Source organism: Nitrosomonas sp. Nm58 (assembly GCF_900107335.1).
Taxonomy (GTDB): domain Bacteria; phylum Pseudomonadota; class Gammaproteobacteria; order Burkholderiales; family Nitrosomonadaceae; genus Nitrosomonas.
Window position 1 is genome coordinate 1 of the sequence record NZ_FNPQ01000004.1, and the last position, 57,671, is coordinate 57,671.

General features: G+C 48.1%; 39 protein-coding genes, 1 tRNA gene and 3 pseudogenes (1 of these 43 running past the window's edge). 30 read left to right on the top strand and 13 right to left on the bottom strand.

The genetic code is table 11. The annotated features are described in order from the left end of the window. Window positions 1-109 (bottom strand): annotated as a pseudogene (locus tag BLW34_RS15445) (IS110 family transposase); the annotation flags it as partial. Between the two features lie 355 nt (window positions 110-464). Between BLW34_RS15445 and BLW34_RS02975 the strand changes: the two are divergent. From BLW34_RS02975 to BLW34_RS03030, 12 genes and pseudogenes are all read left to right on the top strand, one after another. Next, window positions 465-647 (top strand): annotated as a pseudogene (locus tag BLW34_RS02975) (IS1595 family transposase); the annotation flags it as partial. A gap of 1,139 nt (window positions 648-1,786) precedes the next feature. After that, window positions 1,787-4,510: a preprotein translocase subunit SecA gene (gene secA, locus BLW34_RS02980; RefSeq protein WP_090575400.1), complete on the top strand. Its 2,724-nt coding sequence runs from the start codon at window positions 1,787-1,789 to the stop codon at window positions 4,508-4,510. Between the two features lie 833 nt (window positions 4,511-5,343). Next, a complete protein-coding gene (locus tag BLW34_RS16005; RefSeq protein ID WP_177165939.1) occupies window positions 5,344-5,481 on the top strand; it encodes a hypothetical protein in 138 nt (45 codons plus the stop codon). Window positions 5,482-5,658: 177 nt separating this feature from the next. Beyond that, window positions 5,659-6,051 (top strand): hypothetical protein, encoded by a 393-nt coding sequence (locus tag BLW34_RS02985; protein WP_090575403.1) that lies wholly within the window; start codon window positions 5,659-5,661, stop codon window positions 6,049-6,051. A gap of 131 nt (window positions 6,052-6,182) precedes the next feature. After that, a complete protein-coding gene (locus BLW34_RS02990; RefSeq protein WP_090575406.1) occupies window positions 6,183-6,653 on the top strand; it encodes a hypothetical protein in 471 nt (156 codons plus the stop codon). Window positions 6,654-7,034: 381 nt separating this feature from the next. Beyond that, window positions 7,035-7,634 (top strand): ubiquinol-cytochrome c reductase iron-sulfur subunit, encoded by a 600-nt coding sequence (gene petA, locus BLW34_RS02995; protein ID WP_090575409.1) that lies wholly within the window; start codon window positions 7,035-7,037, stop codon window positions 7,632-7,634. 1 nt (window position 7,635) lies between these two features. After that, window positions 7,636-8,883: a cytochrome b gene (locus BLW34_RS03000; protein WP_090575412.1), complete on the top strand. Its 1,248-nt coding sequence runs from the start codon at window positions 7,636-7,638 to the stop codon at window positions 8,881-8,883. Next, window positions 8,880-9,614, top strand: a complete 735-nt coding sequence (locus tag BLW34_RS03005; protein WP_090575415.1) for a cytochrome c1 — start codon at window positions 8,880-8,882, stop codon at window positions 9,612-9,614. Before BLW34_RS03000 ends, BLW34_RS03005 begins: the two co-directional genes overlap by 4 nt. A 42-nt stretch (window positions 9,615-9,656) precedes the next feature. Further along, the gene (locus BLW34_RS03010) at window positions 9,657-10,256 is read left to right on the top strand and encodes a glutathione S-transferase N-terminal domain-containing protein (RefSeq protein ID WP_090544199.1); all 600 of its coding nucleotides are present in this window, start codon (window positions 9,657-9,659) and stop codon (window positions 10,254-10,256) included. Then, a complete protein-coding gene (locus tag BLW34_RS03015) occupies window positions 10,253-10,684 on the top strand; it encodes a ClpXP protease specificity-enhancing factor (RefSeq protein ID WP_090575418.1) in 432 nt (143 codons plus the stop codon). Before BLW34_RS03010 ends, BLW34_RS03015 begins: the two co-directional genes overlap by 4 nt. Window positions 10,685-10,759: 75 nt before the next feature. Beyond that, window positions 10,760-10,835: transfer RNA gene (locus BLW34_RS03020), tRNA-Thr, on the top strand. Between the two features lie 515 nt (window positions 10,836-11,350). Next, window positions 11,351-12,199, top strand: coding sequence for a PA4780 family RIO1-like protein kinase (locus BLW34_RS03030; protein ID WP_090575425.1), 849 nt, complete (start codon window positions 11,351-11,353; stop codon window positions 12,197-12,199). A 722-nt stretch (window positions 12,200-12,921) separates the two neighbouring features. Here BLW34_RS03030 and BLW34_RS03035 read toward each other — a convergent pair. The 5 genes from BLW34_RS03035 to BLW34_RS17315 all read right to left on the bottom strand — a co-directional run bounded on the left by BLW34_RS03035 (window position 12,922) and on the right by BLW34_RS17315 (window position 16,088). Continuing rightward, window positions 12,922-13,182, bottom strand: coding sequence for a hypothetical protein (locus BLW34_RS03035; protein WP_090575428.1), 261 nt, complete (start codon window positions 13,180-13,182; stop codon window positions 12,922-12,924). A 1,323-nt stretch (window positions 13,183-14,505) separates the two neighbouring features. Further along, the gene (locus BLW34_RS16340; RefSeq protein ID WP_218138755.1) at window positions 14,506-14,778 is read right to left on the bottom strand and encodes a transposase; all 273 of its coding nucleotides are present in this window, start codon (window positions 14,776-14,778) and stop codon (window positions 14,506-14,508) included. Window positions 14,779-14,787: 9 nt separating this feature from the next. After that, complete coding sequence (locus BLW34_RS16345; protein WP_090575435.1) at window positions 14,788-14,991, bottom strand: transposase; 204 nt, start codon at window positions 14,989-14,991, stop codon at window positions 14,788-14,790. Then, a complete protein-coding gene (locus BLW34_RS16350) occupies window positions 14,969-15,241 on the bottom strand; it encodes a transposase (protein ID WP_090575438.1) in 273 nt (90 codons plus the stop codon). The genes BLW34_RS16345 and BLW34_RS16350 overlap by 23 nt, the downstream gene beginning before the upstream one ends. 658 nt (window positions 15,242-15,899) lie before the next feature. Next, window positions 15,900-16,088, bottom strand: a complete 189-nt coding sequence (locus BLW34_RS17315; protein ID WP_090575451.1) for a transposase — start codon at window positions 16,086-16,088, stop codon at window positions 15,900-15,902. 1,347 nt (window positions 16,089-17,435) lie between these two features. Between BLW34_RS17315 and BLW34_RS03070 the strand changes: the two genes are divergently transcribed. Beyond that, a complete protein-coding gene (locus BLW34_RS03070) occupies window positions 17,436-18,146 on the top strand; it encodes an RNA polymerase sigma factor FliA (RefSeq protein ID WP_090575457.1) in 711 nt (236 codons plus the stop codon). Window positions 18,147-18,157: 11 nt separating this feature from the next. Beyond that, window positions 18,158-18,280: pseudogene (locus BLW34_RS03075) on the top strand (transposase); the annotation flags it as partial. A gap of 83 nt (window positions 18,281-18,363) precedes the next feature. Here BLW34_RS03075 and BLW34_RS03080 read toward each other — a convergent pair. Continuing rightward, the gene (locus BLW34_RS03080; RefSeq protein ID WP_218138756.1) at window positions 18,364-18,783 is read right to left on the bottom strand and encodes an RNase H family protein; all 420 of its coding nucleotides are present in this window, start codon (window positions 18,781-18,783) and stop codon (window positions 18,364-18,366) included. 441 nt (window positions 18,784-19,224) lie between these two features. Between BLW34_RS03080 and BLW34_RS03085 the strand changes: the two genes are divergently transcribed. Next, complete coding sequence (locus BLW34_RS03085) at window positions 19,225-19,830, top strand: class I SAM-dependent methyltransferase (RefSeq protein WP_090575463.1); 606 nt, start codon at window positions 19,225-19,227, stop codon at window positions 19,828-19,830. On the opposite strand, the gene BLW34_RS03090 is transcribed toward BLW34_RS03085, so the two are convergent. The 4 genes from BLW34_RS03090 to BLW34_RS03100 all read right to left on the bottom strand — a co-directional run bounded on the left by BLW34_RS03090 (window position 19,802) and on the right by BLW34_RS03100 (window position 23,196). After that, window positions 19,802-20,833 carry an HNH endonuclease family protein gene (locus BLW34_RS03090; protein ID WP_090575466.1) on the bottom strand — a complete coding sequence of 344 codons (1,032 nt, stop codon included), beginning with the start codon at window positions 20,831-20,833 and terminating at the stop codon, window positions 19,802-19,804. The genes BLW34_RS03085 and BLW34_RS03090 overlap by 29 nt on opposite strands. Window positions 20,834-20,883: 50 nt before the next feature. Continuing rightward, on the bottom strand, window positions 20,884-21,015 hold the full coding sequence (locus BLW34_RS16745; protein WP_256203546.1) for a hypothetical protein: 132 nt from the start codon (window positions 21,013-21,015) through the stop codon (window positions 20,884-20,886). 385 nt (window positions 21,016-21,400) lie between these two features. Continuing rightward, window positions 21,401-21,643, bottom strand: coding sequence for a hypothetical protein (locus BLW34_RS03095; RefSeq protein ID WP_090541249.1), 243 nt, complete (start codon window positions 21,641-21,643; stop codon window positions 21,401-21,403). 185 nt (window positions 21,644-21,828) lie between these two features. After that, complete coding sequence (locus BLW34_RS03100; RefSeq protein ID WP_090575469.1) at window positions 21,829-23,196, bottom strand: 3'-5' exonuclease family protein; 1,368 nt, start codon at window positions 23,194-23,196, stop codon at window positions 21,829-21,831. A 311-nt stretch (window positions 23,197-23,507) separates the two neighbouring features. Here BLW34_RS03100 and BLW34_RS03105 point away from each other — a divergent pair, with 311 nt between their 5' ends. The 15 genes from BLW34_RS03105 (at window position 23,508) to BLW34_RS03170 (ending at window position 57,155) form a co-directional block, all read left to right on the top strand. Next, window positions 23,508-24,197: an SOS response-associated peptidase gene (locus tag BLW34_RS03105; protein WP_143037850.1), complete on the top strand. Its 690-nt coding sequence runs from the start codon at window positions 23,508-23,510 to the stop codon at window positions 24,195-24,197. Window positions 24,198-24,474: 277 nt separating this feature from the next. Beyond that, window positions 24,475-24,915, top strand: a complete 441-nt coding sequence (locus tag BLW34_RS15455) for a hypothetical protein (RefSeq protein WP_143037851.1) — start codon at window positions 24,475-24,477, stop codon at window positions 24,913-24,915. Between the two features lie 117 nt (window positions 24,916-25,032). Further along, a complete protein-coding gene (locus tag BLW34_RS03110) occupies window positions 25,033-25,563 on the top strand; it encodes a sigma-70 family RNA polymerase sigma factor (RefSeq protein WP_090575474.1) in 531 nt (176 codons plus the stop codon). A gap of 217 nt (window positions 25,564-25,780) precedes the next feature. Then, on the top strand, window positions 25,781-25,996 hold the full coding sequence (locus BLW34_RS03115; RefSeq protein WP_090575477.1) for an MbtH family protein: 216 nt from the start codon (window positions 25,781-25,783) through the stop codon (window positions 25,994-25,996). A 12-nt stretch (window positions 25,997-26,008) separates the two neighbouring features. Further along, on the top strand, window positions 26,009-26,746 hold the full coding sequence (locus BLW34_RS03120; RefSeq protein WP_090575479.1) for a thioesterase II family protein: 738 nt from the start codon (window positions 26,009-26,011) through the stop codon (window positions 26,744-26,746). Next, window positions 26,724-27,425, top strand: a complete 702-nt coding sequence (locus BLW34_RS03125; RefSeq protein WP_090575482.1) for a 4'-phosphopantetheinyl transferase family protein — start codon at window positions 26,724-26,726, stop codon at window positions 27,423-27,425. Before BLW34_RS03120 ends, BLW34_RS03125 begins: the two co-directional genes overlap by 23 nt. 85 nt (window positions 27,426-27,510) lie before the next feature. Next, window positions 27,511-32,814 (top strand): non-ribosomal peptide synthetase, encoded by a 5,304-nt coding sequence (locus tag BLW34_RS03130; protein ID WP_090575485.1) that lies wholly within the window; start codon window positions 27,511-27,513, stop codon window positions 32,812-32,814. After that, entirely contained in the window at window positions 32,814-37,406 is a 4,593-nt protein-coding gene (locus BLW34_RS03135; protein ID WP_090575488.1) for a type I polyketide synthase, read from the top strand. Before BLW34_RS03130 ends, BLW34_RS03135 begins: the two co-directional genes overlap by 1 nt. Window positions 37,407-37,481: 75 nt before the next feature. Further along, a complete protein-coding gene (locus tag BLW34_RS03140) occupies window positions 37,482-40,811 on the top strand; it encodes a non-ribosomal peptide synthetase (RefSeq protein ID WP_090575491.1) in 3,330 nt (1,109 codons plus the stop codon). Between the two features lie 6 nt (window positions 40,812-40,817). Then, window positions 40,818-52,760: an amino acid adenylation domain-containing protein gene (locus tag BLW34_RS03145; protein ID WP_090575494.1), complete on the top strand. Its 11,943-nt coding sequence runs from the start codon at window positions 40,818-40,820 to the stop codon at window positions 52,758-52,760. Window positions 52,761-53,190: 430 nt separating this feature from the next. After that, window positions 53,191-53,652, top strand: coding sequence for a Kazal-type serine protease inhibitor family protein (locus BLW34_RS03150; protein ID WP_090575497.1), 462 nt, complete (start codon window positions 53,191-53,193; stop codon window positions 53,650-53,652). Between the two features lie 211 nt (window positions 53,653-53,863). Further along, a complete protein-coding gene (locus BLW34_RS03155; RefSeq protein ID WP_090575645.1) occupies window positions 53,864-54,637 on the top strand; it encodes a Kazal-type serine protease inhibitor domain protein in 774 nt (257 codons plus the stop codon). Window positions 54,638-54,813: 176 nt separating this feature from the next. Further along, window positions 54,814-55,290 (top strand): hypothetical protein, encoded by a 477-nt coding sequence (locus tag BLW34_RS03160; RefSeq protein ID WP_090575500.1) that lies wholly within the window; start codon window positions 54,814-54,816, stop codon window positions 55,288-55,290. Window positions 55,291-55,416: 126 nt separating this feature from the next. Then, window positions 55,417-55,632 carry a hypothetical protein gene (locus BLW34_RS03165; RefSeq protein ID WP_090541212.1) on the top strand — a complete coding sequence of 72 codons (216 nt, stop codon included), beginning with the start codon at window positions 55,417-55,419 and terminating at the stop codon, window positions 55,630-55,632. A gap of 32 nt (window positions 55,633-55,664) precedes the next feature. After that, a complete protein-coding gene (locus BLW34_RS03170) occupies window positions 55,665-57,155 on the top strand; it encodes a tyrosinase family protein (RefSeq protein WP_090575503.1) in 1,491 nt (496 codons plus the stop codon). Window positions 57,156-57,179: 24 nt separating this feature from the next. On the opposite strand, the gene BLW34_RS16015 is transcribed toward BLW34_RS03170, so the two are convergent. Then, the gene (locus tag BLW34_RS16015) at window positions 57,180-57,347 is read right to left on the bottom strand and encodes a hypothetical protein (RefSeq protein WP_177165942.1); all 168 of its coding nucleotides are present in this window, start codon (window positions 57,345-57,347) and stop codon (window positions 57,180-57,182) included. A 266-nt stretch (window positions 57,348-57,613) separates the two neighbouring features. After that, window positions 57,614-57,671: the 3' end of a cyclic peptide export ABC transporter gene (locus BLW34_RS03175; RefSeq protein WP_090575506.1), read on the bottom strand. 1,613 nt of this gene lie beyond the right edge of the window; 58 of the gene's 1,671 nt are visible here — the last part of the coding sequence; the start codon falls outside the window, past its right edge — the gene reads right to left on this strand; it ends in the stop codon at window positions 57,614-57,616.

The window sequence follows — 57,671 nt, forward strand, 5'->3', positions numbered from 1 at the left end:
TCTCGCCTCGGCGGAGTTGCTTGCGCACCATGGCCCTCCCATGGAGATTTACTCCGTGAATCTGAAACACTTCCTTTGCCAGATCAATTCCAATTGTCGTAATTTTCATGTCGGACGCTCCTCTCTAGTTACAGGGTTTTAAACAACACTACTTTGGCACATCGTTGCCATTTAGGGTAGTGGGCGTCCATTCCATTACTATAGCGATTTTTTGTGCGATTGACGACTTTTGTCAGAGGTTTGAACCGTGGTGGGAGCAGCGCTTGTTGGAGTTGGCGCTGAAGCGACGTCGGCAGCGATTCACTTCTTTGTTAATTTGATAGCCGGGCTAGTGGCTTACACTTTCCGCGAGAAGAAGCCTTCCCTTAATATTAGATTTTCTCAGGTTCTTCCAGCCGTGGTGTGATGATTTTAATGTCGAACTCACGTTGAATATCAAAGCAGGTATCAGAATAAAAGAGCGAATCTTTCATATCCAGAACGTTAATTCCTATGACAGCCGGTTAAAGAAATGGCTGCAAAGATTCAATGGTGTGGCTACTCGCTATCTCGACGACTATCTAAGTTGGCGAAGGTTCTATGAAAGGCGTGCTGAAGATGCTGCCAATCTAAAATCATGGCTGATTGAAGCAATCAGACCAGCCTAAGTAAAGACTTCTCACATTTAATGCGAATAGAGCCTAAATTAATTAACAAGCTTGAATAGATTGCGCCCGCAGACCATGTCGAATTGGGTCTATACAGATTTCTTTGATACTATCTAATTTTGTTGCAAATAGCTCATAATCGGATGAGAGCCAAAAATATGTCACGTCTGAAGCGTGTTATGGAAAGGCGGATTGGATTGTTGTAAAAATTATATTTAAGTAATTATCCCAAATAAGCCTATATGTTCTATTTGGCGTAGTAATCGGCCTTCGACCGCAAGGCATTTGGAGGAAACATGATGAGGTTGGTAAAATGGATGATTTCTATATCTAATATAATCAGTCACTTAAAATTGTTCCTTGAAAGAGCTTACGAATAAATCTGCTGCACGTTTCGATTGCAGCATTGCGTGGTGTTTTTTTTTTTGCGCTTTGTTTATCGATTTGATAAGTGCTCAGGGAGCACTTATTTTGACAATTTTTGCCTTATTTAAATTAAACAATTAGTTATAGATTGAGTATATTGAAAAGAAGATAAGCGTTCACCAAGATTCTTGTTTGCTTTGTCAAAGGGACGGATACGTTCCTGGACATCTTGTGAGTTGTTTGTGCTGACTGCTATTTTGAGTGTGATAAGATGAGCATATTTATTAACTATTATGGACGATTTGGCGGATAGCTATACTAGAGATATCGAGCATCAGGTATTTCTTGAATAAATATACTCGTCACACTTCAAAATTCGGTTTTTATAATCCCTCATCCGACCTTCTCTCAGCGGGAGAAGGTATAGCTGCCGGATTTTGAAGTGCGATGAGTATAGTATCTAGGAGAATGTCAAAGTAAGAAGTTAAATCGTTTTATTAGCAACCTTCCCGAGATCTTGAGTCAAGAGAACAATATGCACTCAGTATTTTTTACGATTTATATTTTTATAACAAAATTGACTGATTATTTGTCTCTATCTTTGAATGCTTGAATAATTGATTTATACAAATAAATATAAGACTAGAAGCATATTATGATTATGTCATAAAAAACTGAGCAAAAAAATACCTCTTTTTTTATCTGCATTGTAGTGTCAGAAATCTAAAAATTCCTCATGATTAATTGATTGAAATTAATAAATTAAATATTTTATGCTAAACAATTTGCTTAAAAAGATCTTTGGTAGCCGCAATGACCGCTTGATCAAGCAATATTCACAAACTGTGCGTGCTGTTAACGAATTGGAATCAACTATTGCTCCTTTGTCCGATAGTGATCTGCGTAGTCAGACTCATAAATTCAAACAACGTTTCTCCAATGGTGAAACACTTGATGCGCTGCTGCCAGAAGCGTTTGCAGTGGTGCGTGAAGCGGGCAGGCGTGTGCTGGGAATGCGTCATTTTGATGTGCAGTTGATTGGAGGAATGGTATTGCATGGCGGGAAAATTGCTGAAATGCGTACCGGTGAAGGTAAAACGTTAATGGCCACACTGCCTGCCTATCTTAATGCCTTGACAGGACAAGGTGTGCATATTGTGACGGTAAACGATTATCTTGCCAGACGCGATGCAGATTGGATGGGGCAGATTTACCAATTTCTGGGCTTATCGGTTGGTGTAATCATTTCGCAAATGGCGCAAGACACGAAACAAGCTGCTTATGCTGCCGATATTACCTATGGCACAAACAATGAATATGGTTTTGATTACTTGCGTGACAACATGGTTGGTCATTCGGCTGAGCGTGTGCAACGTATGCTCAATTTTGCAATTGTTGATGAAGTCGACTCGATTCTGATCGATGAAGCGCGTACACCGTTGATTATATCAGGTCAGGCGGAGGGCGATACTGAGGTTTATGTGCGTATCAATGCATTAATACCCGAGCTTATCCGGCAAGAAACAGAGAATGGACCTGGCGACTATAGTGTTGATGAAAAATCCCAGCAGGTACAACTGAGTGAGGCAGGTTTTGAGCACGCTGAAAGATTGCTCGCTAAGGCTGGATTATTAGCGGCCGGAACAAGTCTTTATGATCCGGTCAATATCAATTTGATTCATCATCTCAATGCCGCATTACGCGCACACGTTTTATATAATTGTGATCAGCATTATGTGGTGCAAGATGGTGAAGTAATTATTGTTGACGAATTTACTGGGCGCTTAATGCCGGGAAGGCGGTGGTCAGAAGGACTTCATCAGGCTGTTGAGGCAAAAGAAAACGTTCCGATTCAGAAAGAAAACCAAACGCTTGCTTCGATTACATTCCAGAATTATTTTCGTATGTATCATAAACTTGCTGGTATGACAGGTACAGCGGATACTGAAGCTTTTGAGTTTCAGCAAATCTATGGACTCGAGACTGTCGTTATTCCACCACATCGCCCGATGATTCGCGAGGATCGGATGGATCAAGTCTTTCGCACCATGAAAGAAAAGCATCAAGCCATTCTGGAGGATATTAAGGATTGTTATCAGCGTGGCCAGCCAGCGCTTGTTGGAACGACTTCTATCGAGAATAACGAATTGCTTTCCTCTTTGTTGAACAAAGAAAAATTGCCACATCAAGTGCTTAATGCGAAGCAGCATGCTCGTGAAGCAGATATTATTGCTCAGGCAGGAAGGCCAAAAATGATTACGATTGCAACTAACATGGCTGGACGGGGTACTGATATTGTATTAGGAGGTAATCCGGAGCCGGAAATTCATCGTATTCGTTCAGATGAAGCCCTCGATGAGGAGACCAAAGCGAAGCGTGTCGCTGAAATACAGAGAGAGTGGCAGGAGCGGCATGATGAAGTAATTAAATTGGGTGGATTACACATCATAGGGACAGAACGTCATGAATCCCGCAGAATTGACAATCAGTTACGTGGACGTTCTGGACGACAAGGTGACTCCGGTTCGAGTCGTTTCTATCTTTCACTCGAAGATCCTTTGTTGCGTATTTTTGCATCTGACCGCGTGGCAAGTATTATGACGCGCCTTAAAATGCCAGAAGGGGAAGCGATAGAGCACCCATGGGTAACGCGTGCGATAGAAAATGCACAGCGGAAAGTTGAAGCCAGAAACTTTGATATCCGTAAGCAATTACTTGAATTTGATGATGTTGCTAATGATCAACGTAAAGTGATTTATCAACAACGAAATGAATTGCTGGAAGCGGAGCAAGATATCACGGAGACAATAACGGCTATTCAGGAAAATGTCATCAGCAATCTTTTCAATCTCCATATTCCTCCTCAGAGTATAGAAGAACAGTGGGATATCTCTGGATTAGAAAAAGCTTTGGCTAGCGATTATCATCTTCATTTACCAATTCATGATTGGCTAGATAAAGAATCTGATTTGCACGCTGAGAATTTGCTGGAAAGAGTTATGGAGGCAGCTCGTGCGCATTACCGTAGCAAATCAGAGATGGTCGGTAGCCATCTTATGCACCAGTACGAACGGGCAGTTATGCTGCATAGCCTCGATACTCATTGGCGAGAACATCTGGCAGCGTTGGATCATTTGCGACAAGGGATTCACTTACGCGGTTATGCGCATAAGAACCCAAAGGAAGAATATAAACGAGAAGCCTTTGAGCTATTCGCTAATATGCTTGAAGAGATAAAGGTTGAGGTCGCCAAAATACTCATGACTGTTCAAATAAAAGATGAGCAGCAAGTCGAAACAGCAACCGAAGCAGCTCATTTGCCTCCCAATATGCAGTATCACCATGCGACTTATGAAGAAGTATTAGATAACAAACAGCAAGATACTGAAGAAAAATCACAGCCTTTTGTTCGCAAGAGTAATAAAATTGGCCGCAATGATCCTTGTCCATGTGGTTCTGGGAAGAAATATAAGCAGTGCCATGGTAAACTGAAATAGTAAATTAATTGTAAGGATTAACCGTGCCGTCCCCAGTTTGATTGGGAAAAAATAGTTTGAGAGTATTTCCGAAGGAAAGGAGTAAAGTTATTCTGTGCGGTGTAGGTTATAGCCTGTGTAAGATTCTACGTTAATTGGCGTTTCTTTATGTGCCTATTCTAGGATCAGCTTTGACCGGCTACTGGTTAGTAATATGACAAACTCACAGTCTAGCGGTTGAGAAAACAGTTCTTTAGGGATGGGGTGGCTCTTAGAATGGAATCATTCTGCCGACTTGGTTAGTAAGTTGATTTGTCACTATCGATAAGGATCTACTTTTAGTTCGATCTGATAATAGTAGAAGGCAAGTTATAATGCTAGGGGATGCAGACAATGTTTTCAAAATAAACCATAGAAAGGATTTGATTTTGATTTAACGTTTTGTTAGGCATCTGCTCTCTATTTTTGCCAGATTAAACCTATCATCAGCAACGTCATCAAAAATTCCAGTGGAAGGCATTTTGAGAGAATATTCACTATTGTCCAACAGCTTACAGATTGTTTAATATAAGAAGCTTCTGTTTATATACCGAGAGTCTCGCATATTGCAAAATTGCCGGCTAATGGCGTATTCAAGATCGTTAATACTCGAACAAGTTTAACCTCTTATATGCTGAGGGCAGAGATTTCTGGGGGCTAGACTTTCTTCGGTACTCCTGTTTTAGTAAATCAAGCGCCTAAGGATCGCGATTCAAGCATACTAATATAAGGAAATGTCCTGTCACACAAGCGATCCGTTAAAATTGTAGCTATCTGAACATTCACCTCATTTGGTGAAAAGAGGAGGATCGGTGATGGAAGCTTTGGCGCAGGTGGTGCTTCCGTTCCAGGTGGAGGCGACAGACGAGTCATTGACAGCAAATGCCGGATTGGTGCTATTTGGTGAATTTATTTCCATAAATTTGGTAAAAACCACCGCCTTTAGACGGTGACCTTGACTTTAAATGTGTTGACTCATGCGCGTTTAGCATGGTGCGGGTAGACGACTTTAGTCGTCTGCACCCAAGCTGCGCTAACTCACCTACTTTCAGTAGGTGGTAGTTTAGTCAAGGTTTGGGGTTTAACCGGTGGCTACAGCAAGAGATGCCTAAACCCGGGAGCGGGCACGGATGCTGTGGGTGACTGGTTACGTCGTACTGGTACTGGAGAGGGGCTGGCGGGTCTTTCCCGCTATCCAACCGGTGGATCGTTGTCACGCGGATTCGGCAAACTGGCATCACTGCCCATACGCTGGATGGGGATGCTTCACAAATTATCGCCGAGAAGAAAGTGGCGCACTTTATCTACAAAGGGGAGCGGGGCTATATCCGATGATTGGTCATCTGGATGAGGCGAGTGTGGTGATTCATGATGAATTCCGTGAAGGCAATATTGCTCCGGCCAGCAGAAATCTTGAATTCATCGAGGACTGTGAAACCCACCTGCCCAAGGGGTATCGAATCGCCCATGTCCGTCTGAATTCGGCGGTTATCAGGCAAACATCTTCAACTGCTGTGAAGTAGCTAACAAAACCTTTACCATTGGTGGCCGGCTCGATAAGCCGACCCTCAGGGCCATCGAGGCTATCCCTGAATCAGATTAGAAGCATTATACCGATTGTGCCGTAGCCGAAACCACGCACAGCATGAATGATATGTCCAAGGCATTCCGCCTGATCGTGGTCAAATACAAACGCCAGGTTGAATTATTCGATGACAAGCCCAAGTACCATATAGTTGCAAGTAACCGTATCGAATCAGCTGAGACCGCATTGGTTTGGTATCGCCAACGCGGTGAAGTCTCTGAAAATGGTATAAAAGAATTGAAAATCGGCTTTGGCATGAACGCATGCCTTGCGGGCAGTTCGAGGCAAATGCCGCCTTTTTTTCGCATCGGCGTAATCGCTCATAACCTGTTCGCCTTGTTCAAGCGTTCTGCCTTGGGTGGTAATTGGCAGCGCCACCGGCTGGCAGCAGTATGTGCTGGCGGCTGTTTCATCTGCCAGGAAAAGTGGTGCGTCACGCCCGTACGCTGGTGCTCAAGATCGCCACCGAGTTCGTCGAGTTATTCCGAGACAGCCGTACTAAAAGCTACTAATTCGCACGATCTCTCGCTCCCTGGCTGACCAGCGCTTTCCTTTCTTGGTTCTACTCCCCACAGCAGGAACAAACTCGCTCTTGGAAATAAAATGTGCTAATAACACCGAAAATAGCGGTATCATGCGCGTGACTGCCATCAAATTTACTGATTCTCCCTTGTTTTCTCCCTCGCGAGCGAATCTCAGCGTACCCGAGGATGAGATTAAAAAACAATCGCGGATTTTGAGAAACCTATATATTACCCTGTTATGTAAAGGGCTATGTTATACTTAAAAAGTATGCTTCTTAGGTGTATAACGTTCTTTGAGTATTTTGGGAAGTAAAATATAAAGTTAAATAACAGGTTGATCGGCTCTTGGTAGGAGTTGATTCTGGGTAGAAAATTCATTGGATGGAATTATTAAAAAATGGCAGACAGTAGTGGTGAGATGAATAGTCGGCGTCGTTTTCTAGTACTGGCCACATCTGTGGCGGGCGGAATTGCTGGCGTTGCGGTGGCGACTCCATTTGTGTTGAGTATGATGCCTAGTGAACGCGCTAAAGCAGCTGGAGCGCCGGTGGAAGTGGATATTAGTAAATTGGAATCAGGTATGCTGCTGATGGTTGAGTGGCGGGGAAAGGTGGTATGGGTTCTTAAGCGTACACAGGAAATGCTGGAAAACTTGAAGAAAATGGAAAACCAGCTAGCTGACCCTAATTCGGAAAAAAAACAGCAGCCAGCTTATGCTCAGAATGTGACACGTTCTATTAAACCTGAAATTCTTGTGGTGGAGGGTGTATGTACACACCTTGGCTGCTCCCCAGTATTTAGGAAGGATATTGCTCCTGCTGATTTAGGTGCTGATTGGCTAGGTGGTTTTTTCTGCCCGTGCCATGGTTCAAAATTTGATTTGGCAGGGCGTGTTTACAAGAGTGTTCCGGCGCCTACTAATTTGGTTGTACCTCCTCATACCTATTTGAGTGAAAATCGGCTTTTAATCGGCTCTGAAAGCAAGGAATCTGTATAAAATGAGTAAACAAGAAAATTCGATGATGGAATGGATTGATAAGCGCTTTCCAATGACTGCTACCTGGAGAGCGCATCTTTCTGAATATTATGCCCCTAAGAATTTTAATTTTTGGTATTACTTTGGTTCGCTAGCAATGCTTGTGCTGGTCAATCAATTGATTACCGGTATTTTTCTTACTATGAGCTATAAGCCTGATGCTAGTCTTGCATTTGCATCAGTTGAATACGTCATGCGCGATGTGAATTTTGGTTGGTTGATTCGGTATATGCATTCTACGGGAGCTTCCATGTTTTTTGTGGTGGTTTATCTGCATATGTTCCGAGGGATGATGTATGGCTCTTATCGCAAGCCACGCGAACTTTTATGGCTGATAGGCATGGCGATTTTTTTCGTGCTGATGAGTTTAGCTTTCACTGGATATATTTTACCTTGGGGACAAATGTCTTATTGGGGTGCTCAGGTAATTGTGAGTATGTTTGGAGCGATTCCACTTATCGGCGAAACGTTATCAAACTGGATCTTGGGAGATTTCATGCTCTCGGACGCAGCGCTTAACCGTTTTTTTGCATACCATGTGGTGACGTTGCCATTGTTGATAATTGTTCTGGTATTTGTTCATATTATCGCATTACATGAAGTAGGTTCTAATAATCCAGATGGAATAGAAATCAAATCTAACAAAGATCCAAAAACGGGAATTCCAGTGGATGGAATACCATTTCATCCTTACTACTCTGTAAAGGATATATTCGGAGTGGTGGCATTTCTAATTGTGTTTTGCGGTATTATATTTTTTGTTCCTGAGATGGGTGGATATTTTCTTGAATATAATAATTTTATTCCTGCAAATACGTTACAAACACCTGATCATATTGCGCCTGTATGGTATTTCACCCCTTATTATTCTATGTTGAGGGCAGTCACGGTTAATTTTCTCTGGATAGATGCGAAACTGTGGGGTGTTATTTTGATGGCGGCTGCAGTAATTATCTTTTGTTTCTTGCCATGGCTGGATCGTAGTCCTGTCAAATCGATACGTTATAAAGGACCAATCTTTAAGTTTGCGCTTACGCTTTTTGTAATAAGTTTTCTTGTGCTTGGCTGGCTTGGTACAAAAGCGCCGACTCCCTTATATACATTATTAGCTCAAATATTTACAGTTATTTATTTTGCATTTTTTGTTCTTATGCCATGGTATAGCAAGATAGATAAAACAAAACCTGAACCAAAAAGAGTGACAAAATGAGATTAATAAAATTACTGCTTTTTTTTATCAGCTTGACTCCAATTTTTGTTTTTGCTGCTGCCGCTGACATAAAACTTGATAGGGCACCAATTGATACATCTGACAATGCATCGTTGCAGCGCGGCGCACAAAGTTTTGTTAATTATTGCTTAACTTGTCATGGTGCTAGCTATATGCGTTATAACCGGCATCAAGATATTGAGCTAACTAATCAAGAAATCAGTGGGAGTCTTATTCATACTGGACAAAAAGTTGGCGATCTTATGTTGACTTCTATGAAAAAAAAGGAAGCTGAAGAATGGTTTGGGGTTGCTCCTCCTGATTTATCCATAATTGCTCGCTCCAGGGGTGCCGATTGGCTGTATACCTATCTTAGAGCTTTTTACAAAGATGATTCTACTTCTTCAGGCTGGAATAATTTGATTTTTGATAAGGTTGCAATGCCGCATGTTTTGTACCAGTTACAAGGCCAGCAAGTGCTTAACATTAAATCGGTTGGTGATGGAAAAGGCAGCTCGGAAGTTAAGGAATTAGAGCTTAGTGTACCTGGCGCTCTTTCCAAACAAGAATACGATAAATTTGTTACAGATCTGGTAAACTACATGGTTTATTTGGGTGAGCCCCATGCAAATTATCGTAAGAAACTTGGAATGATTGTCATGATCTTCTTGCTTGGTATGCTTGGTTTGACTTATTTATTAAAACGCGAATATTGGAGAGATGTACACTAGTAAATCATTGAATCAAAGTACTAAAAAGATGTATAAGTCATCATGATGACGCTGTATTCTACTGCAACATGTCCTTTTAGCCACCGATGCCGCATCGTGTTGCATGAAAAGGACATGGATTTTCAGGTCATTGATGTAGATCCTCATAATAAACCAGAAGATTTGGCTGTGATTAGCCCCTATGGTCGCGTGCCAGTTCTGATTGAGCGAGATCTAGTATTGTATGAATCGAATATTATCAATGAGTACATTGATGATCGTTTTCCTCACCCTCAGTTGATGCCGGCAGAACCAGTAATGCGTGCCCGAGCAAGACTGTTATTGCATCGATTTGAGCAAGAATTATTTTGTCATATTGAGACTGTTGAGCAGAATGATCAAAAGATAGCTGATAAAATGAGAGTAGCGATTGCTGATAGTCTGACAATGATCGCGCCAATATTTGATAAGCAAAAATATATGCTGGGTGATGAATATTCTATGTTGGATGTAGCCATAGCGCCTTTACTATGGAGACTGGATCATTATGGAGTTCGTCTGCCAAAACAGGCTGCACCATTACTCAAGTATTCTGAGAGATTATTCAGCAGGCCACTATTTATTGATGCTTTAACACCTTCAGAGAAATTAATGCGTAAATGAAGGTTCCTGCGACTAAGCCTTATTTAATACGAGCTGTTTATGAATGGTGTATTGATAATGAATTGACTGCCTATATTTCTGTTGATTTTGATCGGAATACATTAGTGCCTGAGGAATATGTAAGAGATGGAGAAATTACTCTGGATATTAGTCCTCTAGCTGCTTGTGATCTATTGATCGACAATGAAGTGGTTCAATTTACGGCGCGCTTTAATGGCATATCAAGGAGGATATCAATACCAGTTGGCGCAATCAAGGCGATATTCTCAAAAGAGATCAATCAAGGTTTATTTTTTTCTCCTGAAATTGAGGAAAATGCACCATGCACTTTTAAGAATGAAGATACAAATTGTTTAGGATCCACATCAAATAATTATCTGGCGCATGAGGATAGAGGGGATCGAGTTCATTTAAAGATCGTTAGATAACAATTGTTTACTGCATAATAGCCTAAGGTTTATAATTTTAATATATTTGTTTTTTTAACATATTTATTTCTATGAGCCGGCATAGCTCAGATGGTAGAGCAGCTGATTTGTAATCAGAAGGTCCCGAGTTCGATTCTTGGTGTCGGCACCATAAAATTCAAGGCATTAGGCGTCAGTATCTAAAGATTTTCAATTCTGAGTCACCATGAAGTTACCACGATAAATAGAAGTAGGCAGTAAGCTATAGGCATTATTGATCACTTCTCTCCGCTTGAGGTTCCATCAAAACATATTGCGGCTTCAATAAAGCCGGATAACTTTTTATAAGGGCTGAACTACTAACTAAATGGGATGAAGGATGAAAGAGTTTCCCTTTACTGCTTTATCCGTAGAGGGCCTCCTCCCAGGGAAATTGGTGATCCATTTGCATTGATACAAGAACTGGATCATACAGATTCTAATTTCTATAAACTCCTCTTCAAAAACAACAACATCATTGCCAAATAAGAAAAACGCTGTTGTTATACTGGGAAAATTCTTAGTTGCAACTACAAAGAGCTTCAGATACCTCATTTCAAATCCTGTTTTTACTTTTTCTTCTGTGTATTTTTGGTTATGAATGGTATTTAAGATGAACCTCAAAATATAAGCGTAGTAATTACACTGATGAAAACTCCAAAAAGAATTGAACCGCTGATCCAAGATGGCTTTGTCGATGAGGTTATCCGACAATTAATGAGTGGCAAAGAAGCCTCGGTTTACGTAGTTCGCTGCGGAGAAGAGATACGTTGCGCTAAAGCATACAAAGAAGCCAACAAACGTAGTTTTCGCCAAAATACGGATTACACCGAAGGCCGCAAAGTAAAAAACAGCCGTCGTGCACGAGCCATGGAAAAAGGTACTCGGTATGGACGCAAAGCACAGGAAGAATCCTGGCAAAATGCCGAGGTAGATGCCCTGTACCGACTCGCTGCTGCTGGTGTGCGTGTGCCCAGGCCATACGACTTCCATGAGGGCGTACTATTGATGGAGCTGATGATCGACAGCAATGGCAATGCAGCCCCACGGCTCAACGATCTTGCGCTTACTGCAGAATTATCTCGTGAGTATCACCGCATGTTAGTTGCTCAAGTGGTTCGCATGCTTTGTGCTGGAATCATCCACGGTGATCTGTCTGAATACAACGTGCTAGTCGACAGCACAGGACCTGTCATTATCGACTTGCCACAAGCTATCGACGCAGCTGCCAATAACCAAGCTTGTAAAATGCTGCTACGTGATGTTGAGAACTTGGCTATATACTTCGGTCAGTTTGCGCCTGAATTGCTAGCCACCAGTTATGGTATGGAGATATGGTCACTCTACCAAAGTGGACAACTTCATCCAGAAAGTGATTTGACCGGACACTTCGAGTATATTGAGAAAACAGTCAATATTAAAAGCATCTTGCGTGAAATCAACGACACACTTAAAGAAGAAGAGGCACGGAAACTAAGGCGTACTGTCAATTCATGAGCCTATTTGTCTGCTCATGTCCCCTGTTTTATCCATAACAACGTCACAACCAAGTATTGGTGCTGGTTCTACTGTTACTCTTCTGTTATCGCTCCTTTCTCATCCGTATCATTTCTTTGATTTTATCTTTCTAAGATTACGAAGATGGCCTGCTACTTGATTGAATATGATGCGGTTATGTCTGTGCAAAATTGATAATTGATCATTCAATTGAGTGCCGAACTGTTAATCCGCAGAAACAATGTTTGAGATCTGGTCAGATAACTCAATAAAACAGTAAGTTAAATATAATTAAGAAGCTAATGATTATTTATCAGTAGTCTTATAGTAGACTATTCAAGCCATGGAGATGAAGCAAAGATAGTAAGGTATGGACAAAAGAACCGTAAGACTTGATCCATTCCAGCACGCCGTGGGACTAAACACCTAATTTAATGATAAAAGTATAAATTGATAGAATATCTATCAATTAAAATACAACTAAATTTAAAAAATAAAGAACATGGGCCGTGTTTTTAATGGAAATGGCCCATGTCCTCTTATTTATGAAGAATTACTTGCTTATCGCTTGCTTCCCAATGCATCCATTTATATAGCTAGCGCCAATACAATCTTTCACTTTCAACTGTAAAATGGCTGAATAACCTATGCTTATAGCTCAGAATTGCTATTTTAAATTCCCTATTTAAATGCATTTAATCAGCGAGGAATTACTCAGTAATTTAGTATCCGCCACCTGAATTAGAGCCTTTTGGGTGCGAGCTAGCGGTTTTTTTCATTACATCACCACATTTTACCTTAGTGCCATCTGTCCGATCTTTAATTTGCTCTTCCGGCTTCTTATCTTTGCAAGCCATTAAATTCAAAATATCTTGCGCCCTAATAGGTGCTAATGAAGAAGTCGTATTCCCGCTAGCAAAAGTAGTAGAGGCAGAACCTAATATTAATATAGAAATAAAAATAGAGATAATAGATTTTTTCATGTTTAACTCCTTTTAATTTAGTGATAGCGAATCGTTTTTTATGGCCTAACTATTATATATAGCAATCAATTTATCATACTCGAAAATAACAATGTTATTTTTAACGGAAACGAGTGCTTCATAGCCTGTCAGTATATAACAGCGTTTTTTATTTGTCAGGTAGTTTTAATCTATGAGAGTCAAGGCTATGATAGTTGAGGAATCATCAAACTAAAATCATATTAACATGCCACAGAATATCAGTGCTTTAACATAATGATTTTATGCATTACATCAGATAAGATATTCTCATTAAAATTAATGTAGTATTTCATTCATATCGGAACTCATTATATTTCTTTATTTCCATTCCAGAATGGAATGATGATACTCATGCAAATTGCCCTCCGGGGGGGGTGTCGAGCAAAGAAGAGCGAGCTAAGTCCGATGGGTTGGTGTGTTTCAAGGTGACGAGTGGCAAGCTGGAACAGCGTATTGTATTGTTGGTGACTGACGGAATGCGAAATTAGGTTGAGATGAGGAGGATTCAAGTTGCGCGTGAGCGGTTTGTGGCGCGTTTCCGATCAAAGTGGATGTCGCTCGATTGAGCGAATTTACTGCCCGGTATCAGCCGAAAGCGGTAAAGCACTGGCGTGCGTACACGATGGTCAAAGCGCTGAGGTGAGTCCGACCAGTGTCTTGCGGGACTCGCGTGTACCCGAGCTAAAGTTCCATCTGGTACACAGTTTCAAGAGATGAGATCTCGTGCGATCCATAGTTTGTCGAGAGAGTGGAGGGCATCGTAGTTTGATACCTGCTGCCACCTGGGCAAGCACTGGTGCGGTATTGTGATGAGATCAGCCAAGTGGAGGCACACTGGATCAAGCTCAATTTGGGTTATCTTTACAGCAGGTGCAGCAGGGGTGGATGGGCAGCATAACTTACGCATGCTTACCAACGCAATGGTAAAACTATTCTGTTCGCTGCGCTAGATGTGCTCAATGGCAAAGTGATTGCCCAGTGCCGATCGCGATGCCGCTACAGCGAGTGGCTTAAATTTCTGAAAAAGATTGACTGTGAAAAACGCCTAGAAGGACAAAATGCTGCATCTGATCGTTGCTAATTACGTCACGCACAAACAGGAGTTCTCTAAGTTAGAATGGCGATTGACAATTTCTCCCACGAATTGGATGCCGTAATCTTCTTGCCAACAAAGTACGCATGATTTTCTCGTCAACTGACTGGTTTTGGGTTATGCTAGGTGCCGGGTTGACTTGCAACACTAAATGTTTGGTCCCACGGCGTGCTGGAATGGATCAACGTTAGAAGCTGTCTGGTAAAACATTAGACGCATTTTGCAAGTGTTATTTTCATCATGGCGATTCGAATCATATTTTCGGCAGTGCCGGGCAGGATCTCGAAGTCCTTGGATAAACGGCGAAAGTTACCCAACCAGGAGAACGTGCGTTCGACCACCCACCGCTTCGGTAAAACAGCCCATTTACCTTCGACTTTTTCTGAAATGTGCAAGGACAGGCCTAACCCATTAGCTGCGAAGTCAACCGCTGTGCATCGATAGCCGGCATCCCCCGGTCCCCCGAGAACGCTTTGAGCCAAGGGTATTTATTAACAACACCTTCCAATACCGCAAGCACTTTTGGTATCGCTCAGGTTAGCGGCATGTACTTTGATGAGGAGTAAATTGCCGAGAATATCTACCACAATATGGCGCTTGTGACCTTTGACCTTTTTGCCGCTATTGATGCCTCGTTCTTCACTGGCATACTGGATTTTCACGCTTTGCGCATCAATGATGCCATAACTGGGCACAGTACAACGTCCCGCTTTTTGGCGACGGCAGATTGTCAGTTGATCCAGGCTTCTCCCAGACACCACACTTGTTCCCCCGGCTAAAATGATTGTATACGGTCTGCCAGGGAGGAAAATCGTTCGGCATCAGCCGCCACTGGATACCGCTTCTGACGACAGACAGAATGGCATTCACAATGACTCTTTTGCTATGTTTATGGCTATTGCCTCGTTTGCTGACAGGATCAAACTCTTTTTTATCAAGTTCCATTCCTCATCATTTATATCCGTTTTGTATGACATCTCTTAGCTTACTATCAAAAAAATACTTGATTCTAATGGAAATCGTTTTGCCAGACAGCTTCTGATTGGGCCCATCTGCAATATAAGCTGTCGGTTTCTTTGTCGTGGCTGGATTGTGGCTGCACGACCTCGGTGATGTAACTGACCAGCATCACGTAAAATACGATAGAAACTGCTTTCTGACGCCAGATAAATAGCGTTGTCCGCTAGTGCAGGTACAATCTGTTTGGGTGTCTGGCTGCAGAATTCTTTACTGTTACAAACGTCGAGAATATGCTTTCTTTCCTGTTCACTGAGTTTGTTGGCAGGGGTTTTCTTGACTGTTTGCCGACGATCTTCCAAGCCAATATGGTGCCAGTATTGTAGCGTGCGGCTGTTTCTGCCAGTGCCTTTTCCTTGGTCTGAGTTCAGATTCCAGACGTTTTATCTGCTTCCTGTCTTCCTGACGGTAGCGATTCTTTTCTTTCTCAGTCTGAGCATGGCGTTGATACCCTGACAGCGCTGCCGTTTTCCATTGATCAATCTGTTCTGGGTAGAGGCCTTTACTGCGGCAATACTCACTCAGTTGTGCGCTATTCAAACCCGCTGTTTCTATTACAACCGCCAGTTTATCTTCTGCTGTCCAGTCATCTTGCTTTACTGCTATCTTCCGGCACTGCGATTACCCTGTTCCTGTATTCTTTTCTCCATTGGTAGAGCGTAACATCAGATACGCCGGTTTCTTTACACAATTGTGGAACAGATACCCCATTGGGTGGCATCATCTTCTTGATTACTGATTCCTTGAATTCTTTCGAATAGCTCTTTTGCATCATCTCCTCTCGCTTCGCCCTTCAAGTTTTTAGGTTTCAAATGAGGCGAAAGTATCCTGACACATAGGGATCGACTACTTAAATTTCCAGAATAATAGAAGAAATCATCTTCTGTTTCCCTTATTGGAAATTATATGAGTCACTGATAATGCTCATTAAGTCATCGGTAAAAGTCATAGCAAAAAAGTAATTTAAAACGTAGTGAGTGGTCTGTTAAGTTATTAAAAAAGTAAGAGAAAAGGGAATAGATTGCGTACTCACAAAAACTAATAGCATTTACTGGTCGGTTATGGTTTATTGCGTCAATTTTTTGACTCAACTTGCTGAATATGAGGAAGATGGGTTTGCAAATACAGCTAAGAAATTGCATTGGGAATCGATATTGTCGCGACTTGAATATTTTATCAAGCAATAGATTATTAAATGACTTTTTTGCCGCTTTTAAGGTTATCTATAGCGGTATTGCAAATACCGAAATTGTTGTATGAATGGCTATTTTATACCCTAACGTTGCCGTTTGATTTTAGCCGTTATACGAAGGTAGATGAAACTGTCAGTCTGAAGGTGACGGTGAATATTGTTGCCGATCATAAGCTAATTTTTCTATAAAAACGCTTGAATATAAAGCTTTAGGAGATCAGTATGCTGCTAATTCTAGATTCCAATTGCATAAAATTTTTAATCTTATAGTTCGGAACTCTCCATTTTCTCTGTAGGATTTCAAGTTTAGATTGGTAATGTCAAATTCTGGCAGTAACTCCAATCTATGCTGAAACAAATGAATCATGTGAGCTAGTAGCATTGATCTATAGCGTGACATTAATCGTGACAGGTTATCTTGCAAGGATCTGAGTAGAGTTGATTATCTATAGCTTTTGCAAGTTACCGCTGATTTAATCTTAGTAAGTAGATACTGCAATTCGTAGAAATTTTAATAATTGTGGCAGGATCAGGAAAATCTATTATAAGTACTTATATATTAATAAGAATTATGGATATGAGATATGTTAAATATGATTTCACGATACTAATCAATAAAATAAATTCTGAATTTAATACATAGAAAATATTTGGCAACATTGCGAAATCGACAAGCAATACTTACTGATAAGACATCAAATTTATGAGATGTATTTGCTTGATGAGAAGTTACAAATACTAGCCAGCTATGCCGGCCAGCGGTTGGGACTTTCCCTACTTCTGCTTTTGTTGTTGAAGTCAAACGGTTAACAGAAAAATTATTGCGCTATTTTTATCCCAATAATACAAGTGAAAGTATCGAAAATTTCATGCATTACGTTATATATGCAGATTATCTAAAATAAGGTGAATTTCTCGGTTTAACTCTCTATGTATACTACATCTGAAATTATCAACAAAGAACAATTCCTTGTTGAATTTACACCGCTAGTAAAACGCATTGCACGCCATATGATGTTTAAGCTTCCTGCAAGCGTGGAAGTAGATGATCTAATTCAAGCTGGCATGATTGGCTTACTGGATGCGATAAGCCGTTATGAAGGATCCTATGGACGCCAATTTGAAAGTTATGCGGTACAGCGTATTCGTGGGTCAATATTGGATGAGTTACGTGAATCTGACTGGTTGCCTCGCAGTCTACGTAAGAAGATGCGGCAGATTGAAGTGGCTATGAGAGTGCTGGAGCAGCGTTTGGGCTGTCCTCCAAGTGAGCAGGAATTAGCAACTGAATTAAACATAACTCTTGATGAGTATCACGAGGCAATGCAGGAAGTGCGTGGTGGTCAATTGATTTATTATGAAGATTTCCAGGAGGAAGACGAAGATCATTTCCTAGATCGCTTAAACTCTGAGTCTGATAATGGACCGCTGGAAATCTTATTGGATAAAAAATTACGGGAATCACTAGTTACAGCGATCGGGAATTTACCGCAAAGGGAAAAAATGGTAATGGGTATGCATTATGAGCAGGAAATGAATTTGCGGGAAATTGGCGAAGTACTCGGAGTCAGTGAATCACGAGTATGCCAAATACATGCTCAAGCAATAGTACGCCTCCGTTTACGGTTAAAAAATTTATGAATTTAAATGGCTTATCAACCGGACCATTAGAAGGTATCAACAACAAGATCAGAGCGTTACACAAAATGGCTTATGGCTTTAGAGATGTCGAATTCTTTAAGCTGAAAATTATGGCGCTGCATGAAACCAATTAGAGCTTGCTCAGAAAGTATAAGCAATAGTTTTTACGCGTAAATATCGTAAAAATCAATGTTTAAGTGCAAGCTTTATAAGCTCACTACTCCGTATGCTTACAATCTTCTCGCAACGCACGCCTCGATGCCCGGTCAACCAAAGCAAACAGTTTGTCAATTTCATCTTTCCTGCTGGACGCCTGATGGCCCATCACTTTAACAAACCGGCAATTGAGCCAGGAATTCAGCCGGTAAAATTGCTGATACAGCTCGTAATGATTCAGTCGCTTGTTTTTACTCGAAAAATAATCATTTTGTTCAAGATGGGCGCGTCTCCCTGGCAGACCGATAATATTTTGCGAATCGGTATAAACCGTCAAAACCGTGTCGCAGCCATTGCTCAAAGCAGTCGTTTCGCTCAGCGCCCACAACAACGTTTGTAATTCCAATCTGGTCGGAGAACTGGTTTGTTCAAAGCGCTTCACTTGCACGGTATCTTTTAGCGATTCTATGGGTGTGGCCAAGTCAGCGATCACCGGTAGGCGCTATACCCTACCTTTAACTGAGTGTTAACACTGCCGTCGGTAAATATCTGTAGGTGATTCATAATGCTTCGATCTTTTCAAAACCAAAGACTGCTCTGGGTTATTTATAAGCAGAGCGAATGATATTCAATAGTTCTTGTTGATTCCTAATCGACCCATGGCTAACTCTCTACTCATGGGAATACTTCAGGGAAATGATATATTGCGATGATGATTGGTAGTTCAATATCCAAGGTAGAAATGCTACTCACTGCATACAGCAATTTTATTGATTTGATAAATGGCAGTAGTTCTCAGCAGTCAGCTACTATAAATTTAAACCTTTATGATGCTAAACAATCAGTGCATTTTTACAATTTTAGCAAAGAATGCAAGATGTTGATGTATATAACAATTTGTTGTGATTAATTAGTATAATTTATGGATGATCAAACCATTTCAGTTTATGACAGCTCTGCTGAGCAAATTGCTGCGTTGCACAAAACGCTAGTGCCAGCTCGTGTTTATCAACTTATTAATCAGTTTTTCGTCAAAAATGGGGTTTGTGCTGATGTTGGCTGTGGCATAGGGCGTGATAGTTCTTGGTTGTCTGAGCAAGGGTACTCAGTTACAGGCATTGATGCTTCGGAGGGAATGCTGCAGCAGGCAAGAGGGTTTTACCCGAATATTTCCTTTGTCCGTGACAGCTTGCCACTATTAGAGAGACAGACAGATTCCTTCTTCGTCAATGTGTTATGTTCCGCAGTCATCATGCATTTGACAGAAGATCAGATTGCTTGTGCAGTAGTAAATCTAGTACGAATTGCCACTGTCGGGGGCATAATAATTGTTTCTTTCCGTGGAACAAATAGCAAAGATCGCCGTGAAAACGGCAAACTCTATAGTGCTATTGAAGTGGATAAATTGGTTTCTTTGTTCGTTCAATCGGAGACCATGTTATTGCATCGTGAAATAGATTACCAAGAAGATAGGAGAGTGGAATGGACTAATATTGTTCTTAAAAAATTGCCACTCCTTGCTGTCTAGGCTGCCATTTACGCCCTCCAGCTCCAATACGAAGGGTTGAGCAATTGTATGCATCTTGCAGGTATGCTTGGCGTTTCTCTGTTGTATTCCCTGTCTGGGAAATAAGCGTTTCTCGAAGGGGGGGGTGTGATGTAATCAGATATTCATTCCGGTTAAAAAGGCGTTCCAGCAATTCAGTGGATGGAAGTCTGTCAAACTTGCCATTTTCGCCGCGATTGCATTCTTGGCAAGCCAGAACTAAATTTGCTATGCCATCAATTGGTTTGCGGCTGTCACACTGCTTTAGCATATGCGGAAAAAAATGATCAACTTCGGCTATTTCTTCCTTTCCAAGAACTACAGAGATTTCCCGAAAACAATAAAAGCACCGCCCTTTCTGATAACCATTCAATGCAGGTCGTGCCGATGTGACTGTGGTACGCCGTATGGCATTGACACCCATAAGTAAACAACTTTCCTCTTCGTATTCTACAAGCATCAAGTTCCGGGAGAGATTGTTTTCCCATGCAGCCTCAACTAGTTGCCAGCGTGACTCGGTTTCTTGTACAAGATTAGCAAATTGCTGCTGTTCCCCTAGACGCATAAAACCTTCTGTTAATTGAATTGCGTTTTTCTTGTTACGTTCATCAATAAAAAAGCGGATACCAATCTCTGTACCATGAACGTTATGGAAAGCATCCAGCACATTAATGAAACCATAGCGCAAAGTATGGGAAGTCATTTCGTCCTTCTCTATTTCACCTTGATTAAATGCACGTAGCTTATCGAGAAATGTACTCTGCTCACTTGTGCCTTGCTTTGGATGTTTTTTTAGATGTTCACAAAGGTGTGCAGCGTATGGCACTGCAAGTTCTTCAAGGGTGATTTGTGTTTTCCCCAATGACTGAAAATCGAAAAGGGTTTTTGCAAGAGCGAATTTGTACGAAGCAGAATTTCGTCCAAAAAGAATAATGGCACGCCAATAATTTTCTGCAGTTGGTTCTATTTCATAAAAACGCGACACGATTCGCTTTGGTCTCCAAAATTTCTTGTTGGTGTCAGTAGGATTTTATTTCAGTAAGCAAATTGATGCAGCTTGAGAAGGCAAGTATTGGGATCATCTGCAAAATACTTTTCAGCCAGCATACCAAGACGCAGCAACTGCTCGTCGTGCTGGCTCAATACTGAAAAATTAGATTTGATCATTTATGCTGATTTTTTGAATACCCATTTACTTTCCAATTTCTTGAAAGGGCTGCTTGACCGCGCGTGTAGTGATTTGTTTCCATCAGGTTAACCTATGGGAAATATATGGCCGCATCAATTTTATGCTTTTTTCGTTATGAATTCTCTCGGGATACCTTTATTTAGTGGGTTTTATAAGGAACTGCTGGCACAGACGAGAGCAATGTTGCTGGTTTGGCATTTTTAGCTAAAACCTATTATCCACAATTTCCGTGGATAAGGCTGTGGGTAACTGCTTTATGTTGAGAGAGGGTAACGGTTATTTCGAATGCCTCAAAAAGACGCTAAAGCTTTTAGAAATCCTGACAGATAAAAATCAGATCATTTCTACCTCGTATACCACGGGTTAACCAGCGGATTTCGGTCTGTTCATAAGTGCAATAATCGTTGCGGTTGGAATGAATCCATCAAACTGTTCTGTCACATCCAGTGCTTCCAATCCATAGAGAAGCCCATTTGTTCCAAACATCGCGGCGCAAAGTGCACAGCCTACGATCTCTCCACCAAAAGGCATGATGAAAAGTGTTCGTCCCAATGTGAGATCGAGTAAATCATAGGCGATGCATACAGCGAGCTTGAGTCCCCACATGGCAGATCCCTGTTAGTTAGTCGTTCCTGAAAAGGTATTTTTCCAAGATATCCATTAAATTTTCCTGGTAGGAAGCATATCATTTTCTGCTGAGAATACTGGACTAACAGCAGCAATAGAGGCTATTGGCCCGACCAGGGGAGTTTGAAGTTGATTACGACAAATTTAATTTTGTAGTTAAAGCTTTACTTGGCTGGGTCAATAATGGGTTGCAGCGATTTGATAGCTTTCTGTAATATCCGGTAGGAGTCTTTGTCGAGCTGGGGTCTGGGTGAGTCCAGGAGTTGCCAGAGTTCATCTTCTGTTTTGGCCGTGCCAAGATAAGCCCAATTATCTATGACGAGCAGATCGCCATCTTCCTTGAGGTAGGCGGGGCCGGTAAAAGGCCAGCTATTGAAGCGCAGGCTAGACAGTGCCGCCATCAGGCGCATCGAGTGCGCCACTAACGGTTCTTCGCCAACGCATCCCCCGCGGCATCTTTTGAGTTGGCGAGCGAAGCAGGGCTTGCCGGGCTTAACCTTTTCCAGTCCAATGATGGCCTTGCAAAGCTCATGCCCATCTGCCAGATCAGCCAATACCTTGTTCGCTTCTCGCAGGCTTTTGAATAGGCCATACAGATTCGATTGCCGGCCAAAATCCAGATCACGGGCATAAGCCACATTGATATGCAAACCTGCTCCGGTTTCCTTAAGCAAGATCGAGCAAAGTTCATTATTGCGGCGAAGTTTCCGGTTATGCGTCGGCTGAAGTTTCTTCACCAACTCGGCTTCCTTGAGCAGCGCACCGATTTCGCCGCCTGTCTCGATATAGCCAATCCGCCGGACCTGCTGCGAGAGGCTCATTTCCTTGGCAGATGAAACATCGCTGGTGAAATGAGAAAGCACCCGTTGGCGAATGTTCATGGATTTGCCAATATAAAGTGGAAGCTCGTTCTCTCCGTAGAACAGATAGACCCCCGGTCCCTGGGGGAGACTATCCAGTATCTGTTCGTTCAAATGCGTCGGGATACTGGGGCGTCCGGTCAGGGCTTTGACTGCAGCGGCAACTTTGGCGGGAGGGATCTGTTGCTGTATCTTCTGCCAGAATTGGTGGATGAGCTGAGCATCCGCCAGCGCCCGGTGACGGCCATTGACCTGTAAGCCATGCCGTTCAATCAGACTATCCAGATTGTGCTTTGGATGCCCCGGGAATAGCCGCCTGGAAAGTTTGACGGTACAGATTGTTGTTGCCTGGAAGTCATAACCTTGGCGTTTGAATGATTGCTTCAGAAACCCGTAATCAAAACGGGCGTTATGCGCTACAAAAAGACGGCCCTCCAGCATCTGGAATACCCGTTGGGCGACATCGGCAAAGGTCGGCGCCTCTGCCACCATCTGGTTCGTAATCCCGGTTAACCTCTCGATAAACGCAGAGATTCGTGTCTCCGGATTGATCAGAGAGCTCCATTCCTGAATATTTGGGCCATCAACCAGGATGATGCCGACTTCGGTGATCCGGTCGACAGATGCCGTGGTGCCAGTGGTTTCAAGATCGACAAAAGCAAAAGGCTGCATTGGCCGAATTCTACGCTAAACTTGAATAACTTAACCCGAATATTTCATAAATTCGCGTGATGATCACGCAGGATTTTGATTAATAGGGAAGTTTTGAGAAGGAGTGGTGTAGTGATTCATACACCCGACTGAGCAAAATCTTTCTTATTAATCAAAAGGTAAGTGAGGACACGTGCCAATTTATGAAATATTCGGGTTAACAACAGCCAAGAGTGTCAATCCGCGTTGGAATTTGCGCATCCTGCTGAAACAACGGTTGTCATGACAGGCGCTTTTAGTCCATTATGAGTCATCTATAAAACATTCATTTAGTGAATAACAATGACGGTATGTGCGGACGTTTTTGCCTGGCTTATCCACGTTCCAGCCTGATCGACTGGTATCATGCGGCGACGATGCCGGAGATCGAGCCGCGTTATAACATCGCGCCTACGACCGGTATTGTGGCCATTCGTGACAGCATCACTGGCCGGGCAGGATCAATGATGCGCTGGGGGTTGATTCCCCATTGGGTCAAGGACCCAAAAAAGCTGCCTTTGCTATTTAATGCGCGCGCGGAGTCGCTTGCGGTAAAGCCGTTGTTCAAAAACGCGTTTCGTTGGCAACGCTGCCTTATCCCGGCTTCGGGTTTCTATGAATGGAAGCCCCTGGCAGAAGGTAAAAGCAAACAGCCCTTCTTTATTTCGGCCAAAGATGGCAATCCATTATCATTCGCTGGCATATGGGAGACAGCAATGGTAGATGAAGTTGTCATCGATAGCTGTGCAATCATCACTACGAGCAGTAATGCATTAATGCGTTCCATTCATGATCGCATGCCAGTGATCATCCCTCCTGAATCCTGGGATAACTGGTTGACCCCTTCCCAGCTACCTGATGACGTCTTATCGTCTATTCTGAAACCGTGTTCTTCCGAGAAGATGCAGTTTTGGGCAGTATCGCCTGCGGTAGGACGGATCAGTAATCAGGGGGAGCAGCTGATCCAGCCAGTAAATGAATGAGTTTTTAAATTGCAGCGTGTCTGATGAGCGCGCCACTGCTGAAAATAAGCAATAAGTATTTTACAAGGCAAATAATAATCATTATCATTTAGATCTCTTTAGGAGAAATTCAGGCTTGGGGTGTGATTTAAAGAGTTTGAGTGGTGCGAGCATTCCTATATGCAATAACACTATCATCACAATCATTCCTCAGTAAAACGAAGCTTTCTCACAGCCAGCCAACAAAGCGCATATCGCATGTCAGCCAGCCATTAATTAATGACTAGGAAATGGCTTTATGTACGAAAAAAAGAGCTTGGCTGACAATAGAAGACACCTCTCACGGGCTTCAAATCGAGGGTGGGCAGTTTGTTTATCGATACCGCTTACTGTTCGCGCAAGCCAGTCCAATTTAGCAAAATCAACTGTAACGAATGACTCGATCTCCGGACATTTAGTCGCTGAGTGCTCCGTTGTTTTGAGCTTCGATGAAACCGTTGCGCTAAAACCTGGTTATGCCCGTAAGAAATCCAGTCACTATAGCGGCGCTGAAAAGGCCGTTTCAACTGAAGAGCTCGAAAAACGAGCTACGTTGCATTCTATTTCAACCATCAATAGCAACACGCTATCGCTAAGCGCTGGCGTTCGCTGTCAAATCGTGAATACATCACGTAGTGGATTTACCCATTGGGTAAGCCTGTTATTTTTAGGGCGACAATCGATCGATTGGTCAAGATAACAACTTATTAAAGGGATGGGCCTATTTTCTAGATTTTAGATTTGATTCTTATTAATAAGAATCATTATTACTAGCATTATTACTATTATTAACAGAATAAAAATAAAGAGGTTTACGATGATACCTGTAGAAAAATGGACTCAGGAAATAAACACATTATTTATTTCGAACCGTGTGCAGTTACGCCGGGCTGCCTACAAAATCCTGGGTGATTGGGAGCGTTCAGACGATATAGTGCAGGATGCTTATATCAAGATAATTGAAATGACAGCGGCTCAGGATATCAGGCAGCCGTTGGCTTATATGTTCCAGATCGTTCGTAATTTGGCTATTGATCATTATCGGCGAATGGTGTTCGAGACAGAACTGTTTGGAATAGACGAAGAAGGACTGCATGTTCCGGCCCAGGCAGACCTGCCTGAAACGCATGCGATCAATCGCCAGCATATTGCGCTGGTTATCCAGGTGCTGGCTAAACTCCCTGAACGCACCAAACGGGTTTTTGAGCTTTACCGGATAGATGGGTATACCCATCGGATGATAGCCGATGAATTAAATATTTCCACTTCCTTAGCAAATATCCTTATTCGCGAAACAACGAATCATTGTAGAAATGCGCTCCAATCCTGTTCTGCAGTGCCGCAATAATTGTTTTTTATTTCGCTTTTGATGATCGTTCCGAATTGGATCAATTTCGCTCGCTAATACTTTAATTCTTTCAATTCATTAGGAATTTATGGTGTTTGCAAAAAGCTTCTGGTTATTTTTTGTATTCTTCATAGGCCGATTCGTCTAGTTTGAATAAGAAGCATTCTTTTTAATAAGTATTAAAAAACTATTTATTCGTAAATCTGAGGTATGTGCTATGACAAGCTGTTTTGATCGCGAAGAGGGTGTGTTCCGTGTTTTGGTCAATCATGAAGAACAATACTCTATTTGGCCGGAATGGAAAGCGATTCCGGGTGGCTGGCAAGATACCGGCGTGCTGGGCGACAAAAAGACCTGTCTGGATCATATTGAGAAAGTCTGGACAGATATGCGGCCGCTCAGCCTGCGGCGTTTCATGGATAACCGCATCTAGTGCAGCGTATTAATGTTGAAACCATTAACGCTTTTCTGTTTGCCGTGTGCAGGCGCAAGTGCAACGATGTATCTACGCTGGCGACGGTTACTGCCTTCCTGGATAACGGTGCAACCCGTTGAATTGCCGGGCCGTGGCAGTCGAATGGATGAGCTGCCGGAAGAAAGCTATGCAGTGCTGACCGAAAGACTGTGCGATGAGCTTGCAGCCACAATGCCTGAACACTACGCCTTTTTTGGCCACAGCATGGGAGCTTTGCTTGCTTATGGGATCACCCATGGTCTGGCTGCCCGGACATTGCCGCTACCCGCTGCATTATTCGTGTCGGGTTGTGCAGCACCGAATCGCCAGGATAGCGAGTGTTACGTCAGGATACAGGGGCAGGCTGCATTGATCGCAGATTTACGCAAACAGGGCGGTACTCCGGAAGAAGTGTTCGATAACCCGGAACTGCTGGCGATGACACTGGATTTATTGAGGATGGATTACCGTGTTTGCGGGAGTTTCCGGCATGTGCCGTTATCGCCTCTGCCCATTCCCATCCATGTTTTTGGCGGGTGTGCGGATCAGATCGAAGCGGAGAAGCTGAATGATTGGCGGCTGGCAAGTACCCTGGCGTTTACCCTGGACTGGTTCGATGGGGGTCATTTTTTTCTTCGGCAGTCTGAAGAAGTATTTCTCCTCGCGTTAATAAAACGCTTGGCGGAAAGTTTAATCGAGGTGCCACATGAAGCGTGTGCCACTGCCTGAGACTATTCCTGCTGGCATCGAAGTCTGGCTGCTCGAGTTCGATTTCGATTCGATCCGGCTTGCTGATGATTGGGCGATGCTGAGCGCTGACGAGCAGGTCCGTGCGCAACGCTTTCATCGCCAGCAGGATCGGGTACGTGCTATAGCGACGCGGGCGGCGCTGCGCCGTTTGCTGGCGGAACGGGTAATGTTGCCGCCAAATGAGCTGCACTTTGTAACAGGCGCCTTTGGTAAACCTCATTTACAAGCGCATGCAGGCATCGAGTTCAATGTTTCCCATGCAGGGAGTTTTGCGTTGATTGCACTCTCCACCCAGGGGGAGATTGGGATCGATATTGAGCAGCGTCAGCGGGATGTCACCCATTTGGATGCGCATGTGCTTTCTTCGGTAGAACATGCAGAGGGAATCTGGTCAAGCCAGAATTTTATCGAGCTCTGGGTAGTGAAGGAATCGGTATTGAAAGCGCTGGGATGGGGGATTGCTGAATACCTGCAAGCCATTACCGTACGGCCAAATCATGACGGCGGCTACTGCATTATCCATGATCAAGGCGAATGGGCCGGAGTCGACGCCTGGTCGATTGGCGTACCTCTGTACTACGCGGCGGCATTGGCGTTGACCCATCAGGGTAAATCGCGAGTGCACGAATACAGCGCCAGTCTTTCCTATGCTGATTAGTGGCAAAAACAATGAAGTGCCAAATACAGGTTTGGGTCGCAAAATTTTTTCCGGTAAAGCACGAATTTATTTTTAGGTGTAAATCATGAATACAAGACTGATTCCCTCTCGCAGTTATCCTGACAACATCGTTAGCCATCTGCAAAGGTTGGCACGGGAACGACCAGCGGACCCTGCGCTGATTGTCGTGAGTGCAGCCGGTGACGAGCTTGTTGACAAGCAATTAGATTATGCTTCGCTCGATCTGCACGTCAGGGCCGTTGCCGCTGTTTTGCAAGATCGTTTCATGCGGGGTGAACGGGCGTTATTGCTGATGGATAACGATGAGCATTACGTGATCGGTTTTCTTGCCTGCCTTTATGCAGGCATGATCGCTGTCCCTGCTTTTCCACCAGAGTCCATCCGGAAACAGCATCTGGCAAGATTGCTCGCGATTGCTGCGGATGCCAAGGCGAGGTGCATTGTCACGGCTAGCCAGTTTTTGCCGCTGATCAATGATGCAGCGATCGCTCAGTTAGCTGGCGCTGATATCCTGACTGTCGATACCCTAACGCAAAGTAGTGGGCAAAATAAGGTGCCCGCATGGCATGCGCGCCTGCCGGAGAAAGATGAGATCGCTTTCCTGCAATATACCTCGGGATCAACTTCCACGCCCAAAGGGGTCATGGTCAGTCACCACAATTTGATGATCAATGCGCGGGTATTTGAAGAAGGCATGTCGATTGATTCAGATGATATCTTCGTGAGTTGGTTGCCGCTTTACCATGATATGGGCCTGATTGGCGGTCTGTTGCAGCCTCTTCATCGCGGTGTTCCCGTGGTCCTGATGACGCCTGGTTTTTTTGTCGAAAGGCCGGTTCGCTGGCTGGAAGTCATTTCGCGCTACCGCGCTACAGTCAGTGGCGCTCCCAATTTCGCTTTCCAGCTATGCGTCGAGCGCGTAAGAAACGCGCAATTACAGGAGCTCGATTTATCGAGCTGGCGCGTTGCGTTCTCGGGCGCCGAGCCGGTGCGCAGAGACACAATGTGGGCTTTCATCGAACGTTTTAGCTCAGTCGGTTTCTCTGCTGGGACGATTTACCCGTGTTATGGTTTGGCTGAGGCAACGCTATTTGTGACCGGCGGCGCCCGCGGAGAGGGGATGAAAGCCCATGACTTTTCTACCGAGAAGCTGGCGCAAGGCAAAGCCGAGGTAGCAGCGTCTGGGACATCCCTAGTGGCATGCGGTTTTCCCGCATCTCATCATTCGATAGCCATCGTTGATCCAGAGAAGTTGATTCCCTTGGCGGATGGCAATGTCGGTGAAATCTGGACAGATGGAGCCAGTCTCGCGTGTGGTTACTGGCAACGCCCGCAGGAGACGGCAGAAACCTTCGTGACCTATGAAGGCAAGCGCTGGTTACGTACCGGAGATCTGGGTTTTATTCACGCCGGGCAATTGTATATTGTGGGGCGGCGTAAAGATCTCATCATTATCCGTGGACAAAATATTTATCCACAGGATATTGAACTGGTGATCGAAGAAGAAGTGGAAGCGGTGCGTAAAGGCCGGATTGCCGCATTTTCAGTGGAAACCAGAGATGGTGAAGGAATCGGTATTGCCGTTGAGGTATCGCGCAATATGCAGAAACTCGTTTCTGCCGAAACCCTTGTGAACGTATTGAATGAAACGGTCAGTATCAGTTGCCAAGAACCGTTGTCTGTAGTGGTGCTCCTGAATCCGGGGGCCTTGCCTAAAACCTCGAGTGGAAAACTGCAACGCGCGGCCTGCCGTCAGGGATGGCGTGAACGTACGCTGGATGCCTATGCCATCTACGAATTTGGCGGTTTCGTAATCGGTGGTAGCACTCAACCACCGCAAGCATTGACTGATGAAACGGAGATGGTGTTGGCAGCCATCTGGCAATCTGTGTTAAATCACACTGAGCTGGGGCGTGAAGATCATTTTTTCGCCATGGGTGGCAACTCACTCGCTACGGCTCAGGTTGCGGCGCGTATCTCAGATCATTGGCAGATCAATTTCTCTCCGCGCAGCCTGTTTCAGCATCCCCGGCTGCATGCGTGCGCAGCGGAAATTAAGCATCTTTTATCAGCTGGCTGTTCCCCGCTGGCAGCTGATTCTCGCATAGTGCCTGTTCAACACGGAGTCAATTCAATCCCGTTGTCTTACGGACAGCAGCGGCTGTGGTTTCTTTGGCAGCTCGATCCCGCCAATACTGCCTATCATATTCAATATGCATTACGGCTGGCAGGATTGCTCGATGTCCAGGCATTGCATGCGAGCTTTCATGGTTTGATCGAGCGACATGAGTCATTACGCACGATTTTCTGTATCGGCACGGATGGATCGGCTGAGCAGGTGATTCAACCGCTGCCTCAGTTTGTGATGACGCAGATCGATTTAGGTGAGGTGGCTGCTTCAGAGCGGACGGCGCGGGCAGCAGCAGAAGCGCAGCGTATGGTCTCGATACCCTTTGATCTCACGCAAGGTCCGCTATTGAGAGTAGCGCTGGTGCGGATGACGGAGAACGAGAGCATCTTGATTATCGTCATGCACCATATCATCTCTGATGGCGCTTCCATGCAGATCATGATTGATGAATTGGCCGCCCGTTATCAGGCTCATCTACGGGGAGAAACCGCTTCCCTTAATAACTTGCCTATCCAGTATGCGGATTACACTTTATGGCAGCAAAAGTGGCTGCAGGCAGGGGAAAAAGAAAGGCAATTGGCTTACTGGCAAGATTACTTGGGCAGCGAACATCCGATTCTGACGCTCCCTACTGATCGCCCCCGGCAACCGCTTACCAGTTATCAGGCGGCACGACACCGCTTTGACTTACCCACCGCTGTTTTAAGCAAATTACGCAAGCTCATCCAGGATCGTGGCGCCACCCTCTTCATGGCATTATCAACCGCCTTTCAGGCATTGTTGTTCCGGCATACAGGCCAGCACGATATCCGTGTGGGCGTGCCGATAGCGAATCGCAATCGGGTAGAAACGGCTGGTCTGATCGGTTTCTTCGTCAATACGCAAGTATTACGTGGTCAATTACATGGCCGGATGACCTTGGCTGAGCTTTTGGAGCAAGTGCGGGAAGCGGCGATTGAGGCGCAAGCTCATCAAGATTTGCCGTTTGAACAACTGGTTGAAGCACTGCATCCTCAGCGGGATGTGCGCCATAGTCCGCTGTTCCAGGTGAGCATTAATCATTTGGTGAGAGATGACCAGGCACTGCAGAAAATTTCTGCACTTGCGATCACAGACTATCCTCTCCCTGAGCAGTCAGCCCAATTTGAACTGATATTCGAAACAGTCGAATCACCGGATGGGAGCATACGAGCTAGTTTCATTTACGCTGCTGATCTTTTTGATTCTTCCCTGATGGCGCGACTGGGACGTCATTATGTGTCTATCCTGCGCGCACTGGCGGAAAACCCGGAAGGAGCGATAGGGGACATTAACCTGTTAAATCAGGAGGAGGTATTACAGCTCAGAAACTGGGGTGTGGCGGTGCCACCCGCATCCGCTGCTCAGTTTGTGCACCAGCTCATAGAACAGCAGGTAGAGAGATGCCCTCAACTAGCCGCGGTCATCTCGGGTCATATTGAGTTGAGTTACGCGGAGCTCAATCGCAGGGCAAACCGGTTGGCGCATCGGCTTATCAGTCTTGGCGTTAAACCAGAAATTAAGGTTGGGATTGCAGTGGAGCGATCTATTGAAATGATCATGGGTCTGTTAGCGATCTTGAAGGCAGGCGGAGCTTACGTACCGCTTGATCCGGGGTATCCGGGAGAACGCCTGAGTTACATGCTGGAAGACAGCGGCATTCAGTTGTTGTTGACACAAACTCATATCAGATCGCGTATTCCGCAGAGGGAAGGACTGACAATTCTGGAATTCGACGCGCTGGATCTAAGTACAGGAATAGAGACTAACCCGGTGGTGAGATTGCATGGGGATCATCTTGCCTATGTCATCTATACCTCTGGATCAACTGGCCGCCCCAAGGGCGTTTCAGTTGCGCATGGTCCGCTGGCCATGCATTTGACTGCAATTAAAAAGGTTTACGACGTTCGGCCCGGGGATCGGGAGTTGATGTTTTTCTCCATGAATTTTGATGCAGCGGTGGAGCAGTGGACTACTCCCCTGATTGAGGGGGCGGCGATTGTCTTGTCTTCCGCAAATGATCTGGCAGGGGAGGGCTTTGTTGATTTGATCGAAAAGCACCAGGTAACAACGTTACATCTTCCCCCCGCTTATTTGCGCATGTTGCTGCCGTTGCTGGACAATAAAGCGCTTTCAGTGCGCTTGTGCATCGCAGGAGGAGAAGCCTGGTATGCCACAGACGTTGCAGCTACCCAGGCTACCTTCCAGAACGTCCGGCTGGTAAACGCCTATGGCCCGACTGAAACTGTGATAACGCCTGCAGCCTGGATCAGTCATGCTTCTGAAGAACATGCGCTAACATCTGTTGATGGAGATTATGCGCCGATCGGACAACCAGTGGGCGCACGTAGTTTATATGTGCTGGATACCGAGCTCAATCTCGTGCCTCTGGGTACCACAGGAGAGCTTTATGTAGGAGGAGAGGGGCTGGCGCGGGGGTATCTTGATCGTCCTGCATTGACCAGCGAGCGTTTTATTCCTGACCCATTTGCGCAAAGGGGAGGCCGCCTCTACCGGACCGGGGATTTAGTCCGCTGGCGAAGTGATGGGCAGCTTGAATATCTCGGCCGGGTTGATCATCAGATCAAGATTCGCGGTTTTCGCGTTGAACTGGGTGAGATTGAGTCACAGCTGCTAGCTCAGGCAGGAGTGCGTGAAGCGGTAGTGGTGGCGCAAGAGGGACGAAATGGCCTGCGTCTGATCGCTTATGTAGCCGCCCATGCTGGAATGCTGCTCAATGCATCGTTGTTAAAAACAGCATTGGGTGCTGTTCTGCCTGATTACATGATTCCCAGTTTATTCATTTTTCTGGGTACGTTACCGCTCAACCCTAATGGCAAGATAGACCGCCAGGCGCTTCCTTCCCCAGAGCAATTCGATCAACCGGATTATGAGCCGCCTGTTAATGCGATCGAGGTCATAGTTTCGGAAATCTGGGCCGAAACGTTGGGCGTTCCCAGAGTTGGACTGTACAACAATTTCTTCGATCTGGGTGGTCATTCACTGCTGTTGATCAAGATTCAACACCGGTTGCAAGAATGCTTAAATACGCCCATTTCCATCGTTGATCTCTTTAAATATCCCACTGTGGCGAGTCTGGTGAAATTTCTCAGTCAGGGAAGCACGGATCACGTGTCTTTGCAGCGCCACCAGCAGCGAGCCCAGCGGCAGCGAGGCGCTTTTATTCAACGTACCCAAAAAGCAGAAAGGATACACTGATGAACAATATAGAAGAATCGCCAGAATGCGCAGACATTGATATTGCCATCATTGGTATGGCGTGCCGTTTTCCCGGTGCGAATGATATTGGAGCTTTCTGGCGCAATATCCGGGATGGAGTGGAGTCGATTACTTTCTTTACCGATGAGGAATTGCTGGCGCGCGGCGTCCCTGCGGGCGTATTGAATGATCCGCGCTACATCAAAGCAGGTGCTCACCTGGAAAATGTCGATCACTTTGACGCGGCTTTTTTTGGCTATACCCCGCGGGAGGCGGCGGAGACGGATCCGCAGCATCGGCTTTTCCTTGAAGTGGCCTGGCAGGCCCTGGAAGATGCCGGTTATGATGCATCAATCTATCCTGATCTCATCGGGGTATACGCGGGTTGCGGTGTGGATACCTATCTACTGCTAAATCTGCTGTCCAGTGGAAGAATGTCGGACAGGCAGGATATTTCCTCCCTGCAGGGGCTAATGAACGGCAACAATAAGGATTCTATGACGACGACTGTCGCGTATAAGCTTAACTTGCGCGGTCCCGGCATTACCGTTCAGACGGCCTGTTCCACCTCGCTGGCAGCGACCCATGTGGCTTGCCGCGGCCTGCTCAATCATGAGGCCGATATGGCGCTTGCCGGGGGCGCCTGGATCAACCTGTTGCACGAGGGAGGATACCACTATCAGCCCGGTGCCATTCTTTCTCCTGATGGACATTGCCGTGCTTTTGATGCCAAGGCTGCTGGCACGGTGATAGGAAGTGGCGTGGGTATTGTGGTCTTAAAGCGGCTGGCCGATGCGCTGGCCGATGGTGATACCATTCATGCCGTGATTAAAGGTTCAGCTATCAATAATGATGGTTCAGCCAAGGCCGGGTATACCGCGCCCAGCATAGAAGGGCAGGCGGAAGTCATCCTGGCTGCTCAGGCCATTGCAGGCATATCTGCCGATACCATCAGCTATATTGAAGCGCATGGGACCGGCACGACGCTAGGCGATCCGATCGAAGTTACGGCTTTGACACAGGCTTTCCGGGAAAGTACCGAGCGACGGGGATTTTGTGGTATTGGCTCAGTCAAGACCAACGTCGGTCATCTCGATGCGGCTGCTGGGGTAGCGGGTCTGATTAAGACGGCGCTCTCATTGAAACACCGGATGCTGCCGCCGAGTTTAAATTTTGAGCAACCCAATCCGCAGATCGATTTTGCATCGAGCCCTTTTTACGTCAATACTATCAGTAAGGTTTGGCCGAGTGGCCCGACGCCACGGCGTGCCGGGGTCAGTTCATTTGGGATTGGTGGAACCAATGTTCACGTGGTCCTCGAAGAAGCGCCGCCAATTCATCCCTCCAGCCCTTCACGCGATTGGCAAATGCTCACCTTTTCAGCGCGCAGTCATCATGCACTTGAGGCGATGCTGACTCGATTGAGGGAGCATCTGATGGCGCATCCTGAGGTGCCATTGGCCGATGTCGCCTATACCCTCCAGATCGGAAGAAAAGGCTTTGCTCACCGGACGATCGCGTTATGCCGCGACCATGATGATGCAGTGGGTCTGTTAAAAAACCGGGACACGGAGCGGTTTCTAACGCAGCAAGTGATAGTCGAAAATCGCCCGGTCGCATTTCTTTTCCCCGGACAAGGGGCTCAGTATGTTGATATGGCGCGGGATCTGTATCAAAGTGAACCCGTTTTTCGCCAGGAATGTGATCGTTGTTTCAAGCTGTTAGAACCCCATCTTGATTTTGAGTTATTGACCGTCTTGTACCCTGGTTCAGATGAAGCTGACAAAGTTGCAGCAGCAGCACGGCTGGCGCAAACGGAGGTGACGCAACCCGCGCTTTTCGTGATTGAATATGCCTTGGCGCAACTGTGGAAGTCATGGGGTATCCAACCCACAGCAATGATTGGCCATAGCGTTGGCGAATACGTGGCTGCCTGCCTGGCAGAAGTCTTCTCCCTGGAGGATGCGTTGCGCCTGGTCGCGATGCGCGGGCGTTTGCTCCAGCAGATGGAAACGGGCGCCATGTTGGCTGTGATGCTATCCGAAACGGAGCTCACGCCTTATCTGATTGCAAATTGCGATTTGGCAGCCATCAACGGACCTGAGCTTTGTGTATTATCCGGCCCGGCTGCAGTCATTGAAGCTGTCGAGCAAAGTCTCACGAATAAGGGAATAGTAAGTCGGCGGCTGCATGTTTCCCATGCCTTTCATTCTGCCATGGTGGAGCCCATGCTCGCTGGTTTTGTTGAGAAGATTGCTCAAATTGAGTTGCGTCAACCAAAAATTCCGTTTATCTCCAATCTGAGTGGTAGCTGGATTACACCGTGCGAGGCCATCGACGCGAGTTACTGGGGGCGGCACCTGCGGGGAACTGTGCGTTTCAGCGATGGGTTACATAAACTGCTGAGTAACCCGGCGCAAATTCTTCTGGAAGTGGGGCCAGGGGAAACCCTGATCACGCTGGCGCAACGGCATCCTCAGGCAAAACCTGAGCAGCTCCTGCTCTCATCTTTACCGCATCCCAGCAAGGGCCATCTGGCTCAGAGACATTTATCGCTTAGCCTCAGCAAGCTTTGGTTGAGCGGGTTGACAATCAACTGGCGGAATTTTTATGCAAATGAGCACCGCCACCGCGTTTCATTACCGACGTATCCATTCGAGCATCAGTCCTACTGGGTGCAGCCGGCAGGGCAAAACCTTGAAGTGCCCAATAATAACGCCGGCATACAGCAGCGCAACAGGGAGGTCCGATCAGAAGCTTGCCCGCTGGATAGCTGGTTTTATGCGCCATCATGGCGGCGCGACGAGGGTACGGCGCTTAATGACATCTTGACCAAGCAAACCGGCTCTCTGCTGATTTTCAGGGATAAGCACCCTCTCGGGATAGAACTCACTGCCCATTTGCTCATGCATGGCATCGAGCCTATCGTGATCGTCGCGGGTACCCGGTTTCGACGGCAGGATAAAAATCACTATACCATTCGCCCTGGAGAGCGGCTTGATTATGATCACCTGTTGCGCAGCATTCGCGATGATGGCAAAACCATCGGCCATGTCCTCCATTTCTGGAGCATGACCACGGTTAACCAAAACCGCGCTCAAAGTGAAAGCCAGCTGAGGAATTTCTTTAGTCTGTTCTATCTCGCCCAGGCGTTGGAGTGGACTAAAGCGCTTATTCCTGCGGGGGAAAAGATAGCCATCACGGTCATCACCAGTCAGTTGACGGATGTGACCGGCAATGAGCAACTGCATCCCGAGAAAGCGCTTCTACTGGGACCATGCAGAGTGATTCCTCAGGAATATTCCTATCTCGGTTGCCGTATCATTGATGTCGAATTCCAGCCCACAGAGAGTAGCGCCCGATTACGGCTGATCAAACAGATTCTTGCCGAGATCCAAACCGATTCCCTTGCATCCATTGTCGCCTATCGGGGCCCGCATCGCTGGGTTCAAACCTTTGAGCCTATCCAGTTAGCTAAACCTGTCAGCACTTCTCTTAAACAAGGGGGGGTTTATCTGATCACCGGTGGATTAGGCGGCATCGGCTTGACGCTGGCCGAATATCTCGCCCAGACCCGGCAGGCAAAACTGGTGTTATTAGGGCGTTCTCCTCTTCCGTCACGGGAATGCTGGCCAGAAGTGCTGTCAACCAGCAGTCAGGAAGACGCCACTCGGCACAAAATTGAAAAAATCATGCATCTGGAAGCACTGGGCGCCAATATGCTGGTAGTGAGTGCGGATGTGGCCAATCAGGCTGACTTGAAGGCGGCTGTGACCCGGGCACGCCGCCATTATGGCGCGATTGACGGCGTGATTCACGCTGCAGGTGAAGTCAGCAGCGGTTTGATTTCAGCGAAAACGGAAGAAACGATGACCCGGATATTCGCCCCTAAAGTGCAGGGAATGCGTGCCCTGCGAGCTGTATTTAAGGATAAGCCGCTGGATTTCATGATTTTATGCTCTTCGCTCGCGACGATTGCAGGCGGTCTCAGCAAAATCGATTATTGTGCTGCCAATGCGTATCTTGATGCCGTCGCGCACGCCGCCTATCGTGCATCTCCATTTCCTGTCATTTCGATTAATTGGGATAGCTGGCGTGAAGTCGGTATGGCCGCAAATATGGCGATGCCGGATGGCGTGGGAATCGCTCCTAAAGAAGGGGCAGAGGTTTTCGAACGCATCGTGAGCAGTCAAAGAAGGGCGCAGGTAATCGTTTCTACGCTTGATCTGCACACGCGGCTCAGCCAGACCCAGGAAGAACTGGTTGCTCAGCCCTTTGCATTCGCTCCCGCAGTCAGGGTAGGGAGATTCCCCAGACCTGCATTACAGACCCTGTTCAGGTCTCCTGAAAGTGAATTGGAGAAGCATATCGCAGAGGTTTGGCAGAGCCTCCTGGGAATGGAGAGCATCGGCATGGATGACAATTTATTTGAATTGGGCGGAGATTCCTTGCTGGGCATACAGCTGCTGTCCAGGGTGCGGGCAAGTTTTGCTGTCGACTTGCATCCGGCAGACTTCTTCAGATCACCCACCATCGCCGGTCTGGCGGCATTAGTTGAGACAAAGCTACTGGATGAAGCCGAGTGTTCCTAATTGTGCCGATGGGTTTTGCGTGAGCGATGATCGGATAGCGGGAAGTAAAAATGGAAAATAATTCAGGGTATTTTTATGTCCAATAGTGACGACCTTGCAAAAAGACGGGCGCGCCTGACGCCTGAGCAACGCAGTAAGCTTACTCGGCGACTCTCAGCTGCTGCGAGTAATCTGGTACGACCTGAAGCGGTTATTTCACCCCGAGATTCCCGGGAACCCGCATTATTGTCCTACGCGCAGCAGCGTCAATGGTTTTTATGGCAACTGGAGCCGCTGAGTACTGCGTACCATTTGAGTGGCGCCTTGCGTCTGGTGGGGAAGCTGGATATTGAGGTATTGCAGGCGAGTTTTCAGTCGTTGGTCGCCAGGCATGAAGCGTTGCGCACGGTATTCCGGGCGAATGCGCAAGGATTGCCAGAGCAGCTGGTAGAAGCAGAACGCAAGCTGGAAATCCCCCTGATCGATCTGTGCGATTGGCCAGCGGAGCAGCGCGCGAGGCACGCGCAGGAAGCCGCCAAGCGGATCAATGCGGCCGCGTTCGATCTCACCCGTGACCCGCTGCTGAGGCTGGCGCTGATCCGCATCACACCGGAAGAGCACCTGTTGGTGGTAGTGATGCACCACATCATCTCGGATGCCTGGTCGAACCACATACTCATTGAAGAATTCGCGACCCAGTACCGGGCGCGGCTGCAGGGCCGGGAACCTTCACTGCCGGCGCTCACGATTCAGTACGCGGATTATGCCATGTGGCAGCGCAACTGGCTGGAAGCGGGCGAAAAAGAGCGCCAGCTGAGTTACTGGCGCAAGCAGCTCGGGGAGAATCAGCCGGTGCTGCAACTGCCCACCGATCACCCGCGCCTGGCCAGCGCCCATTATCGGGCCGCGCGGCATGACTTTGCGTTACCGGCGCTACTGATTGCCCGCCTGCAGCAGCAGGCGCAGCGCCAGGGGGCGACCCTTTTCATGGCATTGCTGGCGGGTTTCCAGGCGTTGCTGCAACGCTACACCGGCCAGAACGATATCCGTATCGGCGTGCCGATCGCCAATCGCCACCGGGTGGAAATCGAACCTATGGTAGGTTTCTTCGTGAATACCCAGGTATTGCGTAACCGCATCGACGGACGCACTCCGCTCAGCCTCATTCTCGAGCAGACCCGTGAAGCCGCGCTGGCTGCCCAGATGTACCAGGATCTGCCGTTTGAGCAACTGGTGGAAGCTTTGCAGCCGGAGCGCAGTTTAACGCAACAGCCGCTGTTTCAGGTCATGTTCAATCACCTGCGCCTGGATCGTCGCGCCTTGGAGCAATTGCCAGGGCTTAAGGTAGAGGAATATGAACTGAGCGGCCAGACAGCCCAGTTTGAATTGACGCTGGATACCGTAGAAAAGCCAAATGGGCAGTTTAGCGCCCGCTTCACTTATGCCGTCGAGTTATTTGAGCCGGCCACCATCCAGCGCCTTGGAGCGCATTATCTGCACCTCCTTGAACAACTGGCCGGGCATCCGGAATGCAGGCTGGGCGACATTGCTCTGCTGAGTGAAGTGGAGCTGGCGCAGCTTAAGGCATGGGGGGTGAACCAACGACGCTATGCCGATACCGGGCCGGTGCACCGCCTGATTGAGCGGCAGGTAGCCGAGCGACCGGAAGCGATTGCACTGATCTTTGGCGATACGGAACTCAGCTATGCCGAATTAAACCGCCGGGCCAACCGGCTGGCGCACCGGTTGATTGCATTGGGGGTCACACCGGAAACCCGAGTGGGGATTGCAGTGGAACGCTCGATCGAGATGATCGTCGGTCTGTTGGCGATCCTCAAGGCGGGCGGGGCGTATGTGCCGCTCGACCCGGCGTACCCGCGGGAGCGTCTGCATTACATGGTGAGGGACAGCGCCATTGAGTTGCTGTTGACGCAAAGCGCGATCAGAGAGCGGATCCCGCATGCCGAAGGGTGCCAGGTTGTGGAACTGGACACACCCGATCTGACAGATTGGCCGCAGAACAATCCGCAGGTGAGTCTGCATGGCGAGCATCTCGCTTACCTCATCTATACTTCCGGTTCCACCGGAAAACCCAAGGGGGTGATGGTGCGCCATCATGCACTGAGTCACTGCGTAATGAGTATGCTTGAGTTGCCGGGTATGACAGCCAAGGATACCTTGGTATCCGTCACTGCGCTTTCATTCGATATTGCTGGCCTGGAGATTTATCTGCCTCTGAGTGCCGGCGCGCGGCTGGTATTGGCGCCACAGGCAGCAAGTCATGATGGATCGATACTCGCGCAATTACTCCAGACCTACCAGGTAAGTATTCTCCAGTCTACTCCAGCTGGATGGCGGGTGTTGCTGGCAAGTGGATGGCAGGCTTTACCAGAAGAAGAGAATCAACCTCCTCTTAAATGTCTATGCGGCGGGGAAGCGTTGCCCATAGACTTGGTTGATCAGTTGCGCGCATTGAATGTCGAGTTGTGGAATATGTATGGTCCCACAGAAACGACTATTTGGTCGGTTATCGGCAGGATCGATCAGCGAGCCATCTCGCTTGGTAACCCTATTGCTGCGACCCAGCTTTATATCCTCGATGCGGAAATGAAGCCGGTGCCGTATGGTGTGGTGGGAGAATTGTATCTTGGTGGCATGGGGCTTGCGCGCGGTTATCTAAACAAACCTGGTTTAACCGCCGAGCGGTTTATCGCGGATCCTTTTGCTGACGAGGGCGGACGGCTGTACCGGACTGGCGATCTAGCGAGGTGGCGCGCCGATGGGCAGATTGACTACTTGGGGCGGCTCGATCATCAGGTCAAGATACGGGGTTTCCGCATAGAGCTTGGGGAAATTGAAGCGCAGCTGTTGTCATACCCTGAAGTGAGAGAAGCCGTGGTGGCCGCCAAGGAAGCGCCCAGTGGCGCCAGGCTGGTGGCTTATGTCTCGCTGCATGCGGGCCGCACGGTAGATACTGCCGTATTGCGCGAATCGATAGGGAAAGCTTTGCCGGATTATATGGTGCCTTCGGCGATCGTCATGCTGGAGCGTCTGCCGCTGAATGCAAACGGTAAAGTCGATCGTAAGCTGTTGCCTGAGCCGGAATTTGCCGGCGCGGATGCTTATGAAGCACCGCAAGGCGAAGTGGAAGAGACGTTGGCGGCAGTCTGGGTGGAAGTGCTGGGCATCAGCCAAGTCGGACGCAATGACCACTTCTTTATGTCAGGAGGGCACTCCCTGGCAGTGCTGCAGGTTCAGCAGAAATTGCAGCAGCGCCTGTCTGTTTCGTTGCCGCTGCATTTATATTTTGAGAATCCTGTATTGAGGGATATGGCGTCTGTTATCCAGGATAAATATTCGTTGCGATCCAAAGAAAATACCGCATTACACGAAATGTCGGAATTACTGGATTTATTAGGGAATTGAGTAGAATTGAATAAACAGGATATTGCCGAGCGATTTTCTGCGCTCTCACGTGAGAAACAAAAAGCATTCCTCAGTGGATTGAAACAACGAGGGATCGACTTCTCTCTTCTCCCGATTATTCAACAGCCACCGCAGAACCGAAGCGTACTTTCCTACGCGCAGCAGCGTCAATGGTTTTTATGGCAACTGGAGCCGCTGAGTACTGCGTACCATTTGAGTGGCGTCTTGCGTCTGGTGGGGAAGCTGGATATTGAGGTATTGCAGGCGAGTTTTCAGGCGTTGGTCGCCAGGCATGAAGCGTTGCGCACGGTATTCCGGGCGAATGCGCAAGGATTGCCAGAGCAGCTGGTAGAAGCAGAACGCAAGCTGGAAATCCCCCTGATCGATCTGTGCGATTGGCCAGCGGAGCAGCGCGCGAGGCACGCGCAGGAAGCCGCCAAGCGGATCAATGCGGCTGCGTTCGATCTCACCCGTGACCCGCTGCTGAGGCTGGCGCTGATCCGCATCACACCGGAAGAGCACCTGTTGGTGGTAGTGATGCACCACATCATCTCGGATGCCTGGTCGAACCACATACTCATTGAAGAATTCGCGACCCAGTACCGGGCGCGGCTGCAGGGCCGGGAACCTTCACTGCCGGCGCTCACGATTCAGTACGCGGATTATGCCATGTGGCAGCGCAACTGGCTGGAAGCGGGCGAAAAAGAGCGCCAGCTGAGTTACTGGCGCAAGCAGCTCGGGGAGAATCAGCCGGTGCTGCAACTGCCCACCGATCACCCGCGCCTGGCCAGCGCCCATTATCGGGCCGCGCGGCATGACTTTGCGTTACCGGCGCTACTGATTGCCCGCCTGCAGCAGCAGGCGCAGCGCCAGGGGGCGACCCTTTTCATGGCATTGCTGGCGGGTTTCCAGGCGTTGCTGCAACGCTACACCGGCCAGAACGATATCCGTATCGGCGTGCCGATCGCCAATCGCCACCGGGTGGAAATCGAACCTATGGTAGGTTTCTTCGTGAATACCCAGGTATTGCGTAACCGCATCGACGGACGCACTCCGCTCAGCCTCATTCTCGAGCAGACCCGTGAAGCCGCGCTGGCTGCCCAGATGTACCAGGATCTGCCGTTTGAGCAACTGGTGGAAGCTTTGCAGCCGGAGCGCAGTTTAACGCAACAGCCGCTGTTTCAGGTCATGTTCAATCACCTGCGCCTGGATCGTCGCGCCTTGGAGCAATTGCCAGGGCTTAAGGTAGAGGAATATGAACTGAGCGGCCAGACAGCCCAGTTTGAATTGACGCTGGATACCGTAGAAAAGCCAAATGGGCAGTTTAGCGCCCGCTTCACTTATGCCGTCGAGTTATTTGAGCCGGCCACCATCCAGCGCCTTGGAGCGCATTATCTGCACCTCCTTGAACAACTGGCCGGGCATCCGGAATGCAGGCTGGGCGACATTACTCTGCTGAGTGAAGTGGAGCTGGCGCAGCTTAAGGCATGGGGGGTGAACCAACGGCGCTATGCCGATACCGAGCCGGTGCACCGCCTGATTGAGCGGCAGGTAGCCGAGCGACCGGAAGCGATTGCACTGATCTTTGGCGATACGGAACTCAGCTATGCCGAATTAAACCGCCGGGCCAACCGGCTGGCGCACCGGTTGATTGCATTGGGGGTTACACCGGAAACCCGAGTGGGGATTGCAGCGGAACGCTCGATCGAGATGATCGTCGGTCTGCTGGCGATCCTCAAGGCGGGCGGGGCGTATGTGCCGCTCGACCCGGCGTATCCGCGGGAGCGTCTGCATTACATGGTGAGGGACAGCGCCATTGCGTTGCTGTTGACACAAAGCGCGGTCAGAGAGCGGATCCCGCATGCCGAAGGGTGCCAGGTTGTGGAACTGGACACACCCGATCTGACAGATTGGCCGCAGAACAATCCGCAGGTGAGTCTGCATGGCGAGCATCTCGCTTACCTCATCTATACTTCCGGTTCCACCGGAAAACCCAAGGGGGTAGCGGTCACTCATGAACCGTTGTCAATGCATGTCCAAGCAATCGGTAAGCTTTACGGTATGACGCCTGCAGACCGGGAACTGCAGTTTGCCTCGATCAATTTCGACGGGGCGCATGAACGCTGGCTGGTGCCGCTGGCCTTTGGCGCGGCATTAATGCCGCGGGACAACGATTTCTGGTCTGTTGACCGTACCGTCTCCGAGATTATCCAACATCGCATCACCATCGCCTGTTTCACACCGGGTTATCTGCAGCAACTGGCTGAATTGACGGGCAGTGCAGGCCGGAGTTTACCGATTCGTTCCTACACAGTCGGTGGCGAAGCAATGAGCCGGGCCAGCTTTGATTTTATTCAGGAAACATTGCAACCTCCGCGCATCATTAACGGCTATGGTCCTACCGAGACGGTCATCACACCTTTAATTTCGAAAGCCTATCCGGGTACTCGATTCGAGTCAGCTTATATGCCCATCGGTTATCCTGTCGGAGATCGCGTTGCTTATGTTCTTGATTCAGAACTTAATCTGGTTCCACTGGGAGTTGCTGGGGAGCTTTATCTAGGGGGAGTGGGATTAGCTCGCGGCTATCTAAACAAACCTGGTTTGACCGCCGAGCGGTTTATCGCGGATCCCTTTGATGACAAGGGCGGACGGCTGTACCGGACTGGCGATCTGGCGAGATGGCGCGCCGATGGGCAGATTGACTACCTGGGACGATTGGATCATCAAGTCAAGATACGGGGTTTCCGCATAGAGCTTGGGGAAATTGAAGCGCAGCTGTTGTCACACCCTGAAGTGAGAGAAGCCGTGGTGGCCGCCAAGGAAGCGCCCAGTGGCGCCAGGCTGGTGGCTTATGTCTCGCTGCATGCGGGCAGCACGGTAGATACTGCCGTATTGCGCGAGTCGATAGGGAAAGCTTTGCCGGATTATATGGTGCCTTCGGCGATCGTCATGCTGGAGCGTCTGCCGCTGAATGCAAACGGTAAAGTCGATCGCAAACTGCTGCCTGAACCGGAGTTTATCAGCGAGTGCCCATATGAGGCGCCGCAGGGTGAGGTGGAAGAAGCGCTGACAGTAATCTGGAGAGAGGTACTGGCAATCAGCCAAGTCGGCCGCCATGATAATTTCTTCGAATTAGGAGGAGACTCCATTCTTAGTTTGCAGATTGTGACCAAAGCACGCCGTGCAGGCTGGAAGATTACGCCGCGACAATTGTTCGAACGGCAAACCATTGCTGCGCTGGCAAGTGTTGCCAGGCCGCTGGAGGAAGCTGCTAAAACTATTCATGAACAAAATGGCTTGCCGGATATCACAGCGCCTATTCCCATGCTGCCGATCCAGCTTGATTTTTTTAACCAAGCAATTCCTATGCAGCATCACTGGAATCAGGCAGTACTGCTGAAAAGCCGCCAACCTTTACATGCGGCATGGCTGGATCAGGCACTGCAGGTTGTTGCGCAACATCATAGCGCGTTACATTTCTGTTATAGCAAGCAAACGAACGATCAATGGCAGCAAATTGCCATTAAATCGAGCATGCAGGATGTGTTGTGGGTTCGGCAGGCGGCAGATGCTGAGCAGTTATTGACACTATGCAATGAAGCGCAGCGTAGTTTGAATTTGCAGCAAGGATCGCTGATACGCGCCATGCTTGTCGAGATGGCGGATCAATCCCAGCGTTTGCTGCTGGTTGTGCATCATTTGGTGATTGATGGCGTTTCCTGGCGTATTTTGATTGAGGATCTTGAAACCGCTTATCACCAGGCGAAGAACCATGAAGCCATCAGATTGCCCGAAGTGATCACCGGCTACCCTGCCTGGACTCACCGACTGCAACAGTATCCTGATAGCCATGCAGCTGAGTTTGCCTATTGGCAAAACCAGATGAATGTGCCTGTTTCCCTTCCCTGTGATTTTCCAGAAGGCTCCAACAGTGTGTTTAATCGTACCCGCATTACGGCGAGGCTTGATCAGGCGCAGACTCAGGCGTTGCTCAAAGACGCTCCCGCCGCTTACCGCACGCAAGTCAACGATTTGCTGCTTACTGCATTGGGTAGCGCCTTATGTCAATGGAGCGGACATCAGAAGATACGGGTAGACCTGGAAGGTCATGGACGGGAAGATCTTTATTCGGATATCGATTTGTCGCGAACGATCGGGTGGTTTACTGCGCTGTTTCCAGTCATCCTCGATCCATCGGGTGATTTACCACAAAGAATCAAGCGTATTAAAGAGAATCTGCGGCAGATACCCAATAAAGGATTGGGTTACGGCTTATTTAAATACTATGGCACTGCGGCGCAACGGGAGGTGATCGACGGTCTTCCCAAAGCGCAAGTGGTATTCAATTATCTGGGGCAATTTGATACCAGCTTCGAAGAACAAACCCCCTGGATACTGGCCGATGAACCAATAGGTGATTTGATGGATCAGGGCGTTGTGCAGCAGCATGATCTCTCAATCAACAGCCACATCTACAAGGGGGAGCTCTGTCTGGAAGTCAGCTACAGTGAAGCTCGCTATGCCAAAGAAACGATCGAGACATTTATCGCTACGCTGCTGACTGAACTCAAAGCGGTTATTGGTCATTGCGGGAAGGGTGTTCGCGGGGTGACGCCTACTGATTTTCCGTTGCTTCAGATCACTCAGGATGAACTGGATAGTTTGCCGATTCCCGTTGGACAACTGGAGGATCTTTACCCGCTTTCACCGATGCAGACTGGCATGCTGTTCCATAGCGTGTTTGATAGGGATGGCGGCATGTATCTCACTCAACTGAGCGCTGATATCGAGCATCTGTCGGTCGAGCGGTTCAAGGCTGCCTGGCAGGCTGCGATCGATCGTCATGAGATATTGCGCACCGGTTTCGTGCAGGAAGGAAAAGTGCCTTTGCAATGGGTAGCCAGAACGGCTGAATTACCCTTCATCGTGTACGACTGGCGTAATCAGGATGCTTATCCTTTAACCCATCGGAAGCAGGATCTTGATACGCTCGCGCTATCCGAGCACACGGCAGGTATCAATCTGAAAGAACCTCCGCTGCTCAGGATTGCCGTGGTGCGCCTCACCGATGATCGATATCACGTCATTATGACGATCCATCATCTGCTGCTGGATGGCTGGAGCACTTCGCAATTGCTGGGTGAAGTACTGCGGCAGTATGGTGGTGCGATATGGCCATCACCGCGTACTCGCTACCGGGATTTCATTGCATGGTTAAGTGATCGCGATCAGAAAACATCGGAAATGTATTGGCAGGAGCGGCTACGCCATATCACTGAATCTACCCGGTTAGCCGATGTGGTTGCAGCGCCCGCAACAAATGAAGGCTATGGAGAATCTATTCATCCACTCCATCGGACCTTGACCAATGATTTGGCCCATTTCTGCAAACATGAACACATTACGATCAATACCTTAATACAAGCTACGTGGGCTTTGCTGCTTGGCCATTATACGGGTCAGCAGACAGTTACCTTTGGGGTGACTGTCGCGGGCCGGCCGGAAGATTTGCCGGGATCGGATCAGATGCTCGGGCTTTTCATTAATACTTTGCCAGTGAGCATTGCACTTAAGCCTGAACTTGCCATCGGCGCATGGCTGCGTGATTTACAAATGCAGAATTTGGCTTCTCGCGAGCATGAATACACGCCATTGTATGAAATCCAGCGTTGGGCGGGGCAAAGCCGGCAGGGGCTGTTCGATAGTATTTTAGTGTTTGAAAACTATCCCATCGATGAAGCGTTGCAACAGCATACGCCGGGCGGGCTCGTCATCTCTGGCATCAAAGGCCGGGAAGCGACCAATTATCCGATGACCGTATCGGTGGTAGAGAATAATGGACTTACCTTGCAATATGGCTATGCCTGCAAGTATTTCTCAGAAGCAACGGTCCATCGTATCGCAGTGCACATTGAACAATTGCTGCGCGAGATCACCCGGGATGGAGTCAAATGCCTGGGCGATATCGCGCTATTAAACGCAGCAGAATGGCATCAGCTTAAAGCATGGGGTATCAATGAGCGGCGCTACGCGAATGCTGAACCGGTGCATCGCTTGATTGAACGGCAAGTGGTTGCGCATCCTGATGCGACGGCACTCATTTTTGGCGAAACGGAGCTCAGTTACGCGGAATTGAACCGGCAGGCAAACCGCTTGGCGCACCGGCTGATTGCGCTGGGAATCAAACCAGAGAGCCGGGTCGGGATTGCGGTGGAGCGCTCGATCGATATGGTGATTGGCTTGCTGGCGACGCTCAAGGCAGGTGCAGCCTATGTGCCGCTCGACCCGGACTATCCACGGGAGCGGCTAAATCACATGGTGGCGGACAGTGCGATTGAATTGCTGCTGACACAAAGCCCGCTGCGGGCGCGGATTCCGCACGTTGAGGGATGCTATGTTCTGGAATTGGATGCGCAGGATTGGGTTGGCTGGCCGGAGAACAATCCTGATGTAAGCCTGCACGGCGAGCATCTGGCCTACATCATCTACACTTCCGGTTCTACCGGGAAACCCAAAGGGGTGGGGGTTGCGCACCACGCGCTGGTTGAGCATGCTTATATTGCCATTGATTTCTTTAAACTACGCAGCACAGACCGGATGCTGCAATTTTCCACCATTAACTTCGATGGCTTCGTCGAGCAGCTTTTCCCTCCGTTATGCGCAGGCGCGGCCATTGTTTTACGCGGCCCGATGCTATGGGACAGTGAAGCATTCTACCGTGAACTGATGGATAAACGGATAACAGTTGCCGATCTTACAACAGCCTACTGGTTCTTGCTCGTGCAGGATTTTGCCAAGCTGGGGCCGCGCGATTATGGTGCGTTGCGGCAAGTGCACGCGGGGGGTGAAGCCATGTCGCCTGAAGGCATCAAAGCTTGGCGGCAGGCCGGCATGAATGCGATTACCCTGCTGAATACCTATGGACCGACAGAAGCGATTGTCACCGCCACGGTCGCTGATTGCGGCGGGAATTATCCGGATAGTGGTCCGGGATCAGTACAAGTGACGATCGGAAAGCCGCTGCCAGCGCGCCGTATTTATTTGCTTGACGCTAATCTGGCGCTTGCTATGCCTGGAATTCCTGGTGAGCTTTGCATTGGCGGAGAGCTGCTCGCACGCGGCTATCTGAACCGGCCGGAGTTAACTGCAGAACGGTTTATCGCAGATCCTTTTGATGACAAGGGCGGACGGCTTTACCGTACAGGCGATCTGGCAAGATGGCGCTCGGATGGGCAAATAGAATATTTAGGGCGGCTGGATCATCAGGTCAAGATACGAGGTTTCCGCATAGAGCTGGGTGAAATTGAAGCGCAGTTGCTGTTACAACCTGAAGTGAGAGAAGCGGTGGTAATCGCCAAGGAAGGGCCCAGTGGGGCGAGGCTGGTGGCCTATATCTCGCTGCACGCAGGCAGTACGCTGGATACCACTGTGTTGCGTGAGTCGGTAGGAACAGCTTTGCCGGATTACATGATGCCATCGGCGATGGTCGTTTTAGAGAGCTTGCCACTGAACGCGAACGGCAAAGTGGACCGTGAACTGCTGCCCGAGCCGGAATTTGTCAGCGCGGACCAATATGAAGCACCACATGGCGAAGTGGAGGAAGCGTTGGCAGCGATCTGGGCGGAAGTGCTGGGCATCAATCAGGTAGGGCGTAACGATAACTTCTTTGAAGTGGGCGGAGATTCCATTCTCAGTTTGCAGATTGTGACCAAAGCACGCCGTGCAGGTTGGAAGATCACACCGCGGCAATTGTTCGAACGGCAAACCATCGCTGCGCTCGCGAGGGCGGTAGAAACCATGTCAGAGCCGGTCACCGAGGAGTTATCACTCAAGAAAGCCCAGTTGCAAGACTATCTTGATGCTGGAATCATCGCTACGCTGCCATTTGGCAACAGTGAGATCGAAGATATCTATCCGCTGTCACCGACGCAGAAAGGGATGTTATTTCATACTCTAGAAGCGCCCGGCACCGGACTGTATGTGAATCAGATCAGCGTCGAAGTCGAGGGTCTCGATGTCGCGCGGCTGACGCAGGCCTGGCAGGCAATGGTTGCCCGGCATCCGGTGCTGCGTACGGGGTTTTTATGGCGGGCAGGTCTGGCGCGTCCTTCACAGATCGTCTTCAAACAAGTCGAGGCGCCAGTTAGCCATTTGGATTGGCGGGGTAAGGATCGTCTCGAAGAACGCATCATTGCTTATGCCGATCAAGAGCTGAAGCGTGAATTCGATTTTCTTAATCCTCCCCTAGCTCGATTGAACTTGATCCAGATAGGCGAGAACCGCCATCAGCTGGTATGGACTAAGCATCACATATTGCTCGATGGCTGGGGCGATTCCATGCTGATCAGTGATTGGCTACGCTGCTATAACAGCGAGACCCTGGCGCAACCAGGGCCGGATTATGGCGTTTATGTGCGATGGCTGGCGAAACAAACCGCTCAGGCCGCCCAGCATTTCTGGCAAGTTGAACTCGATCACATTGACGGTCCGACACTGTTAGCGGAATCAGTCGGCAAGGTGGTGAAAAAAGAGCAACGGTCAGACTTTGCTCAGATTTATACGCATCTGAGTTCTGACGAAACGCGTCGCTTGCAGGCGTTTGTCCAGCAAGCGCACGTGACCTTGAATACTTTTGTCCAGGCAGCCTGGGCGCTGCTGTTGCAACGTTATACCGGAAAACAGACTGTCATTTTCGGTGCCACGGTTGCCGGCCGCCCGCCCAGCTTACCGCAAGCAGATGAGATTCTTGGGTTGTTTATCAATATGATTCCTATTCCTGTTGCGCGCCGCAGCGAATTGACGGTGAGTGAATATTTGGTTTCGTTGCAGGAGACCAATGCCAGGTTACGCGATTATGAACATACTGCGCTCGCCGATATTCAGCGCTGGGCCGGTTTTCCTGGGCAGCCGCTGTTTGACAGCATCGTTGTCTTCGAAAACTATCCGATTAATGCTGCTTTGCGCAGTAATGAGCTGTATGGTCTGTGTTTCGGGGACATTGCAGGCAAGGGATTGACCGGTTATGCAATGGATTTGCAGGTGACGGTCGGCGATACGCTGGAAATCGAATATGCCTATGGATGCAACGATTTTACCGATGAGTTTGTACTGGAACTGCGCAGTCACATGGAATGCCTGATGCGGGAAATGATGACTTACCCGCAACGGGTAGTGGGAGAGTTGGGGGGAGTAGGGAAGGAGAGGCTGGCTCAACTGTTTCTGCTGCGCGGTGATGCAAATTTAAGCGATACCTTGTCTCGCGCCTATCAACCCGTTCATCATTTGATCGAGCGAAATGCCGCGCATCAACCGGATGCCATCGCGCTGCTGATGGGCGAGCAGGAAATGGCCTATGCAGAACTGAATAGGCGCGCAAACCAGCTTGCACACCACTTGATCCGGCTGGGTGCTGGGCTGGAGATCCGTATCGGCGTTGCGATGGAACGTTCCCTGGATATCATTGTAACGCTGCTCGCCATTCTCAAATCTGGCGCAGCATATGTGCCGCTTGACGTGGATTATCCGGCTGACCGGCTCTCGTTTATGATGAAAGACAGCGCATTATCGCTGTTGATCACGCAAAGCAAGGTGCTCGCAAAGCTCGAATTCAATAGTGCTGTGCCAGTGCTCGTTATGGATACCATCGAGCTCGAGGCTGAGCCGACGTCGAATCCGGCAATCGCGGTGCATGAGCATAATCTCGCTTATGTGATTTACACCTCAGGGTCGACCGGGCTGCCAAAAGGCGTGGCGGTCACGCATGGTCCGCTCGCCATGCACTGCCAGGCGACGGCGCACATTTACGGTATGAGCCCCCGTTCCTGCGAGCTGCTGTTTATGTCGTTTTCGTTCGACGGCGCGCATGAACGCTGGCTGACTGCGCTCACCGTAGGCGCAGGGCTCGCGGTGCGCGATCAGGAATTATGGACCGCCGAGCAGACCTATGATGCGTTGCATCATTACGGAATTACCAATGCCGCGTTTCCGCCCGCTTATCTCGGCCAGGTGGCGGAATGGGCCGTGCCGCGCAACGATCCGCCCCCCGTAGAACTTTATGTATTTGGCGGCGAAGCCATGCCGAAAGCTTCCTATGATTTAGTTCGAAAAACGTTACGGCCACGCACGCTGATTAATGGTTACGGACCCACCGAAACCGTGGTAACTCCCTTGATCTGGAAAACGGACGCCAGCAATAGCTTCGAATGTGCTTATGCTCCGATTGGGCGTCCTGTGGGTGAACGAGTCGTGTATGTCCTGGATGTCGATATGCAGCTCGTGCCAATGGGTATCGTGGGCGAGCTTTATATCGGCGGATATGGATTGGCGCGAGGGTATCTGGGACACGCCGGATTGACTGCTGAACGCTTCGTTGCCGATCCCTTCGACGAACATGGTGGTCGCCTCTACCGCACTGGCGATCTGGTAAGGTGGATGGAGGACGGCAATATCGAATATGTCGGCCGCGCCGATCATCAGGTGAAGATACGGGGTTTCCGCATCGAATTGGGTGAAATCGAGGCCCGTATTCGCGAGGTAACCGGTATCGCAGAAGCAGCGGTTACGGTTCACCAAGGAGCAACCGGCGCCCAACTGGTGGCCTACATCGTTCCCGTTGCGCCTGTCACCGGGCAATCAGCGCAGAACCTGATAGCGCAATTGAAGCTAACACTTGCCAAGCGATTGCCCGAATACATGCTGCCGGCTCACTTTATGACGTTAACTGCGCTGCCGCGTTTACCGAGCGGCAAGCTCGATCGCAAGGCGTTGCCGGAACCCGATTGCTTGCCAGGAGAGCGTTATCAAGCACCTTCGACTCCTGAAGCCAGATTGATTGCAGAGATATGGCAGGAAGTCCTGGGTGTCGAGCAAGTCGGGGAGACGGATAATTTCTTTGCACTCGGCGGTGATTCTTTATCGAGCTTGAAGGTTATGGCGCGCATGCGCAACCTGACCGATGTGAAACTGGATTTTAAGTTGCGGGATCTGATACAGCGGCCAACCATCGCAAGCCTCCTGGGATTGGATAAACGAACGATAGCAAGTGCGAGCGGGTTATTAGCGCTAAACCAACCTAGCGGGAACGGGGAAAGAAAACCATTATTTTGCATCCATGCCGGACTGGGTACGGTATTCGATTACCAGCCGCTCGCGCGGCAATTGCAAGGTGTGCGGACTGTTTACGGATTGCCTTGCCGTATGCTGGCCGATCCTGCGCACCAGGATATTTCCTTGAGGCAGATGGCAGAAGACTATTGCAGCATGATTCGCTCTGTTCAACCGGAAGGACCGTATCATCTGCTGGGCTGGTCATTAGGCGGAACATTGGCTGTCATGATGGCCGATTTGCTGGAAGCAAACCGGCAAACCGTAGCGTTTCTGGGCCTGATCGATCCCTACGTTCCCGGAACGGCGCCGCTGCAGCGAGATGACTGGCGCGAAGATTTTCTTGATTTTATTTCGGTGGCGATTCCCGGGGGCGAGCCCGATGATGCCTTGAAGGCGGCGTTATCCAGCCAATCTGCAGGAGTGGTGTCGAAACAGGCCATCGCCGATTTACTGGAGAGGATGTTAGCCATCAAGCAAGCTGAGAGCCAAACGAACGGGCAAACGGCAATCCAGGGCTATGCCGATATGGGCGTGGAGGAACTGGCGCATATCTTCCTTGTCGCTCGCCATTTAAAAACGCTGTCGTTGCGGGTGGGCGCACTGCGTCCCTTGAGAAGCCAGACAACGTGCTGGTGGGCAGCGACCCGCGAGGTAGGTGACCGGCTTGCACTCGAACAGCAAATCAAACCGGCCGAGATACGCTCGATTGAAATCGACGCGGATCATTTTGATATCGTGCGTGCTGGGTCTTTGCTATTGGGGATTCAGTCTCTATTGACGACTGCCTTGACCAGCTCTACTGATGGTAAAGAGAATGTCTGTGTAAAAGAAAATCTTTAGCGATGACTATTTAATTGTTTGGCAGTCGATCGAATTTCTTTGGAAAGCAGGATAGATACTTCACCCGAATATTTCATAAATTGGCACGTGCCCTCACTTGTCTTTTGATTAATAAGAAAGATTTTGCTCAGTCGGGTGTATGAATCACTATACCACTCCTTCTCAAAACTTCCCTATTAATCAAAATCCTGCGTGATCATCACGCGAATTTATGAAATATTCGGGTTCAAAGCCTGGTTCCATCAATGTGCAAAATTTCCTGTTTTTGCTTTTTCAAGCATTATCCTGAGATCAAATTAAGGTTTTTGCTTATTTTAATTTTCTTCAAGAAAGAGTAACTTCTGGGGTGGTGGATTTAAGTTGAAAGCGCTGATCAAGCAAATAACTTGATAAATCAGCAATCTATTTATTAAGAAGGAGGTTAAATATCATGAATGCACTTACCGCGTTGTTAGTTGCTTTTTCTATTTCCTCTGTGCTGGTAGGTTGCAAAGATAGCAAGCCACCACAAACCCCTGAACCTTCAGAAATGGTATGTGGCACGATCCAGGGATTGACATGTCCTGATGAGCAATACTGCGATCTTGGAATCGGTCAATGCAAAGTCGCTGATGCACAAGGTGTTTGCAAGACTAAACCCACGATTTGCACAAGGGAATTCAATCCAGTCTGTGGTTGCGACGGCAAGACCTATGGTAATGCATGTGAGGCAGCTGCAGCAGGGGTTTCCATTGATCACACGGGTGAATGTAAGCCAGCAGAGCCTCAAGCGTGTGGTGGCATTGCGGCAATCAAATGTCCGGAAGACCAGACTTGCATTGATGATCCGAGTGATAGCTGCGACCCCACTCAAGGAGGAGCAGACTGCCCAGGGATATGCACAACCCAGTAGGACCCGATGGGAGATGTTTGAATTTGTTTGCGTGATTAATCGCATCATTATGATTTGTTGAAGTACAAAAAATATTTTGTAGTTAACGCGAAGGGCTGCTCTGTTTTTCAAGTTGAACGAGATGAAGTGGCCTGCCTTAGCCCCGCGTGGATGCGATGCAGCCAAGAAAACGCTTTCCATTGAGGGCGCAAAATTAAGTGAGGTGACTGTTATGAAACAACTCAATACGATCAAGTTTTTCTCCATTTTGCTTGGACTATGGTGCGGGTTCGGCTTTATCGGCATCCAGCGAATCGCTCAGGCAGAAACAGCGAAATACCCAGAAACCATCAAAACTGAGTATCAATATGCCGCAAAAGTCGCTTGCTCGATGTTGCTGGCGCACCAGGATGGCACCTTGGCGAGAGGCACTTACCGCACAATCGTCAATATTCACAACCCTACCAATAAGAAAATTACCATTGCAGCCAAGGTGGCGCTTGCAACACAGCTTGGCTCCGAGCCAGGTCCCTTCGATATTACGCCTTTCAAGGGCATTGTTCTCCAGCCAGACGGGGCGGTTGGAGTAAACTGCTTTGACATTGCAGGCTACTTTTGTCCGATTGATGGTGTTTGTGTGGATTTCGCCTTCCTGGAAGGATTTCTGGTTGTGAAAAGCCCTGTTCCACTGGATGTTGTGAGCGTATATACCGCTCGGCATACCGACGGGGAGGTTGAATCCATAGATGTTGAAACAATTGAGCCGCGAAAAGCGCATGATACCGTTAAGCTGGGGCCAACAGAGCTCACCAAACCGGGGGAAGGAAAACGCATTGATTATCCGCCCAAGGGAAGCTCTGCTTACTATGATCAGAAACCAAAACAAATGTGTGGAGGAATTGCCGGTTTTCCATGTCCTGAAGGCATGAAGTGTGTGGATGATCCTTCAGATGATTGCGACCCTGCTAAAGGTGATGCTGATTGTGCAGGTATCTGTGTGAAATAACCGCAAGTAAGCGTAAAAATAGTTGCTGCAAGGAATGCAGCAGCGGGGTGGTTCCTGTTTTGTTGAGTTAAGCACTTAATTGGAGGATTTGTACAAATTGCTGTGAGTGTGCATGCTGTTGATAGCAAGGAGTGCAATCATTGCACACTCACAGCGCGTTCTCGAGGAAAGGCGTCATGAAACCAATTGCTGTGATTCTCATGGGCATGGCGATTCTTGTCGAGATGAGCTCCACCGCAATGTCACAGGAACCTTTCGATTTAAAAAATATGACTTGCCACATTACATCAGCAGATACAAATGGTTGCACAGGAATACCCACGCTTCATTCCGGGGTGCTGGCTATTTCGAAAGAGGGTGCTTTTAAACTGAAGGCTCACTACGAGGGATGTTTCATGGTTGAGAAGGTTACAAAATCGGGGAGATATCAGGTATCCCGTTTTAAGAAAACGATGAGCCTTGAGCTCCTGACTACAAAGACAACGGGGATGGCAGATACGGCATCAGATTTTCCGAGAACGCTTGGGTTTGCCAATTTAAATTATGACAGGCTGGATGGATACTTTATTGACATATCTACCGTGATTCGTGAGCGTGGACGTCATACAGAAAATATCATTACCTCGAAACTGCAATGCGAGGTGGATGAATAGGACAGCAAATGGCTACCCCTTTACTGGTTTGTCAAAATATTGTAGCGGGTAACACAGTAGAAACTCTTTTTTATACAAAGGCAAAGGGCGGATCAATTTTTCATCACTCAAAAGGGAGTTCACAGTATGGCGCATCATAAAGAAATGTTTGAAGGCTGCGATATTGAAATAAAAGACGATATCAATCTGTCGATTAACGGAAAGGAAATTCATTACGAGCATGATGAGGCAAAAAATAAGTGGTCTTCGAAATATCTACCCTATACCCAATATGATTCGTTATTGGAACTGGCAAGAGCAATTGCTCAGCACACTGTTGAGTTTTCCAACGTAAAAAAATAGTCTAAACAGACTGAGAGAAGGAGGAAATTCTCATGGCTATCAGAAAAGATGCAAATACCCTGACGGTTGCTGAACGGGCAGAATTCGTTGCCGCCATCGTGGCTTTGAAAGCCGAAGGCATTTATGACCAATTTGTTCTCAGGCATGCAAATGCCATCATGAGCGCCATTCATCGGGCTCCTGCCTTCTTGCCCTGGCACCGCCGTTTTATTTTTGATCTCGAGCTGGAACTGCAGCGCGTCTCAGGCAATCCCAATCTCGGGATACCCTATTGGAACTGGCCGTCGGGAGGAGCGAATGCCTCCATGTGGAATGATGACTTGCTTGGAGGAGATGGAGATGCCGGTGGAGTCGTCCGGACCGGACCATTCCGGGCCGGTCAATGGACAGTCGTCAATTCCAGCGGATTACCAGCTGGCCCGCTTATGCGAGCATTTGGTCAAAATGGCCTGCCAACCTTACCCACTCAAGCGGAAATCAATCAAGTCATGGCTGTCACGCCGTACGATGTGCCTCCATGGAACATGAACAGCAATCCAAGTTTCCGTAATCAACTTGAAGGCTGGGTGGGTTCTAATCTCCACAACCGTGGTCATGTCTGGGTTGGCGGCTCCATGCTGCCAATGACCTCTCCGAATGATCCGGTATTCTTCATGCATCATTGTATGGTCGATAAGATCTGGCATGAGTGGCAATTACGCTTTCCGAATCAAGGCTACCTGCCAACAAGCGGCGGTCCTTTTGGACAGAACTTGACCGATCCAATGAATAACACCCCTTCAGGGCGGATCGGTTCGCGCCCGATTGATGTTCTTGACAGTAATGCTCTGGGTATTATCTATGACGGTGCCGCCCCTCAGCCTCAACCACAGATACCGCTCATTGTTGTCGGAGCCAATCCAACGTCGGCTGATATCGGAACACCAGGAGAAATTGACGTATTCCGGTTTGAAGTCCCGTCCTTCGGTCCGCATACGATGTACACTACTGGGCCATCCGATACTTTCATGACCCTCTTTGGCCCCAATGATCCGAATATCGAAGTAACCTCGGATGATGATGCAGGCGAAAATCTTAATTCACAAATCTCGCGGAATCTTTCGGCAGGAACCTACTATCTGCGCATTCGTCTTTATAGTGCGAGCGCAGCAGGAAATTATGCGGTTGGTGTGCGCGCTGCTGGTACCAGTCCCACTCCCACCCCAATCCCCATCCCTGATCTCGTTGTAGATGGCGCAAGCATCAATGCGGCCATTTCTGCAGCAAATGAAAGCGATGTGTACCGATTTAATATAACAACTGAAGATACCTATACTATTCAGACGAGCGGGACTACGGATACCTTTATGAGTTTGCATGGACCAAATAGCCAGATACCGGAAATTGCTAGCAATGACGATGAGGGAGTTTCCTTCAATGCCCGGATTCGCCGCCAGCTCCCGCCTGGTGAGTATTTCGTCCGTATAAGGCACTACTCGCCTTTCGGGACAGGACCCTATTCCATCCACGTCACTCGGGGATGATGCTGAAACTGGCAGGCTAGCCGGTTATTTAACCAGGACGCGGGATGATGGCGGGACAATTGGCTCATCCCGCGCCAAGTCGATATCAGCAGTTATTAGTGCGAAGTGGGAGTGGGGAGATGCTGCCAATCGCTCATCAGCACCTGCGACTAACAATCCTTTAACGCTACGCCATCGATACCATAGCCTCATGGAATGTTTTCATTTCTTTTCTGGGCTTTTTGCAATGGCACGCTGAAGAATGATCCTGATATCAGCTGATATCGCAGAGTCGGTGGGGTTTTCTATAATATCAGGCAACACTATTCGCTGTTATTATGGCCGGCGTGGCTGTATTCACTTTAGCTCGAATATTTCATAAATTCGTGTGATGATCACGCAAGATTTTGATTAATAGGGAAGTTTTGAGAAGGAGTGGTGTGGTGATTCATACACCCGACTGAGCAAAATCTTTCTTATTAATCAAAAGACAAGTGAGGGCACATGTCAATTTGTGAAATATTCGGGTTAGTCTCT

Bases quoted from the DNA above. Each gene is read 5' to 3' on its own strand.
- BLW34_RS03110 (WP_090575474.1), top strand. From the start codon at position 25,033: ATGATACCTGTAGAAAAATGGACTCAGGAAATAAACACATTATTTATT.
- BLW34_RS03115 (WP_090575477.1), top strand. From the start codon at position 25,781: ATGACAAGCTGTTTTGATCGCGAAGAGGGTGTGTTCCGTGTTTTGGTC.
- BLW34_RS03015 (WP_090575418.1), top strand. From the start codon at position 10,253: ATGAAGGTTCCTGCGACTAAGCCTTATTTAATACGAGCTGTTTATGAA.
- BLW34_RS03140 (WP_090575491.1), top strand. From the start codon at position 37,482: ATGTCCAATAGTGACGACCTTGCAAAAAGACGGGCGCGCCTGACGCCT.
- BLW34_RS03125 (WP_090575482.1), top strand. From the start codon at position 26,724: ATGAAGCGTGTGCCACTGCCTGAGACTATTCCTGCTGGCATCGAAGTC.
- BLW34_RS03085 (WP_090575463.1), top strand. From the start codon at position 19,225: ATGGATGATCAAACCATTTCAGTTTATGACAGCTCTGCTGAGCAAATT.
- BLW34_RS16350 (WP_090575438.1), bottom strand. From the start codon at position 15,241: ATGGAACTTGATAAAAAAGAGTTTGATCCTGTCAGCAAACGAGGCAAT.
- BLW34_RS15455 (WP_143037851.1), top strand. From the start codon at position 24,475: ATGTACGAAAAAAAGAGCTTGGCTGACAATAGAAGACACCTCTCACGG.
- secA (WP_090575400.1), top strand. From the start codon at position 1,787: ATGCTAAACAATTTGCTTAAAAAGATCTTTGGTAGCCGCAATGACCGC.
- BLW34_RS03130 (WP_090575485.1), top strand. From the start codon at position 27,511: ATGAATACAAGACTGATTCCCTCTCGCAGTTATCCTGACAACATCGTT.
- BLW34_RS16015 (WP_177165942.1), bottom strand. From the start codon at position 57,347: ATGAGGCTATGGTATCGATGGCGTAGCGTTAAAGGATTGTTAGTCGCA.
- BLW34_RS03160 (WP_090575500.1), top strand. From the start codon at position 54,814: ATGAAACCAATTGCTGTGATTCTCATGGGCATGGCGATTCTTGTCGAG.
- BLW34_RS03165 (WP_090541212.1), top strand. From the start codon at position 55,417: ATGGCGCATCATAAAGAAATGTTTGAAGGCTGCGATATTGAAATAAAA.
- BLW34_RS03095 (WP_090541249.1), bottom strand. From the start codon at position 21,643: ATGTGGGGACTCAAGCTCGCTGTATGCATCGCCTATGATTTACTCGAT.
- BLW34_RS03035 (WP_090575428.1), bottom strand. From the start codon at position 13,182: ATGAAAAAATCTATTATCTCTATTTTTATTTCTATATTAATATTAGGT.
- BLW34_RS03030 (WP_090575425.1), top strand. From the start codon at position 11,351: ATGAAAACTCCAAAAAGAATTGAACCGCTGATCCAAGATGGCTTTGTC.
- BLW34_RS03010 (WP_090544199.1), top strand. From the start codon at position 9,657: ATGATGACGCTGTATTCTACTGCAACATGTCCTTTTAGCCACCGATGC.
- BLW34_RS16005 (WP_177165939.1), top strand. From the start codon at position 5,344: ATGGAAGCTTTGGCGCAGGTGGTGCTTCCGTTCCAGGTGGAGGCGACA.
- BLW34_RS03000 (WP_090575412.1), top strand. From the start codon at position 7,636: ATGAGTAAACAAGAAAATTCGATGATGGAATGGATTGATAAGCGCTTT.
- BLW34_RS03070 (WP_090575457.1), top strand. From the start codon at position 17,436: ATGTATACTACATCTGAAATTATCAACAAAGAACAATTCCTTGTTGAA.
- petA (WP_090575409.1), top strand. From the start codon at position 7,035: ATGGCAGACAGTAGTGGTGAGATGAATAGTCGGCGTCGTTTTCTAGTA.
- BLW34_RS02990 (WP_090575406.1), top strand. From the start codon at position 6,183: ATGTCCAAGGCATTCCGCCTGATCGTGGTCAAATACAAACGCCAGGTT.
- BLW34_RS02985 (WP_090575403.1), top strand. From the start codon at position 5,659: ATGCTGTGGGTGACTGGTTACGTCGTACTGGTACTGGAGAGGGGCTGG.
- BLW34_RS03100 (WP_090575469.1), bottom strand. From the start codon at position 23,196: ATGCAGCCTTTTGCTTTTGTCGATCTTGAAACCACTGGCACCACGGCA.
- BLW34_RS03170 (WP_090575503.1), top strand. From the start codon at position 55,665: ATGGCTATCAGAAAAGATGCAAATACCCTGACGGTTGCTGAACGGGCA.
- BLW34_RS16745 (WP_256203546.1), bottom strand. From the start codon at position 21,015: ATGATCAAATCTAATTTTTCAGTATTGAGCCAGCACGACGAGCAGTTG.
- BLW34_RS03120 (WP_090575479.1), top strand. From the start codon at position 26,009: ATGTTGAAACCATTAACGCTTTTCTGTTTGCCGTGTGCAGGCGCAAGT.
- BLW34_RS17315 (WP_090575451.1), bottom strand. From the start codon at position 16,088: ATGATGCAAAAGAGCTATTCGAAAGAATTCAAGGAATCAGTAATCAAG.
- BLW34_RS03155 (WP_090575645.1), top strand. From the start codon at position 53,864: ATGAAACAACTCAATACGATCAAGTTTTTCTCCATTTTGCTTGGACTA.
- BLW34_RS03150 (WP_090575497.1), top strand. From the start codon at position 53,191: ATGAATGCACTTACCGCGTTGTTAGTTGCTTTTTCTATTTCCTCTGTG.
- BLW34_RS03135 (WP_090575488.1), top strand. From the start codon at position 32,814: ATGAACAATATAGAAGAATCGCCAGAATGCGCAGACATTGATATTGCC.
- BLW34_RS03005 (WP_090575415.1), top strand. From the start codon at position 8,880: ATGAGATTAATAAAATTACTGCTTTTTTTTATCAGCTTGACTCCAATT.